Source organism: Stenotrophomonas sp. LARHCG68 (assembly GCF_052871705.1).
Genome location: NZ_JBIXJV010000006.1, coordinates 169071 through 225698, shown reverse-complemented (window position 1 = coordinate 225698; position 56628 = coordinate 169071). Strand labels below are relative to the sequence as shown.

The 56628-nt window shown below is 68.4% G+C and carries 51 protein-coding genes (1 of these 51 cut by a window edge); all 51 read right to left on the bottom strand.

The features are described from left to right. Positions 1-1610 (bottom strand): PDC sensor domain-containing protein (locus tag ACIPR8_RS17535; RefSeq protein ID WP_446541844.1); only part of this gene is annotated, 1610 nt, incomplete at its 3' end. 130 nt (positions 1611-1740) lie between these two features. After that, positions 1741-3984, bottom strand: coding sequence for a methyl-accepting chemotaxis protein (locus ACIPR8_RS17530; RefSeq protein ID WP_446541843.1), 2244 nt, complete (start codon positions 3982-3984; stop codon positions 1741-1743). Between the two features lie 422 nt (positions 3985-4406). Then, positions 4407-6368 (bottom strand): chemotaxis protein CheA, encoded by a 1962-nt coding sequence (locus tag ACIPR8_RS17525; protein WP_446541842.1) that lies wholly within the window; start codon positions 6366-6368, stop codon positions 4407-4409. 36 nt (positions 6369-6404) lie between these two features. Next, positions 6405-6770 carry a response regulator gene (locus tag ACIPR8_RS17520; RefSeq protein ID WP_087922463.1) on the bottom strand — a complete coding sequence of 122 codons (366 nt, stop codon included), beginning with the start codon at positions 6768-6770 and terminating at the stop codon, positions 6405-6407. Then, positions 6767-7075, bottom strand: coding sequence for an STAS domain-containing protein (locus ACIPR8_RS17515; RefSeq protein WP_132863155.1), 309 nt, complete (start codon positions 7073-7075; stop codon positions 6767-6769). The genes ACIPR8_RS17520 and ACIPR8_RS17515 overlap by 4 nt, the downstream gene beginning before the upstream one ends. 203 nt (positions 7076-7278) lie before the next feature. After that, positions 7279-8421, bottom strand: a complete 1143-nt coding sequence (locus ACIPR8_RS17510) for a chemotaxis protein CheW (protein WP_446541841.1) — start codon at positions 8419-8421, stop codon at positions 7279-7281. Next, positions 8418-9206: a ParA family protein gene (locus ACIPR8_RS17505; protein WP_446541840.1), complete on the bottom strand. Its 789-nt coding sequence runs from the start codon at positions 9204-9206 to the stop codon at positions 8418-8420. The genes ACIPR8_RS17510 and ACIPR8_RS17505 overlap by 4 nt, the downstream gene beginning before the upstream one ends. After that, complete coding sequence (gene motD / locus ACIPR8_RS17500) at positions 9206-10150, bottom strand: flagellar motor protein MotD (protein ID WP_132863158.1); 945 nt, start codon at positions 10148-10150, stop codon at positions 9206-9208. Before motD ends, ACIPR8_RS17505 begins: the two co-directional genes overlap by 1 nt. Before the next feature lie 3 nt (positions 10151-10153). Further along, on the bottom strand, positions 10154-10894 hold the full coding sequence (locus ACIPR8_RS17495; protein ID WP_132863159.1) for a flagellar motor protein: 741 nt from the start codon (positions 10892-10894) through the stop codon (positions 10154-10156). A 208-nt stretch (positions 10895-11102) separates the two neighbouring features. Next, complete coding sequence (locus tag ACIPR8_RS17490; protein ID WP_446541839.1) at positions 11103-12950, bottom strand: chemotaxis protein CheA; 1848 nt, start codon at positions 12948-12950, stop codon at positions 11103-11105. A 3-nt stretch (positions 12951-12953) separates the two neighbouring features. Further along, positions 12954-13574: a protein phosphatase CheZ gene (locus ACIPR8_RS17485; protein ID WP_132863161.1), complete on the bottom strand. Its 621-nt coding sequence runs from the start codon at positions 13572-13574 to the stop codon at positions 12954-12956. Further along, positions 13574-13966 (bottom strand): chemotaxis response regulator CheY, encoded by a 393-nt coding sequence (gene cheY / locus ACIPR8_RS17480; RefSeq protein WP_165931126.1) that lies wholly within the window; start codon positions 13964-13966, stop codon positions 13574-13576. The genes ACIPR8_RS17485 and cheY overlap by 1 nt, the downstream gene beginning before the upstream one ends. A gap of 13 nt (positions 13967-13979) precedes the next feature. Next, positions 13980-14726 (bottom strand): RNA polymerase sigma factor FliA, encoded by a 747-nt coding sequence (locus tag ACIPR8_RS17475; RefSeq protein WP_132863162.1) that lies wholly within the window; start codon positions 14724-14726, stop codon positions 13980-13982. Continuing rightward, positions 14723-15607: a MinD/ParA family protein gene (locus tag ACIPR8_RS17470; RefSeq protein ID WP_132863163.1), complete on the bottom strand. Its 885-nt coding sequence runs from the start codon at positions 15605-15607 to the stop codon at positions 14723-14725. Before ACIPR8_RS17470 ends, ACIPR8_RS17475 begins: the two co-directional genes overlap by 4 nt. After that, entirely contained in the window at positions 15594-17384 is a 1791-nt protein-coding gene (gene flhF / locus ACIPR8_RS17465; RefSeq protein WP_446541838.1) for a flagellar biosynthesis protein FlhF, read from the bottom strand. Before flhF ends, ACIPR8_RS17470 begins: the two co-directional genes overlap by 14 nt. A 151-nt stretch (positions 17385-17535) precedes the next feature. After that, positions 17536-19644, bottom strand: coding sequence for a flagellar biosynthesis protein FlhA (flhA, locus tag ACIPR8_RS17460; RefSeq protein ID WP_192285855.1), 2109 nt, complete (start codon positions 19642-19644; stop codon positions 17536-17538). After that, the gene (flhB, locus tag ACIPR8_RS17455; RefSeq protein WP_192285853.1) at positions 19641-20771 is read right to left on the bottom strand and encodes a flagellar biosynthesis protein FlhB; all 1131 of its coding nucleotides are present in this window, start codon (positions 20769-20771) and stop codon (positions 19641-19643) included. The genes flhA and flhB overlap by 4 nt, the downstream gene beginning before the upstream one ends. A 129-nt stretch (positions 20772-20900) precedes the next feature. Beyond that, the gene (locus ACIPR8_RS17450; protein ID WP_446541837.1) at positions 20901-23021 is read right to left on the bottom strand and encodes a putative bifunctional diguanylate cyclase/phosphodiesterase; all 2121 of its coding nucleotides are present in this window, start codon (positions 23019-23021) and stop codon (positions 20901-20903) included. Between the two features lie 166 nt (positions 23022-23187). Then, positions 23188-23979 carry a flagellar biosynthetic protein FliR gene (gene fliR / locus ACIPR8_RS17445; protein WP_446541836.1) on the bottom strand — a complete coding sequence of 264 codons (792 nt, stop codon included), beginning with the start codon at positions 23977-23979 and terminating at the stop codon, positions 23188-23190. Positions 23980-23985: 6 nt separating this feature from the next. After that, positions 23986-24255, bottom strand: a complete 270-nt coding sequence (locus ACIPR8_RS17440; protein WP_132863169.1) for a flagellar biosynthetic protein FliQ — start codon at positions 24253-24255, stop codon at positions 23986-23988. A 458-nt stretch (positions 24256-24713) separates the two neighbouring features. Then, entirely contained in the window at positions 24714-25046 is a 333-nt protein-coding gene (locus ACIPR8_RS17435) for a hypothetical protein (RefSeq protein WP_446541835.1), read from the bottom strand. 132 nt (positions 25047-25178) lie between these two features. Next, positions 25179-25961, bottom strand: a complete 783-nt coding sequence (fliP, locus tag ACIPR8_RS17430; protein ID WP_446541834.1) for a flagellar type III secretion system pore protein FliP — start codon at positions 25959-25961, stop codon at positions 25179-25181. 2 nt (positions 25962-25963) lie between these two features. After that, positions 25964-26374 (bottom strand): flagellar biosynthetic protein FliO, encoded by a 411-nt coding sequence (gene fliO, locus ACIPR8_RS17425; protein ID WP_446541833.1) that lies wholly within the window; start codon positions 26372-26374, stop codon positions 25964-25966. After that, a complete protein-coding gene (fliN, locus tag ACIPR8_RS17420; protein WP_132863443.1) occupies positions 26371-26718 on the bottom strand; it encodes a flagellar motor switch protein FliN in 348 nt (115 codons plus the stop codon). Before fliN ends, fliO begins: the two co-directional genes overlap by 4 nt. Next, a complete protein-coding gene (gene fliM / locus ACIPR8_RS17415) occupies positions 26711-27727 on the bottom strand; it encodes a flagellar motor switch protein FliM (protein WP_446541832.1) in 1017 nt (338 codons plus the stop codon). The genes fliN and fliM overlap by 8 nt, the downstream gene beginning before the upstream one ends. Positions 27728-27736: 9 nt before the next feature. Beyond that, entirely contained in the window at positions 27737-28252 is a 516-nt protein-coding gene (locus tag ACIPR8_RS17410) for a flagellar basal body-associated FliL family protein (RefSeq protein WP_132863447.1), read from the bottom strand. Between the two features lie 172 nt (positions 28253-28424). Beyond that, the gene (locus tag ACIPR8_RS17405) at positions 28425-28901 is read right to left on the bottom strand and encodes an REP-associated tyrosine transposase (RefSeq protein ID WP_446541831.1); all 477 of its coding nucleotides are present in this window, start codon (positions 28899-28901) and stop codon (positions 28425-28427) included. 112 nt (positions 28902-29013) lie between these two features. Next, positions 29014-30069, bottom strand: a complete 1056-nt coding sequence (locus ACIPR8_RS17400; RefSeq protein WP_446541830.1) for a flagellar hook-length control protein FliK — start codon at positions 30067-30069, stop codon at positions 29014-29016. Then, the gene (gene fliJ, locus ACIPR8_RS17395) at positions 30066-30518 is read right to left on the bottom strand and encodes a flagellar export protein FliJ (protein WP_132863452.1); all 453 of its coding nucleotides are present in this window, start codon (positions 30516-30518) and stop codon (positions 30066-30068) included. The genes ACIPR8_RS17400 and fliJ overlap by 4 nt, the downstream gene beginning before the upstream one ends. Then, positions 30515-31900, bottom strand: a complete 1386-nt coding sequence (fliI, locus tag ACIPR8_RS17390; RefSeq protein ID WP_323439057.1) for a flagellar protein export ATPase FliI — start codon at positions 31898-31900, stop codon at positions 30515-30517. Before fliI ends, fliJ begins: the two co-directional genes overlap by 4 nt. Next, complete coding sequence (locus tag ACIPR8_RS17385) at positions 31897-32475, bottom strand: FliH/SctL family protein (protein ID WP_132866086.1); 579 nt, start codon at positions 32473-32475, stop codon at positions 31897-31899. Before ACIPR8_RS17385 ends, fliI begins: the two co-directional genes overlap by 4 nt. Positions 32476-32540: 65 nt before the next feature. Continuing rightward, complete coding sequence (gene fliG / locus ACIPR8_RS17380; RefSeq protein ID WP_132866087.1) at positions 32541-33527, bottom strand: flagellar motor switch protein FliG; 987 nt, start codon at positions 33525-33527, stop codon at positions 32541-32543. A gap of 10 nt (positions 33528-33537) precedes the next feature. Then, positions 33538-35184, bottom strand: coding sequence for a flagellar basal-body MS-ring/collar protein FliF (gene fliF / locus ACIPR8_RS17375; RefSeq protein WP_446541829.1), 1647 nt, complete (start codon positions 35182-35184; stop codon positions 33538-33540). Between the two features lie 12 nt (positions 35185-35196). After that, a complete protein-coding gene (gene fliE / locus ACIPR8_RS17370) occupies positions 35197-35553 on the bottom strand; it encodes a flagellar hook-basal body complex protein FliE (protein WP_132863458.1) in 357 nt (118 codons plus the stop codon). A 223-nt stretch (positions 35554-35776) separates the two neighbouring features. Beyond that, a complete protein-coding gene (locus ACIPR8_RS17365; protein ID WP_446541828.1) occupies positions 35777-39289 on the bottom strand; it encodes a glycosyltransferase in 3513 nt (1170 codons plus the stop codon). After that, positions 39286-40557: a CDP-glycerol glycerophosphotransferase family protein gene (locus ACIPR8_RS17360; RefSeq protein ID WP_446541827.1), complete on the bottom strand. Its 1272-nt coding sequence runs from the start codon at positions 40555-40557 to the stop codon at positions 39286-39288. The genes ACIPR8_RS17365 and ACIPR8_RS17360 overlap by 4 nt, the downstream gene beginning before the upstream one ends. A gap of 16 nt (positions 40558-40573) precedes the next feature. Next, complete coding sequence (locus ACIPR8_RS17355; RefSeq protein WP_446541826.1) at positions 40574-41704, bottom strand: DegT/DnrJ/EryC1/StrS family aminotransferase; 1131 nt, start codon at positions 41702-41704, stop codon at positions 40574-40576. Between the two features lie 84 nt (positions 41705-41788). After that, complete coding sequence (locus ACIPR8_RS17350; RefSeq protein WP_446541825.1) at positions 41789-43303, bottom strand: glycosyltransferase family 2 protein; 1515 nt, start codon at positions 43301-43303, stop codon at positions 41789-41791. Continuing rightward, a complete protein-coding gene (locus tag ACIPR8_RS17345) occupies positions 43300-44580 on the bottom strand; it encodes an ATP-grasp domain-containing protein (protein WP_446541824.1) in 1281 nt (426 codons plus the stop codon). Before ACIPR8_RS17345 ends, ACIPR8_RS17350 begins: the two co-directional genes overlap by 4 nt. Next, positions 44577-47087: an FkbM family methyltransferase gene (locus ACIPR8_RS17340; RefSeq protein ID WP_446541823.1), complete on the bottom strand. Its 2511-nt coding sequence runs from the start codon at positions 47085-47087 to the stop codon at positions 44577-44579. Before ACIPR8_RS17340 ends, ACIPR8_RS17345 begins: the two co-directional genes overlap by 4 nt. Continuing rightward, complete coding sequence (locus ACIPR8_RS17335) at positions 47087-47539, bottom strand: adenylyltransferase/cytidyltransferase family protein (RefSeq protein WP_192285823.1); 453 nt, start codon at positions 47537-47539, stop codon at positions 47087-47089. Before ACIPR8_RS17335 ends, ACIPR8_RS17340 begins: the two co-directional genes overlap by 1 nt. Before the next feature lie 60 nt (positions 47540-47599). Beyond that, positions 47600-48304, bottom strand: coding sequence for an acyltransferase (locus ACIPR8_RS17330; protein WP_313255944.1), 705 nt, complete (start codon positions 48302-48304; stop codon positions 47600-47602). A gap of 5 nt (positions 48305-48309) precedes the next feature. Next, the gene (locus ACIPR8_RS17325) at positions 48310-49767 is read right to left on the bottom strand and encodes a sigma-54 dependent transcriptional regulator (protein ID WP_446541822.1); all 1458 of its coding nucleotides are present in this window, start codon (positions 49765-49767) and stop codon (positions 48310-48312) included. Next, positions 49760-50140 carry a response regulator gene (locus ACIPR8_RS17320; RefSeq protein WP_192285818.1) on the bottom strand — a complete coding sequence of 127 codons (381 nt, stop codon included), beginning with the start codon at positions 50138-50140 and terminating at the stop codon, positions 49760-49762. Before ACIPR8_RS17320 ends, ACIPR8_RS17325 begins: the two co-directional genes overlap by 8 nt. A 13-nt stretch (positions 50141-50153) precedes the next feature. Continuing rightward, positions 50154-51563: an RNA polymerase factor sigma-54 gene (rpoN, locus tag ACIPR8_RS17315; RefSeq protein WP_446541821.1), complete on the bottom strand. Its 1410-nt coding sequence runs from the start codon at positions 51561-51563 to the stop codon at positions 50154-50156. A 263-nt stretch (positions 51564-51826) separates the two neighbouring features. Continuing rightward, positions 51827-52459: a response regulator gene (locus ACIPR8_RS17310; RefSeq protein ID WP_446541820.1), complete on the bottom strand. Its 633-nt coding sequence runs from the start codon at positions 52457-52459 to the stop codon at positions 51827-51829. 78 nt (positions 52460-52537) lie between these two features. Next, positions 52538-53104 (bottom strand): PilZ domain-containing protein, encoded by a 567-nt coding sequence (locus tag ACIPR8_RS17305; RefSeq protein ID WP_446541819.1) that lies wholly within the window; start codon positions 53102-53104, stop codon positions 52538-52540. After that, positions 53101-53412 carry a hypothetical protein gene (locus ACIPR8_RS17300; protein ID WP_192285813.1) on the bottom strand — a complete coding sequence of 104 codons (312 nt, stop codon included), beginning with the start codon at positions 53410-53412 and terminating at the stop codon, positions 53101-53103. Before ACIPR8_RS17300 ends, ACIPR8_RS17305 begins: the two co-directional genes overlap by 4 nt. A gap of 4 nt (positions 53413-53416) precedes the next feature. Next, the gene (gene fliS, locus ACIPR8_RS17295) at positions 53417-53836 is read right to left on the bottom strand and encodes a flagellar export chaperone FliS (RefSeq protein ID WP_323439068.1); all 420 of its coding nucleotides are present in this window, start codon (positions 53834-53836) and stop codon (positions 53417-53419) included. A gap of 90 nt (positions 53837-53926) precedes the next feature. Next, on the bottom strand, positions 53927-55291 hold the full coding sequence (gene fliD, locus ACIPR8_RS17290) for a flagellar filament capping protein FliD (RefSeq protein ID WP_323439069.1): 1365 nt from the start codon (positions 55289-55291) through the stop codon (positions 53927-53929). A 229-nt stretch (positions 55292-55520) separates the two neighbouring features. Continuing rightward, a protein-coding gene (locus tag ACIPR8_RS17285) for a flagellin (RefSeq protein WP_192285809.1) crosses the window boundary here: on the bottom strand, positions 55521-56628 show its 3' portion. Its footprint extends 125 nt past the window's final position; 1108 of the gene's 1233 nt are visible here — the last part of the coding sequence; the start codon falls outside the window, past its right edge; its stop codon occupies positions 55521-55523.

Genomic DNA, 56628 nt, shown 5'->3' with positions numbered 1-56628 from the left:
GAGACCTTGGCCAGGTTGCCGTCGGCGGTTTCCATCAGGTGGTTCAGGCCGGCGACCATGTCACGGAAGTCGTGCTGGTAGCCGTCCACGTCGCCGCGCTGGGTGAAGTCACCGGCCGCGGCCGCGGTGGCCAGCTGCCGGATCTCGGTGTTGATGGCCGACAGGTTGGCCTTGATGGTGTCCACGGTCTCGGTGATCACCGCCTTCTCGCCGGGCAGGCGCTCGATGTCCACGCTCATGTCGCCGACGGAGTAGCGCTTGAGGATGTCCAGGGTGTCGCCGATGGTGGCCACGTTGCCGGCGACCAGGCCGTTGGTGGCGCGCACCATCTGCCCGTAGTCGCCGGGGAAGGCGCTCTCGTCCATGCGGTAGCTGAGCGAGCCGGCGTCGTGCTGGCGGGCCATCTCGCCCTGCGCGGCCATCACCGACTGTAGCTGCGCCTGCATGCGCTGCATCGAGGACAACAACATGCCGAGTTCGTCATCGCGCTGGGCGCGCAGGACATTGTCCAGCTTGCCTGCGGCGATCTGGTCGGACACGTTCACGGCCTGCCCCAGGGGCTGGAACACCAGCCTGCGCAGCAGCACGTACAGCGCCAGGCACAGCAGCAGTGCCGCCGCCACGCCGACGCCGATGATGGTCCACAGCAGCACGCGGGCCTGCTGCATCAGCAGCGAGCGCGGTACCACCACGCCGAAGGCGAAGTTCTGGCCGGCATTGCCGATCTTCAGCGGGACATAGGTTTCCACCACGTCCTCGCCCAGCGCGGCATCGCGGCTTTGCCCGAACACGACCTGACCCTTGGCGGTGCCGGCGAGCATCGCCTTGGTCGCGGCATCGTCGACCTTGCTGCCGACCTTGGCCGGGTCGCGGTCGGCGATGATGGTGCCGCCCGGCGACAGCAGCCGCACGTAGCCCTGTTCCATCGGGTGCATCGTGCTCAGGCGCTCCTGCAGCGACTGCAGGGCGAAGTCCACGGTCATCACGCCGAGGAAATGGTCGCCCTCCACGATCGGCGTGGCCAGCGTGGTCATCAGGATGCGACGGCCACCGATCTCATAGCTGTACGGTTCCAGCACGGCCGGCTTCTTCGAGGCACGTGGCTGCAGGTACCAGTCGCCATCGCCGGGCACGTCGTAGCCGCGCAGGGCTTCCTGCACGGGCGTGCCGTCCTGCCAGGCCCAGTAGCTCATGAAGCGGCCGCTGGCATCGTGGCCGTCGGTATCGACGAACTCGGCGTCCTTGCCGTCGAAGGCGTCCGGTTCCCACAGCGTGCCGACGCCGATCCACTGCGGGTTGGCCAGCAGCTTCTGCTGCAGGACGCTGGAGGCATTCTGGCGGGTCAGCGCGCCGGACTGGCGCAGGCTCAGGAAGCTGCTGGCCAGCGTGTCGTTGGATTCGAAGCCCAGCCCCATCTCGGCCGAGATGCGCTGCGCTTCCAGGTTGGCCATGTTCTCCAGGTTGGCACGCGAGACCGACATCAGCGCGTCGCTGCTGCGCAGGTAGATGATCATCGCGGTGAGGCCGAAGGCGAACGTTGCAACCAAAGCGGTTCCGAGCATCAGGCGCATGGCGATGCTGCGGGTAAAGGAACGTCGGGAAGTGGACATTGGCGACTACCGGCCGGGTGGAAGGAGGGGATTGATCAGTAAATCGGCTTGCCTGGGTGTTGCTTGAGGGAAACGGCAGCGGCTGGCGGTGCCTGCCGCCGCCCATGGGACGGGCGGCGGCGCGGGGACATCAGAATTCCTGCCAGTCCTCGCCATTGGCGACCACCGGTTCGATCCGGCGTGCCACCGGCGCGCGGGCGATGCGCGGGCTGGCCGGTGGCGGGCTGGCCGGGCGGCTGCGCGGCGGGCTGGCGACGCTGGCGGTGCCCGCCTTGGACGCGATGTGGAAGGCGGCCACCGCTTCGTTGAGCAGCAGTGCCTGTTCTTCCATCGCCCGGGCCGCGGCGGTGGCTTCCTCCACCAGCGCGGCGTTCTGCTGGGTGGTCTCGTCCATCTGCATCACGGTCTGATTGACCTGCTCGATGCCGGCGCTCTGCTCCTGCGAGGCGGCGGAGATCTCGGCCATGATGTCGGTCACGCGCTGCACCGAGGCCACGATCTCGCCCATCGTGGTGCCGGCTTGATGCACCAGCACCGAGCCTTCGCCGACCTTGTCCACCGAGTCCTCGATCAGGCCCTTGATCTCCTTGGCCGCGCCGGCCGAGCGCTGGGCCAGGGTCCGTACTTCCGAGGCGACCACGGCGAAGCCGCGGCCCTGCTCGCCGGCACGCGCCGCTTCCACCGCGGCGTTCAAGGCCAGGATGTTGGTCTGGAAGGCGATGCCGTCGATGACCGAGATGATCTCGGCGATCTTCTTGGACGAAGCCTCGATGGCGCCCATGGTGTTGACCACCTGGGCGACCACGTTGCCGCCTTGGCTGGCCACGCCGTGCGCACCGATGGCGAGCTGGTTGGCCTGGCGGGCCGACTCGGCGTTCTGGCGCACGGTGGAGGTCAGCTCCTCCATCGAGGCAGCGGTTTCCTCCAGGTTGGCGGCCTGCTGCTCGGTACGGCGCGACAGGTCGTTGTTGCCGGTGGCGATCTCGCTGGAAGCCAGGTTGATGCTGGAGGCCGCGTTCTGGATGCGGCCGACGATGGCGGTCAGCTGGTCGACGGTGGCGTTGGCATCGTCGCGCATCTGCGCGAACACGCCGTTGAACTGGCCGTCCATGCGCACGGTGAGGTCACCCTGGGCCAGTGCCTGCAGCACCTGGGAGACCTTGGCCAGGTTGCCGTCGGCGGTTTCCATCAGGTGGTTCAGGCCGGCGACCATGTCACGGAAGTCGTGCTGGTAGCCGTCCACGTCGCCGCGCTGGGTGAAGTCACCGGCCGCGGCCGCGGTGGCCAGCTGCCGGATCTCGGTGTTGATGGCCGACAGGTTGGCCTTGATGGTGTCCACGGTCTCGGTGATCACCGCCTTCTCGCCGGGCAGGCGCTCGATGTCCACGCTCATGTCGCCGACGGAGTAGCGCTTGAGGATGTCCAGGGTGTCACCGATGGTGGCCACGTTGCCGGCGACCAGACCGTTGGTGGCGCGCACCATCTGCCCGTAGTCGCCGGGGAAGGCGCTCTCGTCCATGCGGTAGCTGAGCGAGCCGGCGTCATGCTGGCGGGCCATCTCGCCCTGCGCGGCCATAACCGACTGCAGCTGCGCCTGCATGCGCTGCATCGAGGACAGCAGCATGCCTACTTCGTCGCGGCGCGAGGCGTCGATGCGGCGGTCGAGCTTGCCGGCGGAAACATCATCGGCCACGCGCACGGCTTCGCCCAGCGGCGCCATGATCGCGCGGATGATGGCCCAGCCCAGCAGCGCGGCCAGCGCCAGTGCCGCCGCCAGCATGCCGAACACGGCCAGCAGCGAGCGCGTGTGCGCTTCGCGCGACATCGCGGTCTCCCTGGCCAGCTGTTCCTGGTTGTACTGGGAGAGCTTCTTGAGCTGGTCGAACAGCGCGCGGCGCATCTTGCGCGAGTCGGAGCTGGAGATGGCCGAGGCGGTGGCGAAGTCATCGGCGGCGATGGCCGCGGCGATGCGTTCATGCGCCTGGAAGTACGCGGCCCGGTAGTCCTTGAGCTGGTCGTACATCGCCTTTTCCTCGGCGGTGTAGTCGGTGTCGATGTCGTCGTAGGCCTTTTCCTCGGCCTCGATCACCGTGCGCGTATCGGCCATGCGCTTGTCGTAATCGGCCAGCTGCTCGGGGTTGCCCTGGTAGGCCAGCTGCGCCTGCTCGAACGTGCGGAACTCACCGAGCTGCGCGCGCATCTCGCCCAGATGCTGCACGGCGGGCATCCAGTTCTCGTTGACCTGGCGGATCTGCTGCTGGGCGACATCCATGCGCCACACCGAGAACAGGCCCAACAGCAGGGTCAGCAGACCGGTGGTGCAGAACGCCAGCAACAGCTTCCGCGTGATCGACAGGTTCTGGAACCATTTCATTGCAGATGCCTCCGTTTGGCATTGCGTGCTACGCGCAGGCCCTTCGCGCCTGCGCAGGTAACGGGGAAGTAGGCGGGCGGCGAAGCGCCCGTGTGGTGCTGGCACCACGATGTGCTGCGGTATCGGCACTGCCGTGGGGTTCTTGACAGCCGCTGGCGAACGCTTGCTGACGGTGTTCAGGTGAATGCGTTGGGGAATGACACCGGCCGCATCGGGCCGTCGACCGTCGCAGGGCGGAGTGCGCGATGGCATCGGGTGCGGTCGCGGTGGTCGCCTGTGGAGAGGGGGTGGAAAGGGGCAGGGACGCCATTCCCGCCTGCGCGATGGCAGGCGGGGAAGGCGCCGGGTGCCGTCATGGACGGCCGGTCAGCGGCCGGTCGGCATCCCGCCAACCGGTGCGCGATGTGGGCGCGGGGCCGGGATCAGGCGGCCTGCGGGATCCGGAGCGAGCGCACCAGCCCACCGATGTCGACGATCAGCGCGACGCGGCCATCGCCGAGGATGGTGGCGCCGGAAACCCCGCCGATGCGGCGGTAGTTGTTCTCGATGTTCTTGACCACCACCTGCTGCTGGCCGAGCAGTTCATCCACTTCCAGCGCGATCTTCTGGCCATCGCCTTCGACCACCACCACCAGCGGGTCGGCATGGCGGTCATCGCGGTAGCCGTAATACTGGCCCAGCGACAGGATCGGCAGGTACTCGCCGCGCACCCGCAGCACGCGGCCTTCGCCAGCCATGGTGCGGATGTCGTCGGCCTGTGGCTGCAGTGCCTCGAGCACGTAGGCCAACGGCAGGATCAGGGTTTCGCCGGCCACCGAGACGGTCATGCCATCGAGGATGGCCAGGGTCAGCGGCAGCCGGATCAGCACGCGGGTGCCGTGGCCGGTGCGGCTTTCCAGCTGTACTTCGCCGCCCAGCGCCTGGATGTTGCGGCGGACCACGTCCATGCCCACGCCCCGCCCGGACAGGTCGGTGACCGCGTCGGCGGTGGAGAAGCCCGGCTGGAAGATCAGGTCCCAGACCTGCGCGTCGGTCGGATTGTCCGGCACGCTGAGTCCGCGCTCGAGCGCCTTGGCCAGGATCTTGTCGCGGTTCAGCCCGCGGCCATCGTCGCTGACCTCGATGACGATATGGCCGCCCTGGTGCGACGCGGCCAGGGTGATGGTGCCGGTCTCGTCCTTGCCGGCATCGCGGCGGACGTCGGGCATCTCCAGGCCGTGGTCGATCGAGTTGCGGACCAGGTGGACCAGTGGGTCGGCGATCTTCTCGATCAGGCCCTTGTCCAGCTCGGTGCCTTCGCCGACGGTGCGCAGGCGCACCTGCTTGCCAAGGCGGCTGGACAGGTCGCGGACCAGGCGCGGGAAACGCCGGAACACCGCATCCACCGGCAGCATGCGCACGCCGATGACGGCTTCCTGCAGGTCGCGGGTGTTGCGCTCGAGCAGGTCCAGGCCGGCGAACAGGCGTTCGGCGTGGACCGGGTCCAACCCGCCGGAGACCTGCTTGAGCATGGCCTGGGTGATGACCAGTTCGCCGACCAGGTTGATCAGTGCATCGACCTTGTCGACGCTGACGCGGATGGAGGTCTCCGCCTCATGCGTGCCGCTGGCCGCGGCGGGCTTGCCGGCGTCCACGGCGGGGGGAGTAGCGGCCGCTGCGGGCGCCTCGGTGGCCAGGCTGGGCGGCGCGGCCGGACGGATGTCCAGCTCGCAGTCGTCCACGACCCAGGCAAAGGTGTCTTCGATGCGGCTGCGCGGCACCTTGCCAACCAGGCCCAGGTCCCAGGCCAGGTAGGCTTCCAGCGGATCAAGCTGCTCGAATGCCGGCAGGCGCTGCATGCGCGGTTCGACGTGCAGCGAGCCCAGCGTCTCCAGCTCGCGGATGATGCGCAGCGGGTCGTTGCCGCTCATGAACAGCGACGGCGCCGGCACGAAGCCGATCTGCCAGGCGTCAGGGGTTTCTTCCTGCTTCGCGGCTGCGACGGCGACCGGCGCCGTTCCGGCCAGTACCGCCTGCAGCCGATCGGTCACCGCCTTGACCGCGGCCGGGTCGGCGGCCTGGCCGTGCTCGACCTCGCGCAGCAGTGCACGCAGCACGTCCACCGAGGCCAGCATCGCATCGACCGCATTGCCTTCCAGCGCGCGCTTGCCGGCACGCAGCTCGTCGAGCAGCGTTTCCAGCACGTGGGTGAGGCCGGCGATGGCATCGAAGCCAAAGGTGCCGGCGCCGCCCTTGATCGAATGGGCGGCGCGGAACACCGAGTTGATGACCTCCGGGTCGCGTTGGCCGTCTTCCAGCGCCAGCAGCCCGGCTTCCATCGCATCCAGCCCTTCGCGGCTTTCCTCGAAGAAGGTGGCGTGGAAACGTTGCAGGTCCATGCTCATTGGCGCGGTATCCGTGAGGGGTGCAGGCGGGGCGTATCAGCCCAGGACTTTCTGGACGGTGGCGACCAGCTGTTCGGGATTGAACGGCTTGACCAGCCAGCCGGTGGCGCCGGCGGCCTTGCCTTCGGACTTCTTGTCCGCGGCCGATTCGGTGGTGAGCATCAGCAGCGGGGTGAACTTGTAGTCCGGCAGCTGGCGCAGCTCGCGGATCAGCGCGATGCCGTCCATGTTCGGCATGTTCACGTCGGTGACCACCGCGTTGAAGCGCTGACCCTTGGCACGGCCGAGGGCGACGGCGCCGTCTTCGGCTTCTTCCACCGAAAAACCGGCCGAGGTGAGGGCGAAAGAGACCATCTGGCGCATCGACGCCGAGTCGTCCACCACCAGGATTCGTGCGCTCATGCAGCGTTCTCCACAGATTTCGTTGTGTCAGGGGTTGCTTCCAGACCGAAGGTCCGGAGGACACCGAGCAGGCGCGCGGCGTCACGGAAGGTGTCGGTAGCGTTGTCGAACACGGTGCCGTGCCCGGCTTGCTGGCGGGCCACGACGAAGGCGCACAGCACCTGCATGGCCGCGGTGTGCACGCGGGCCACCTCGCTGGCGTCGACACGCAGTTCACCGCCCTGGCCGAGATGCGCGGCCAGTTGCTGTTTCAGCTCGCTGGTGGATTCGATTCCGAGATCCTGCGACAGCGCCACAGTGCTCATCGTTGCTCCGGGACAAACGTTACTGGGAGGGGTAGCGGCATTGCACCGGGGTTCTTTAGGGCAGGTGACCTGGTGCGGTGCGGAATGTGATGGATTGCGCGGTTTGCCCGGCAGGAGCGCCTTCCGGCGCGAAATCGATGCATCCGGGGCTTGCATGCACTCTCGGTAGGGGCGTGGTTCCTGCTTGGCGCCGGAAGGCGCGCCTACTGGAGCAGGCGGGTGGCATCGAGCAGGATCATCGGCTGGCTGCCGATGCGGGCAATGCCCTTGAACAGCTCGTTGGAGATCTGGCAGATGCGCGCGGTGTCCGGGGGTTCGATCTGCGAGTCGGTCAGGTTGGCCACGTCCTCCACGGCGGAGACGCGCAGGCCCAGTGTTTCGCCGTTCTCCTCCAGCACCACGATGCGGGTCTGCGCGGAGTCTTCGGTGACCGGGACGTCAAGGTGCCGGCACAGGTCCAGTACCGGGACCACCTGGCCGCGCAGGTTCATGATGCCCAGCATCGACGGCGCGGCACCGCGCAGCGCCAGCAAGGGTACCGGCAGGACCACTTCCTGCACCTTCAACAGCTCCAGCGCATAGGCCTGCGCACCGCAACGCAGGCGCAGCCAGCGCGAGGTGCGCTCGCTGGCGCGGCGTTGCTGCGGTGGCCGTGCGGCTTGCGCCTGCAGTTCCTGCCACGTGTTCGGTACGGCGGCGGGTGCGGCAGGGGCGGGCGCAGGGGCCGGTCGCGCGGTGCGGGCCGGCGGTGGCGGTGCGGGGGCCACGCCTGCGGCCACGTCGAAGGCGGCCTGCAGGCCGGGGCTGTCGGCATGGGCAAGCCGGGCGCTTTCGGCCGCGTCGGTTTCGTAGATGACCTCGTCCGGCAGGTCGTCCCAGGTGGGCTCCGGCGCCGGCGCAGTGGCGACCGGCTCAGCAGGCACGTCGGCCCAGGTGGGTTCAGCCATGGCGCTCGCGGGTGAAGCCGCGGCGGCGGCCAGTGCGGCCTCGAACGCGGCTTCCAGTTCGGCGCTGTCGCCGGGAACGGTGGATACAGCGGCGATCGGGGCCTCTACGGGCACGGCATTGGCCCGTGCCTGGACGTCGGCCAGCGCGGCCTCGAAGGCGGCTTCCAGTTCGGCGCTGTCACCGGGAACGGTGGACGCAGCGGCGACGGGGGCGTCTACGGGCACGGCATTGGCCTGTGCCTGGACCTCGGCCAGCGCGGCTTCGAAGGCGGCTTCCAGCTCGGCGCTGTCACCCGGTATTTCGACCGGCGCGGCCGGCGCAGTGGGGGTCACCGCCGTCGGCATGCCGCCGCCGAGCAGTTCGTCCAGGTAGTCGTCCAGTGCGCCGACGGTACTCATGCCGCCTCCTGCGCTGGCCGCACGCGTGCCTCTTCGGCCAACAGCCAGTCCAGCGCGCGGCGATAGGCGGCATGGCCGCGGCCGGGGTAGTCGTCGCCCTGGATCGGCTGGACCAGGCCGGCGACCTGGCTGATGCGGGTATCCAGCGGAATGGCATCTTCCCAGACGCGCTCGCCGTGACGGTCCTGCATCGCGCGCACCGACTCGTTGCCGGCGCGGGTGCGGCGGTCGAACAGGGTCGGCAGCACCGAGATGGGCAACGGCCGCTTGCGTGAGCGCTCGACCATTTCGCCGGTGCGGACCATGCCGTCCAGGCCGTGCAGCGCCAGCGGCTCGGCCTGGGTGGGGATGACCAGGCGGTCGGCCGCGGCCAGCGCGTTGATCATCAGCAGGCCCAGCGTGGGCGCGCAGTCGAGCAGGATGTAGTCATGGCGGTCGCCGTGGCGGGCCAAGGCCTGCTGCAGCGCCAGGCCGAGGCCGGGCTGGTTGGCGCTGCGGCGTTCCAGCGTGGCCAATGACGCCTGCGCGCACAGGTAGTCCAGGCTCGGGATGTCGCTGGCGCGCGCCAGCGCGGCGATGTCGTGCGGCGGCGTGGCGAACAGTTCCTGTACGCCCTGCGGCACCGGTTCGATTGGCACGCCGAAGGCGCGGGTGAGGGAAGAATGCGGATCCAGGTCGATCAGCAGCACCTTGTGCCCGCGCGCGGCCAGGCCGCGCCCCAGTGACAGGGTGGTGGTGGTCTTGCCGACGCCACCTTTCTGGTTGGCAATGGCCCAGATACGCATCAGTGAACTCCTTCGATGACAGCGGGCACCGAGGCGGCGGCAGCGGGGGAGCTGTCGCCACGGGGGGCGTCGGTGCCGTTGGTGCCGGCGGTGGTGGTACCCGCGCCGGGCAGGTCAGCCGCTGCGGCCGAGTCGGCCAGGATGATGACCATCACCCGCCGGTTGCGGTTGCGGCCTTCCGGCAGGTCGTTGCTTTCGCGCGGACGGAACTGGCCATAGCCCACCATCGCCAGCCGTGCCGGCTGCACGCCATGGTCGGCGAACAGGTGCACGACGCTGGCCGCGCGACCGGCGGACAGCTCCCAGTTGGACGGGAACTGCGTGGTGGCGATCGGTACGTTGTCGGTGTGGCCTTCCACGCGCACGCCGTTGGGGGCATCGAGCAGCACGTCGGCCAGCTTGCCCAGGGTGTCGCGGGCGCCGGCATCGAGCGAGGCCGAACCGGTGGCGAACAGGATGTCGCTGTTGATCTCCACTTCCAGCCACAGCTCGGTGCGGCGCACCGTGATCACGCCCTGCTTGACCAGCGGCGCCAGCGCGGAGCTGAGCCGGTCGGCGATCTGGTTCAACTGGCGCTCGGCGCGCTGCAGCTGTTCCTGGTTGCGCGTGGAGACCGGCATGCGCATGTGCGATGCCATCGACGGCAGCTGGGTGGGGTCGGCCATGGCGCCGCCGGTCATGCTCGGCGAGCGGATCACCGACGGGGTGTCGTGGCCGCCGCCCTGGATCTGCATGTTGCCCACCTGCACCTGGCTGATGGTGCGCGGTGCGCCGCCGAAAGCGGTGGACAGGGAGTCGGCCATCACCCGGTACTTGCCCTCGTTGAGCGAGGAGATGGCGTACATCACCACGAAGAAGGCGAGCAGCAGCGTCATCAGGTCGGCATAGGGGATGGCCCATGCCTCATGGTTGGCGTGCTCTTCGTGGTGCTTGCGACGTGCCATGGCTCAGTTCACGAACCCGGCCAGGCTGTTTTCGATGTTGCGCGGGTTCTCGCCCTGGGCGATGGCGATCAGGCCCTCGATGACCATCTCGCGCTCGCGCGTGCTGGAGGCGATCACGCTCTTGAGCTTGGCCGAGACCGGCAGGAACAGCAGGTTGGCCGAGGCGATGCCGTAGATGGTGGCGGTGAACGCGGCGGCGATGCCATGGCCGAGCTTGCTCGGGTCGGCCAGGTTCTTCATCACCGCGATCAGGCCCAGCACGGCACCGATGATGCCCAGCGTCGGGGCGTAGATGCCCATGCCTTCGAACACCTTGGTCGCCGCCAGGTCCTGTTGTTCCTGGCTGCCGAGCTCGATTTCCATCATGTGGCGGATGGTGTCCGGCTCCACGCCGTCGACCACCAACTGCAGGCCCTTGCGGATGAACGGGTCGTCCTGCTGCTCCACCTGCGGCTCCAGGCCCAGCAGGCCCTGGCGGCGGGCGATGTTGCTCCAGTCCACGATCTGCTGGACCAGCGCGCGGCGGTCACTGGCCGGCGGGCGGATCACCCAGCGCACGATCCTGAAGGCGTGCTTGAACACCGCCGGCGAGGTATGCAGCAGGATCGCGGCGATGGTGCCGACGATCACGATCACGAACGCGGCCGGCGACCACAGCGACGACAGGCCCGCACCCTTGAGGATGCTGCCGCCCACCAGCGAAGCGAGGGCGAGGAAGAGTCCAATGATGCTGAGTCGGTCCATGGTGTTGGATATCGGCCTTGTGAAGACAGTCTTGAATCGGGGTGTTGCGTTCGCTCCCTTCCGGCGTGCGGGGGAGCTACCTGCTTCAGCCCTTCTCCCGCGCGCGGGGAAGGCTTTGCTTTAGTCCCTCTCCCGCCTGCGGGGGAGGCTTTTGCTTTAGCCCCTCTCCCGCAGGCGGGAGAGGGGAGTGCAGCGTTGGCGGCAGCTGTCAGTCCTGCCCACCGCGCAACCCATCCACGTCCAGGATCAGCGCCATGCGGCCGTCGCCGATCAGGGTGGCGCCGGCGTAGCCACGCAGGCCGCGCAGGGCGCGCGGCAGGGGCTTGATCACCACTTCCTCGCGGCCGCGGACCTGGTCCACGACCAGGCCGAAGCGGGCTTCGCCGACCTGCAGCACCACGATGGTCAGCAGCGGCGACAGGGTCGGCGTCACGCCCAGCCACTGGCGCAGGTCCACCAGCGCCAGCGTGTGGGTCTTGCGGTCCAGCACCGCGCGGCCGTCGAACCAGCCCAGCGAGGTGGCCGGGGCGTGCAGCACTTCCATCACGCGGGCCAGCGGCAGCGCATAGACGTCCTCACCGGCCTGGACCAGCAGGGTCGGCAGGATCGCCAGGGTCAGCGGCACGCGGATCAGGAAGCGGCTGCCACGGCCCAGTTCGGACTGGATCTGGATCTGGCCGCTGAGCTCGCGGATGCGCGACTGCACCACGTCCATGCCGACGCCGCGGCCGGAGATGTCGGTGACCTGCTGCTTGGTGGAGAAGCCGGGCAGGAACACCAGGTGCAGGCATTCCTCGCTGGTCAGGCGGGCGGCGGCCTCCGGGTCGATCAAGCCCTTCTCGCGGGCCTTGGCGCGCAGGCGTTCGGGGTCGATGCCGGCGCCGTCGTCCTGCACCTCGATGCTGACGTAGTCGCCTTCCTGCTGGGCGGACAGCCGCACCCGGCCCATCCGCGGCTTGCCCTGCGCCTCGCGCAGGTCGGGCATCTCCACGCCGTGGTCGATGGCGTTGCGGACCAGGTGCACCAGCGGGTCGGCCAGGGCTTCGACCAAGTTGCGGTCCAGCTCGGTGTCGGCGCCGATCAGTTCCAGGTCCACTTCCTTCTGCAGCGAGCGCGCGACGTCGCGCGCCACCTTCGGGAAGCGCGAGAACACCTTGCCGACCGGCTGCATGCGGGTGCGCATCACCGCCGACTGCAGCCGCGCGGTGGCGATGTCCAGGGTGGAGACGGCGCGGTCGAGTTCCTCGTCCTTGAGCCGGCTGCGCAGGGTCTTCAGGCGGTTGCGTGAGAGCACCAGTTCGCCGATCAGGTTGACGATGGCATCCAGGCGCTTGGTGTCCACGCGCACGGTGTGCTCGGGCTCGCTGGCCTTGGCCGGTGCGGCCGCCGGCTTGGCCGCCGCGGTGGGGCGTGCGGCCGGGGCAGGCGCCGGGCGGGGCGCTGCCGGTGCCACTGCCACTGCCGGAGCGGCGGACGTGCCGGGCGCGGCACTGCCGTGCAGCGTGTCGAGCAATGCCTCGAACTCGTCTTCGGTGATCAGGTCATCGGCGGGTTTGGCGGCCACCGCCGACGGCGCGCTCTTGCCGTGCAGGCTGTCGAGCAGGGCCTCGAACTCGTCCTCGGTGATCAGGTCACCGGCCGGCGCGACCGGTGCCGCGACCGGTGCCGGTACCGGCGCGGTACCGACGTCGAACTGCGCGATCAATGCCGCCGGCGCGTGGCCCGGCTCGGTGCCGGAGGACACCGCGTCGAGCATGGACTGCAGCCAGTCCAGCGACTGCTGGGCGGCATCGAAGTGATGGGCCAGCAGTTGCGCCTTGCCCGAGCGGGCCATGCCCAGGGTTTCCTCGGCGGCATGGCACAGCTCCACCATCGGCGTGATCGACAGGAAGCCGGCGCCGCCCTTGAGCGTGTGGAAGCCGCGGAACACCGCGTTGAGCTGGTCGGTGTCTTCCGGTGCCTGCTCCAGCGTCACCAGCTGCTCGCCCAGGCGATCGAGGATCTCCTGGGCTTCGATGATGAAATCGGCGGCGATGTCGTCGGCGAAGGCACTCATGGCTTACAGCCCCAGGTCCGACAGCAGGTCGTCGGCGTCATGCTGGCTGACCGCATGGCGGTCCAGGCCATTGACCGCCGGACCGGCCAGGCCGGCGTTGCGCACGTCTTCCTCGGCCGGGGGCAGGCCCAGTGCACCAAAGCCCTCGTGCACGCGGCGGACGATGCCCACCACGCGGCGGATGATCTGACCGGTCAGGTCCTGGTAGCTCTGGGTCAGCGCCACTTCGGTGAGGTTGTGGCGGATGCGGTCCAGCAGCTGGTCCTGGTCGGCGTTGAGGCCTTCGGCGCGCAGCCGTTCGGTCAGCTCGCGGCATTCCTCTGCCAGGTCCAGGGTGCGGTGGGTGGCCTTCTCGGTCATCTCCACCACGTGGTCCAGGCGCGCGCAGGCATCGTCCAGCTCGCCGGCTTCGCTGGGCACGCTGGGCAGCTCGCCCAGTGCTTGGCCCAGCTCGCGGGCCAACCGGCCCAGCCCGGCCACCATCGGCTGCGCGCGCAGCGCGGCCAGGGCGTCGATTTCCTGGCGCCAACGGGTTTCATCACCGTTTTCCAGCGCGGCCAGCGCATCCTGCAGGCGCTGGATCAGGGCCGACTTGTCGCTCAGCGTCTCGACAGGCAGGTCCATCAGGCGCTCGCCGTCAGTCGTTCGAAGATCTTGCCCAGCTTCTCTTCCAGGGTCTGCGCGGTGAACGGCTTGATGATGTAGCCGTTCACGCCGGCCTGGGCGGCTTCGATGATCTGCTCGCGCTTGGCTTCGGCGGTGACCATCAGCACCGGCAGGGTCTTGAGCTTGGCATCGGCGCGGATGGCCTTGAGCAGCTCGATGCCGGTCATCACCGGCATGTTCCAGTCGGTGACCACGAAATCGAACGGCTGGCTCTGCAGCATGGCCAGCGCGGCATGCCCGTCCTCGGCTTCAGCGGTGTTGGTGAAGCCCAGGTCGCCGAGCAGGTTCTTGACGATACGACGCATGGTCGAGAAATCGTCGACGATCAGGATGCGCATGTTCTTGTTCAAAAGGAATTCCTCTTCATGGTTCCTCGAAGCCGGCGTCGGCCGACTCGAAAATCTTCAGCCGACCACGCAGGCGCAGCGTGGCCTGGCCATGGATCTGGCAGACGCGCGACTCGCTGACACCGAGCACCGCGCCGATCTCTTTCAGGTTCAGTTCCTGCTCGTAGTAGAGCGAGAGCACCAGCTGTTCGCGCTCGGGCAGCTGGCTGATGGCCCTGCCCAGCTCGGCGCCGAACTGGCTGCGCTCGAGCATCTGCTGCGGGGTGGGGCCGCCGGTGGCCGGGGTGTCCAGCTCGCCCTGGTCCTCGATGCGCGACTCCAGGCTCAGCACCTGGCCGCGCGAGGCATCCTCGACCAGCCGCATGTACTCGGGCAGCGGCATTTCCATCGCCTCGGCCACCTCGGTGGCGCTGGCGGCACGGCCGCTGGCCTGCTCGAGGCGACGGATGGTGGCCGCGGCATCGCGGGCGCGACGGTGCACGGAGCGCGGCACCCAGTCGCCACGCCGGATCTCGTCGATCATCGAGCCTCGGATGCGGATCGAGGCATAGGTCTCGAACGAGGCGCCCTGTTCGGCGTCATAGCTGCGCGAGGCCTCGATCAGGCCCATCATGCCGGCCTGGATCAGGTCGTCGACCTCCACGCTGGCGGGCAGGCGCGCGGCCAGGTGGTGGGCGATGCGGCGCACCAGGTCGGCGTGCTGGGCAATGCACTCGTTGGCCGCATTGCGCTGGACTTCACGGTAATGGGCCGTTGCGTTCATGCGCTCACCTTCTGCTGGATGATGCGTTCCAGGAAGAACTCGACGCCGCCGCGCGGGGTGGTGGGGGCCTGCCAGCGCGCGGTGCGGCGGGCGATCTCCTGGATGGCCAGGGCGGCCGGTGCCGACGGGTACAGCTTCACCACCGGCTGCTGGCGCTGCACCGACACGCGCAGCCAGTCGTCCTGCGGCACGCAGCCCAGGTAGTTGAGCGAGACGTCGATCAGGAACTTCTCGCAGACGCGCACCAGCTTCTCGTACAGGGCGCGGCCTTCGTTGGGATCACGGGCCATGTTGGCCACGACCTGGATGCGGTCCACGCCGCGCTCGCGCGAGAGCACCTTGATCAGCGCGTAGGCGTCGGTGATGGAGGCCGGCTCGTCGCAGACCACCACCACGGTGTCCTGCGCGGCCTGGCAGAAGGTCAGCACGCTGTCGGTGATGCCGGCGGCGGTGTCGATGATCATCACGTCCAGGTCGCGTTCCAGCTCGGAGAACGCGTTGACCAGGCCCACGTGCTCGGCCGGCGCCAGTTCGGCCATGTGGCGGCGGCCGGACGCGGCCGGCACCACCAGCACCCCGTTCGGGCCCTCGATGATCACTTCCTCCAGCGTGCAGCGCCCGGCGACCAGGTCGGCCAGGGTGTGCTTGGGCTGAAGGCCCAGCACCACGTCGATGTTGGCCAGGCCCAGGTCGGCGTCCAGCAGCAGGGTGCGCTTGCCCATGCCGGCCAGTGCCACGGCCAGGTTGGCCGAGACATTGGTCTTGCCGACGCCGCCCTTGCCGCCGGTCACGGCGATGGTGCGCACCGGTCCTGCGGGCTCGCGCCGGGTGGCCGCGAGCGGGAAGGTGTGGGTCAGCTTGGCGTACTCACGCGACTGCATTGTTGAACTCCGGGTTGCAGGGCATATCGGCCGCGCGGCGCAAATCTTCAAGGCGAAGTACGAGATTGGCCGCCGAGGCCCGGTGCAGGTCCTCCGGCACGTCCTGGCCGTCGGTGACCCAGGTCACCGGCAGGCAGTGGTCCACGGCGATGGACAGGGCCGAGCCGAAGCGGCCGGTCTCGTCCAGCTTGGTCAGCACCACGCCCTGCGGGTTGGCGGCGCTGAAGCGGCGCACCACCTCATCCATGTCCTGGAAGGAGGTGTTGGCCGGCAGCACCAGCAGGGTGCGGATCTGGCCGGCGGCGCGCAGCCACTGCAGCTGGGCGGTGAGGGCGCGGTCGCGCTGGCCCAGCCCGGCGGTGTCGATCAGCACCAGCTTGTAGTCGGCCAGCTTCTGCAGCAGCTGGTTCAGGTCGGTGCCGCTGTTGGCCTCGTGCACGGCGATGCCGAGCTGGCGGCCGAAGCCATACAGCTGCTCGCGCGCGCCGATGCGCTGGGTGTCGGTGGTGACCAGCGCCACGTCACGCGGGGCATGGGCCTCGGCGAAGCGCGAGGCCAGCTTGGCGATGGTGGTGGTCTTGCCGGCGCCGGTCGGGCCAACCAGGGCGATCACGCCACCCGTCTCGATCGGGTCGACCGGGGCGATCGGCAGCTTGCGCGAGATCAGGCCCAGCATCAGCCCGCGGGCACGGCTGGGGTCGGTGTCGGCCGGGATCTGCAGGACCACATCGCGGGCCAGGCCGGCGTCGAAGCCGTACTCGTCCATCAGGTCCAGCGCATTGGCGCGCACCGCGCTGCCGCGCAGGCGCTCGTCGGTGAAGCGGTGCATCTCGCGCTCGATCATCTGGCGCATGCCGGCCATTTCCTGGCGCAGCTGGATGAGTTGTTCGTCGTCGCGGCGGGAGGCCACCACGCTCAGCGCCGCGGCGGTCTCCGGGGTGACCGGGATGGCGACCGGTGCCGCCGGCGCTGCAGTCACGGCCGGTACGGCCGGCGCAACGGGCACGACAGCTTCGGTCGTGGCCGCGGCAACCGGTGCGGTTACGGCGACCACCGGGGCAGCAGCCACGGGCGCTGCGGCCGGCAGTTCGGCCACTGCCGGTACCGGGGTCGGCTCCGGCTGCGGCGGATCGATCTGGAACTGGGCGCGCTGCACCGGCGGCACCGCGTCGACCGTCGCGGCCTGGGACGGCTCCTGACTGGCTGCCGGGACCTTGGCGGCGACGCTGCCGGCAGGACGGAAAGCCGGCACCACCGGCGGTTCGTCAGCCAGCAGGGTGGCGAAGTGCTGCGTCGCCACGGCCGCCGGTGCGATCGAGGCGAATGCGGCGGGCATGGCCGCCGCCGGGACGATGGCGGCGGGGATGACCGGGGCTTCGGCGGCCGGCTGCTTGAGCAACGAAGCGAAGCGGCTGCCCGGCGCCAGTTCCACGCTGGTGTCGATCGAGCGGCCAGTGGCACCCACGGCCGAGCGGGCCAGGGCGGCGACCGCGGACGTGGTGACGGCGACCGGTTCCGGCTCCGGGGTACGGCGACGGGTGACCGCGGCCATGATCGCTTCAGCGGCACTGCGCGGCTTGCTCGGGGCCGGCGGGGCCGGGCGGCTGGCTTCCAGCGCCTGCTGCACCACGGCTTCGTCGTAATGGGCGGCCGCCACGATCTCGACACCTTCCTCGATGCGGCGGTTGGAAAGGATGACCGCGTCCGGCCCATGCTCCTTGCGCACCAGGTTCATGGCGGTGCGCATGTCGGCGGCGACGAAACGTTTGATCTTCATGTTCTGGTACCGGGAGTGGGGCTGCCGCGAAGGAGTGGCGTTGGCGATGTCGTGCATGGCGTTACGGGCTCCTTCGTGCGCGGGTGTTTCGGTCGGTTGGGTGTCTGTTTTCCGTCGCCGGCCCTTTCGGGGAGCCGGCTTCCGGGCGGCGTCAGCTGATCGTGCCGACCAGCTTCAGGCGCTTGTCCTCCGGCACCTCGCTGTAGGCCAGGACCGACAGCGAGGGAACGCTGTGGCGGACCAGGCGCGCCAGCGCGGCGCGGACCGGCGCCGGTACCAGCACGACCGCAGGCTCGTTGCGGGCCTCCTGCTTGCCGACGCAATCGGCAAGACTCTGGTGGAGGCGTTCGGCGAGACCGGGTTCCAGTGCGGCACCATTGCCTTGGGTGGACTCCTGCAAGACCCGTTCCAGTTGCGGGTTGAGGGTGAACACCGGCAGTTCCGGCGACATCCCGGCAATCTCCTGCACGATGAAACGGCCCAACGCGTTGCGAACCGCCGCGGTGAGCGCGGTCGGGTCCTGGGTGACCGGCGCGGTTTCCACCAGCGCCTCGGCGATCTTGCGCAGCTGGCGGATCGGCACCCGCTCGACCAGCAGGTTCTGCAGCACGCGCGCGATCGTGGACAACGGCAGCGCCTTGGGCGAGAGGTCCTCGGCCAGCTTGGGCGCGCTCTTGGCCAGGGTCGCCAGCAGCTGCTGCACTTCCTCGTGGCCCAGCAGTTCGGGTGCGTGTTCGCGGATCAGGTGCGAGAGGTGGGTGGCCACCACGGTGGCCGGGTCGACCACGGTGTAGCCCAGCGATTCGGCGTGGGCGCGCTGGTGTGGCTGGATCCAGGTGGCATCCAGGCCGAAGGCGGGATCCTTGCCGGCGATGCCTTCCAGCTTGCCCATCGCGCTGCCGGGGTCCAGCGCCAGCTCACGGTCGGGGTGGATGTCGGCGGTGCTGACCGGCACGCCATGGATCAACAGGCGGTAGGCGGTGGCCGGCAGCTCCAGGTTGTCGCGGATATGCACCGGCGGGATCAGGAAGCCCAGGTCCTGGGTGAGCTTGCGGCGCACGCCCTTGATGCGGGCCATCAACTCGCCGCCCTGGGTCTTGTCCACCAGCGGGATCAGCCGGTAGCCGACCTCCAGGCCGAGCGGGTCGACCGGGCGCAGTTCGTCCCAGCTCAGCTCGGCGGTGGGCGAGGGCTGGGTGGCCGACAACCCGGCCAGCGCGCCGTCGCCGCCGTCCGCGGCGGCGGACTTCTCCTTGCCGGCGTTGGCCATCTCGCGCTTCCACAGCTTCCAGGCCACGAAGCCGAGCACCGACGCCAGGGTCAGGAAGGCCAGGTTGGGCATGCCCGGCACCAGGCCGACCAGGCCGAGAATGCCTGCGGTGATGGCCAGGGCGCGGTACTGGCCGAACACCTGGCCGGTCATTGCCTGCGCCATGTCCTGCGAACGCGAGGCGCGGGTGACCAGCATCGCCACCGCGCTGGACACCAGCAGCGCCGGCAACTGCGCCACCAGACCGTCACCGATGGACAGCAGGGTGTAGGTGGCGGCGGCGTCGCCGACCGGCATGCCATGCTGCAGCACGCCGACCGCCAGGCCACCGAGCAGGTTGATGAACAGGATCAGGATGCCGGCGATGGCGTCGCCGCGGATGAACTTGCTGGCACCGTCCATCGCACCGTAGAAGTCGGCTTCCTCGCGGACCTCCTCGCGGCGCAGCTTGGCTTCCTCGCGCGTCAGCAAACCGGCGTTGAGGTCGGCGTCGATGGCCATCTGCTTGCCGGGCATGGCGTCCAGGGTGAAGCGCGCGGTCACTTCCGACACGCGTCCGGCACCCTTGGTGATGACCACGAAGTTGATGATGGTCAGGATCGCGAACACCACGATGCCGACCGCGTAGTTGCCGCCGATCACGAACTCGCCGAACGCGGCGATCACCTTGCCGGCGGCTTCATGGCCGTTCTGGCCGTTGAGCAGGATCACGCGGGTGGAGGCCACGTTCAGCGCCAGCCGTAGCATCGTGGTGACCAGCAGCACGATCGGGAAGATGGTGAAGTCCAGCGGGCGCTTCACGTACACCACCGCCAGCAGCACCATCAGCGAGATGGCGATGTTGAAGGTGAACAGCGCGTCCAGCACCGGCGCGGCCAACGGCACCACCACCATGGCCAGCAGCGCCAGCACGATCAGCGGCGCACCGAGCCCGTGGCGGAGCATGTCCAGCAGGCGGCGGCCCGGCGAGGTGGTCAGCTGCGCGCTCATGGGCGGCCCTCCGGACCAAATTCATCCACTTCGAGCGGCGGCAGCTGCGGCATCGGGCCGGTGTTCCACTGGCGCAGCTGGTAGACGTAAGAGAGGACCTGGGCGACGGCCGAATACAGTCTCACGGGGATTTCCTTGCCGAGTTGGCTTTCCCGATACAAGGCGCGTGCCAAAGGCGGGGCCGAGACGATGGTGACGCGGTTGCCGTCGGCCACCTGGCGGATGCGCAGGGCCAGCTCGTCCACGCCGCGGGCGACCACGGTGGGGGCGTTCATGCGGCCGCCCTCGTACTTCAGGGCCACGGCGTAGTGGGTGGGGTTGACCACCACCACGTCGGCGCTGGGCACCGCTTCCATCATCCGTCGCTGCGAGAGCTGCATCTGCATCTGCCGGATGCGGCCCTTGACCTCCGGGCTGCCCTCACTTTCCTTGAGCTCGCGCTTGAGCTCCTCGCGGGTCATCTTGAGCTTCCGCAGCCAGTTCCATTTCTGGTAAGGCGCATCGATGGCCGCCAGCAGGGCCATGGCGCCGGCGGTGGCCAGCAGCAGCTTCATGGTGAAGCCCAGGCCGTTGCCGGTGGCACTCTCCAGCGGCTGGTGCAGCAGCCCGCGCAGCAGGTCGATGCCGTGCCAGATGCACAGGCCGCCGGCGGTACCGACGAACAGCACGCGCAGCACCGACTTGACCAGCTCGGCCACCGCCTCGGCGCCGTACAGGCGCTTGAAGCCGGTGAGCGGGTTGAGCCGGTTGAGGTCGGGCATCAGCGCCTTGTTGGAGAAGCGCAGGCCGCCCATCAGCACCGGGCCGATGAAGCTGGCCAGGATGCAGACCAGCAGCAGCGGCCAGAACGCCAGCATCAGCCGCAGCAACATCCAGCCGGCATGGCCGAACAGGGCGTCGGTGGAGTGGAGCAGGGCCGGCTCGGGCGCCAGGGCCGCCTTCATCCATTGCCGTGCCGAGGCCGCCATGGAACCGGCGCTGGCATGCAGGCCGAGCACGGCCGCGGTGAACACGGCGGCCGTGGCCAGTTCGCGCGAACGCGGGATGTTGCCGTTCTCGCGGGCCTCGCGCAGGCGCTTTTCAGTCGGGAGTTCGGTCTTTTCCCCGGCCTGTTCGTTCTCGGACATTGCACGGTCTGGATGAAGGATTCATCCGGTGCCGTGCAAGAACCGTTCCGCGCGGTCTCACTGTCCTTGAAGACATGGCCCGTCGGTGGCGGCGGGGAAGCCGGCGGCCGTTGGCCGCCGGTGCCGGTGTCAGGCCTGGTGGTTCTGGTAGGCGGACAGGCGGGCGTCCAGCGCCGCCTGCCGCGAATCGCCGCCATGCAGGCGCATGAAGTTCTCGGCGCTGACCGGGCGGCCGAGCAGGTAGCCCTGCAGGTGGTCGCAGCCCAGCCGCTCGACGTAGGAACGCTGGCCCGGGGTTTCGATGCCCTCGGCCACCACCGACAGGTTCAGTGCGTGGCCCAGCGCAACGATGGCCGACACGATCACCACGTCCTCGTCGCTCTCCTCCAGCGCCACCACGAAGGCACGGTCGATCTTGATCTCGGTGGCCGGGACCCGCTTGAGGTGCAGCAGGCTGGAGAAGCCGGTGCCGAAATCATCGATGGAGATGCCCACGCCCAGCGCCGCGACGCTGCGCAGCACGTTGATGGCGTTGTCGGCGTCGCGCATCACCGCGCTCTCGCTGACCTCCAGGATCAGGCGCGAGGGCGGCAGCTCGTGCAGCTCCAGCGCGCTGCGGACCTCATCAAGCAGTTGCGGCGAGCCGAGCTGGCGCCCGGACAGGTTCACCGAGATGCTCCACTCGGTGTTGCCGGCGTCATGCCAGCTGCGCATCTGCCGGCAGGCCTCGTTGAGCACCCAGTTGCCGAGCGTTTCCATCAGCCCGTTGAGCTCGGTCAGGCGGATGATGCGTTCGCTCGGGACGTAGCCGTGTTCGGGGTGGCGCCAGCGGATCAATGCCTCCGCGCCGCTGATCCGGCCGGTCTCGGCATGCACGCGCGGCTGGTAGTGCAGGGACAGCTGCGGGCCGCCGATGGCCTTGCGCAGGTCCTCGAGCAGGCGCCGGTCCTGCTCGGCGTTGTCGTTCATCCATTCGGCGAACAATGTGTGCCCGTTGCGCCCGGCCTGCTTGGCGTAGCGCATGGCGATCTCGGCCATGTTGACCAGCGGCGGGGCGGACTGGCCGTGCTCGGGGGACAGGGCGATGCCGAGGCTGCCGGTGATGCGCATGTCACGGCCGCCGACCCGCACCGAGTTGACCGCCAGGATGATGCGCTCGGCCTGGGCTTCGATGTCCTTGCCGTCGGTGACCGGCATGGCGATCACGAACTGGTCGCCGCCGAGCCTGCCCACCAGCTCCTCGTTGGGGAACAGCTGGCGCAGGCGTTCGGCCACGTCCACCAGCGCGGCATCGCCGGCCTGGGGGCCGTAGGCGCCATTGATGTGGCGGAAGCCGTCCAGGTCGATGGACATCACCGCGCAGGCCTGGCCGGCTTCCAGCAGTTGCTCGATGCGGTCATGGGCCAGCTGGCGGTTGGGCAGGCGGGTCAGCGAGTCGTGCTGGCTGGCGTGGAACAGCTCCTTGCGGGCATCGTCCAGCGACGCCACCAGCATCGAGTTGCGCAGGTGCAGCAGACGCGACTGCATGCGCTGCTCCAGCAGCGAGAAGGTCAACACGATCGCCATCACGCCGACGGTGAGCAGCACCACGCAAGCCGCCAGCCACTCGGTGGGTACGCCACCGCTGCGGGCCGCGCCGCAGATCGAGCCGGCGGGGAAGTTGGCCGCCGCCATGCCGGTGTAGTGCATGCCGACGATGGCCAGGCCCATGATCACCGAGGCGATCAGCCGCGGAGGCAGGGCCTGCTCTGCGGTGCGGAGGCGGAAGGCGATGTACAGCGCGCTCCACGAGGCCACCACGGCGATGACGATGGAAAGCACGAACCAGAGGCGGTCGTACTGGATATCCGGCTGCATGCGCAGCGCGGCCATGCCCACGTAGTGCATCCAGGCGATGCCCAGGCCCATCAGCAGCGCCCCCAGCGCCAGACGCAGGTGCGGCAGGGTCGGTTGCGAGACCAGCCACAACGCGAACAGCGATGCGGCGATGGCCACCAGCAGGGATTGCAGGGTCAGCCACAGGTCGTAGCCCAGCGGGATCGGCAGTCGGAAGGCGAGCATGCCGACGAAGTGCATCGACCAGATGCCGGCGCCCATCGCCACGCCGCCGGCGATCAGCCAGCGCGCCGCGGTACGGCGGGGTTGGGATGCCGATACCCGCGAGGCCATGTCCAGGGCCGTGAACGAGGCCAGGATGGCGACAAGGATGGACAGCACCACGAACAACGGGTTGTAGCTGCCTGCGAGCATCAAACCCCTCCCTAGTTGATCAGGCCGTCGGCATGCCGCCGCGGCAAACCGCATGGACGCTCCATCCCCCGGCCATGCTTCGGTCAAGACTATCCACGGGTCCCCGACAGGCGGCAAGGGGGCGTTCCGGCCAAGCATGTGGCAGAAGCGGGAGCTGCGCAGTCCGTCACATTGTCACTTGCCGGGCCGCATCGAAGGCCGAATCGAACAGGCGTTGCACCGGCGGGCCCATCTCCCCGGCCAGCAGGGTCAGCAGGAACAGGCCCAGCAGCAAGGCCACCGGCAGGCCGAGCTGCATCGGGTTCAGGGCCGGCGCGGCACGGGCCAGCACGCCGAATGCCAGGTTGATGGCCAGCATGGCCACGGTCAGCGGCAGGGCCAGCGACAACGCACCACGGAAGATCTGCACCGCCAGCGTTGGCGCCAGTGCGGCCATCGCGTGCGGATCGGGCAGGGCGGTGCTGATGGGCAGCGCCTTGTAGCTGTCCACCAGCAGCGAGACCACCGCAAGGTGGCCGTTGGTGGTGAAAAACAGCAGGCCGAACAGCAGGTAGAACCATTGGCCGATGACGCCGGAGCTGCCGCCGCGCAGGGGGTCGGTCATCTGCGCGAAGGCCAGGCCGGTGCTCTGCGCGATCATTTCGCCGGCCATGGCGCCGGCCTCGAAGATCAGCCGCAGCAGGAAGCCCATGCAGATGCCGACCGCCAGCTCACGGGCGATGGTCAGTACGGTGACCGAGTCGAAGCCGTAGAACAGCGGTACCGGCGGCAGTATCGGTGCCAGTGCCACCGACAGGGCGATGCCCAGCAGGACGCGGATCCGTGCCGGCACCGCGCGGCTGCCGACCATGGGCATGGCCATCAGCATGGCGCCGATGCGCAGCATGATCCAGAGCGTGTTGCCGATGATGGCGAAGGCCTGCTGGCCGTCGATCATCGTCCCGGTTGCCGAATCCATGCAGCGCTACCCGATGAGGTGGGGGATGCGCTGGAACAGCAGGATGGTGAACTCGACCAGGTGGCCGAGCAGGAGGCTGCCCAGCGCGAACAGCGCGGCGGTGAGCGCACCGGCCTTGGCGACGAAGGCGATGGTGGGTTCGTTGAGTTGGGTGGCGGCCTGGATGATGCCGACCACGACGCCGACCACCAGCACGGTGAGTAGCAGCGGGCCAGCGATCCAGAGGGTGGCGACCAGGCCACCACGCAGTTCGGTCAGGGCAAGTTCGGGGCTCATGCGAGGGTGGATGCAAGGTTGGTGCCAGACGAAGGTCAGCGGCCGGGTGCCAGGTTTCCGACGTTGCTGGTGCTTAGGGTGTTGCCTTGCATTTGCTCTTGCTCTTGCTCTCGCTCTTGCCGTTGCGGTTGCCGTGGATTTTGACGTGCCGGGTTCCCTTCCGTAGCGACGGAGCTGACGGACAAGACCCCGCAGGGGCGACGTGCATGGATGCACGTCGTTTTTCGACGGGACAGGGACGTCCCGTCGAAAAATCCCGACAGCGGAGTGGACCTGGAGCGCGCAGCGCGGAAGGCGCGTAGGCAGGGTGTGATTTCTTTTGGTTAGCTTTTCTTTGCACAAGCAAAGAAAAGTAACTCGCTCCCCGAAGGGGAGTGAAAGCTCTCGATCTGGCTTTGGTTTTGGCCCCTTTCGCTTTCATAAACACAGCAACGACAGGAGCAAAGGCTTTCGTGCCCCTAAAGGGGCGCGAGCCACCTTTCTTTGCTTGTGCAAAGAAACCTGGCGCAAAGAAAGCACACCCTGCCTCCGCGCCCACGATGCTGCGCATCGCGGGTCCACTCCGCCGGCAGGATTTTTCGACGAGACATCCCTGTCTCGTCGAAAAACGCCGCACGTCCTTGTGCGGCGCCCCGTTCGGGGTCTTGTCTGCCAGCTCCGTCGCTACAGAAGGGGACCCGGCAAGTCAAAATCCACGGCAACAGCAGCAACAGCAGCAGCAACAGCAGCAACAGCAACAGCAACAGCAACAGCAGCAACAGCAGCAACAGCAGCAACAGCAGCAACAGCAAAGCCGAAACCCAAACTTAAACTCAAACTCAAACCCAAACCCAAACCCAGGAAGCCGCCGTCGGTTGCTGGGCTGGAAACAACGAAGCCGCGAGGTGATCGCGGCTTCGTGCAATGACTCCATGAGCGGTGGCTCAAACGGCGTTGAAGCTCGCGGCAAGCGTGCCGACCACCAGCACCCAACCGTCCACCAGCACGAACAGCAGGATCTTGAACGGCGCCGACACCAGCATCGGCGAGAGCATCATCATGCCCATCGACATCAGCACGCTGGACACCACCAGGTCGATGATCACGAACGGGATGAAGATCAGGAAGCCGATCTCGAAGGCGGTCTTCAGCTCACTGGTCACGAACGAGGCGACCAGCACCGGGAACGGGATCGCATCCGGGCTGGCATAGGCGCCATGACCGGCCAGACCGGCGAAGGTCATCAGGTCGGTTTCGCGGATCTGCGCCAGCATGAAGGCGCGCAGCGGTTCGGTGGTCAGCGTCCAGGCGGTCTGGAAGTCGATCTGGCCATCCAGGTACGGCGCCATGCCGGTGGACCACGCTTTGTCCCAGACCGGCATCATGATCATCGCGGTCAGGAACAGCGACAGGCCGAGCAGGATCTGGTTGGACGGCGTCTGCCCGGTGCCCAGCGCCTGGCGCAGCAGGCCCAGCACGATGATGATGCGGGTGAAGGCGGTCAGCACCAGCAGCATCGACGGCAGCAGGGTGATCGCCGTCATCAACAGCAGCGTCTGCAGCGGCAGGCTGACCGGCGCACCGCCGACCTTGCCGACGTTCACGTCCGGAAGCGACGGCAGCTGCGGCGCGGCGGGCGCTGCCCAGGCGAACAGCGGCAGTGCCAGCAGCGCCAGCAGCGCGAACAGTTGCCAGCAGGTGCGGGAGTTGAAGCGGTGGACCGGCATGATCAGGAGTCCTTGCGCAGCTTCTGTGACAGCAGCTGGGCGAAATTCGGGAGTTGTTTGAGGTTGGGCAGCGCCGGTGCCGGTGCCTGCGGCAACGGCTCGGGCAAGGCATGCAGGGTGCTGATGCCGCCCGGGCTCACGCCCAGCAGCAGCTGCTGGCCGTTGACGTCGACTACCACCACGCGCTCCTTGGCGCCCACGTTGAGGCTGGCGACCACCTTCAGGCCCTCGGCCGGGCGGAACTGGCCGCCGGGCAGGCGCTTGAGCAACCAGCCCAGGCCGACGATCAGGCCGAGCACCATCAGCAGCATGAACACTGCGCCAAACAGGCTGGGCGTGGTCGCGGCATGCTGGCCGACCGGCGTGGCCAGCTTGCCGGCAGCCGGTGCGACGGCGGCAAGCAATGCGATCAACGCAGTCTCCGGATCCGCTCGCTGGGGCTGACCACGTCGGTCAGGCGCACGCCGAAGCGGTCGTTGATGACCACGACCTCGCCATGCGCGATCAGGGTGCCGTTGACGAACACGTCCAGCGATTCGCCGGCGCCACGCTCCAGCTCCACCACCGAACCCTGGTTGAGCTGCAGCAGGTTGCGGATCGGCAGGCGCGCGCGGCCCACTTCCAGCGACAGCGTGACCGGAACGTCCAGGATCACGTCCAGGTCCAGGTCGGTGCCGTTGCCGCCGTCGGCCTGCAGGTTGGCGAACTGCGCCGGGGTGGCGGTGTTGCCGGTCGCGTTGGATTCGATGTCATTCATTGGATGTTTCCTGGATCACTGGAACGTTGGGTCGCTTGCCCGGGGGATGGGTGGCGATGATCTTGATCGCGTTGCGGTCGTTGGCCACGCCGAACTCACCGGTGAACACCGGGATGCCTTCCACGCACAGCGGCACCTGCTTGGGCATGTCGATGGGCAGGATGTCGCCGATCTTCAGCTTGGTCAGTTCGCGCAGGCTCATGCGGCGGCTGGCCAGTACGCTGGACAGCTCCAGCTCGGCGGTATCGAGTTGCTCGCGCACCATCACCGCCCAGCTCTCGTCGCGGTCGTTGCGGTCGCTCTGGATGCCGGCGTCGAGCAGTTCGCGGATCGGCTCCAGCATCGAGTACGGCAGGGTGATGTGGATGTCGCCGCCGCCGCTGTCCAGCTCCACGTGGAAGCGGCTGACCACCACGTACTCGCGCGGGCTGACGATGTTGGCGAAGTGCGGGTTGATCTCGGAGTTGATGTAGTCGAAGTCGACGTTCATCACCGGACCCCAGGCCTCGCGCATGTCGGCGAAGGTCTGCTTGAGCATCAGCTGGATCACGCGCATCTCGGTCGCGGTGAACTCGCGGCCCTCGATGCGGGTGGGGTAGCGGCCATCGCCACCGAAGAAATTGTCGACGATGGCGAACACCAGGGTCGGCTCGAACACGATCAGCCCGGTGCCGCGCAGCGGCTTGAAGCGGATCAGGTTGAGGTTGCTGGGCACGTACAGCGAATGCAGGTAGTCGCCGAACTTGATCAGCTCGATGCCACGCACCGACAGCTCGGCCGAGCGCCGGATCAGGTTGAACAGGCCGATCCGCCACAGGCGTGCGAAGCGCTCGTTGACCATCTCCAGGGTCGGCATGCGGCCGCGGATGATGCGGTCCTGGCTGGCGAAGTCATAGGAGCGGGCCTCGCCCGGCGCCGGGCCGGGGTCCACGGTGTTGACGCTGCCCGAGTCGACGCCGTGCAGCAGGGCATCGATCTCGTCCTGGGACAGCAGGTCGTTGATGCTCATGGCGGCGCCTTATTGGGTGACGAAGCTGGTGAACAGCAGTTCGTCGACGCTGTTCTTGCCGGTCTCGGCCTTCATCAGCTTCTGCACCTCGACCAGCGCGGCGGCCTGCAGCTTCTCCTTGCCGGCACGGTCGGCGATCTGCGCCGGCTCGACCTGGGAGAACAGCATCAGCAGCTTGGCGCGGATGGCCGGGGCGTGGGTCTGCAGCGCCTGCAGGGCCAACGGGTCGCGGGTCATCAGCTGCACCTCGACCTGCAGGTAGCGCGGGCCGTCGATGGAACCGTTGAGGTTGACCACGAAGGCCGGGTCCAGCGCGAAGTACTGGGCCGGGGCGGGCAGGGCCGGGGTTTCCACCTTCGGCGTGCTGGCAGGCGCGTTGTCCCGGGTGTAGTACCAGACGCCGCCGCCGGCGGCACCGGCGGCGATCACGGCGATGAGCGCGGTGATCAGCAGCGGACGCTTGGACTTGCCGGGGGCGTCCTTGGCGGTTTCGGGTTTACGGGTTTTGTCTGCAGCAGCCGCCACGTTGAACTCCTCAGGAATGCTGAGTCCATACATGCAAGCAGCGTGCCGTAGCCCGGGCGTCAGGACCTTGACGCGTTGTCGGCTGCGCGCCGGAAGGCGCCCCACCGTAGGAGCGGCCTTGGCCGCGAAGCCGGGGCAGCTGGCATTGCATGCCGCGCGTCAGCAGGTGCTCCTACAGCCAGATCGCGTTCCAATAGGGATAGAAACGAGGCGAGCTGACCAGCCCGGCCCTGACCGGGTTCATGAGGAGGTAGCGGGCGACTGTCCGGAGATCCTCTTCCCGGCGCAGGGCACGGTCATGAAAAGCACGTGCCCAGACCGGACGCTCGACGGTGGCCGGAAGGTGACGCGTGGTGTTGGCCTTGAGCCGGGCGATGGTCCTGCCCATCGGTTCGGGCCCGTCTGGCGCGATCAGGCCATGCCAGTGGTCCGGCATCAGCACCCAGGCCATCAGACGGGCATGGGGCCAGTTGCCGGGATCGTGGATGGCGCGTGCGACGTGGGCGGCAAGGGCGTGTTGGCCAAACAGCGCAATACGGTCTCGGGTGGTGAAGGTGATCAGGCTGATCTGGCCGATCTGGCCGATCTGGGTGGTCCGGCCACGGCGCAACGCCTTGTGGCCAGGGGGTTGTTGGGGTGACAAGGGCATGCCCCAGCGTGATGTGGTGGCTTGCCGCTGGATGTCGGGCGATGTTGCGGATAGCAGTCGGGAAGCATTGCCGGCTTCGCGGCCAAGGCCGCTCCTACCATGGGGGCGGGCTTTACGCGTAGGCGTCGAGCAGGCCGCGCAGGCGCAGGGCCTGCGGCCGGGCGGCGGGTAGGTCCGTGCTGTCCTGGGCATGGCCGGGCTCACCGCCGCTCCCGCGTTGGCCTTCCTGCTGCCGGGATTGCTGGCCGACGTCGGCATGGGCCAGTTGCAGGCCCTGCTCGCCGAGCATCTCGCGCAGGCGCGGCAGGCTGCTCTCCAGCGCCTGGCGCACTTCCGAATGGGCGCTGGTGAAGCTGGCATGGACGCGGTCGCCGTCCAGCTGCAGCTTCACGTCCACCTGGCCCAGGTCGTGCGGCGTGATGCGGATCTGCGCGTGGCCGATCTTCTGCTCCGCCAGCCAACTGACGCGGGCGCCGATGGCGTCGTCGAAGTCGTCGCCCTGCAGGTCGGGGGTGGGCGTGGGTGCCTCGAGCCGGGCAGCGCTGGTGCGCAGGTCCGGGCCGTTCTGCAGTTGCAGCAGCTGGTTGAAGGCGGTGGACTTGGGATCGACGTTGATGTCGGCATCGATGCCCTTGTCGCCGCCGGTCTTGTCGCCGATGAGCGTCTGCTCGACCTGTTCCAGCGTTGCGGTGAGCTCGGCACTCTCCCCCGCAGGCGTCGCCGCGATGCTGGCAGCGGTGACGGGCAGGGGGGCGGTCGGTGCAGCGTTGGCCGGCGCCGGAGCGGGGGGCTGGACCGGTGCCGGGACGGGGGCCGGTTCAAGCGGCGCGGCCAGCAGGGCGGTGAGTCCCGGTGGCGGCCAGGGCGCATCTTCCACCGGGGCCTCCTTGTCGGGCGTGGCGGGTGTATCGGTCGCCCGGCCGGCCTCGGCCGCAGGGCTTTCCGCCTCGGTGGCTGTGTCGTCGTTGCCTTTGGCGGGGGCCGTACCGGTGTTGCCGTCCTCGGCAGCGACGCCGCTGTTGGATGCCTGCGCGGGGGCGGGCTTTTCCTGCAGCAAGGCATCAAAGCGGGACGGCTTGCCGCCGTCGCTGCCGCCACTGGCGCGGCTGCTGCCGGTGCCGCTGACAGCGTCGCTGCTGACCAGTGAGGCAGTGCCGAGCACGTTCATGCGCCGCTCCCGTCATCGCCGTTCCTGGCTTCGCGGGCGCGGCGGGCGCCGAGATCGTCCATCTCGCGCTGGTCGCGGCGGTTCTCTGCCTGCTTTTCCTGCGCGCGGTAGCTGGCCGCCAGCTGCTCCAGCACCTGCTTGTCGCGGCTGGCCAGCAGCAGGCGGGCGCGCTCGGCGTCCACGCGCTCGCGGTTGCTGTCCACGGTGCGGCTCTGCGCCTGCACCGCGTTGTCCAGGCGGTCGAGGAAGGCGCGGCGGTTGAGCAGCTGCGCGGCGCTGGTGGTGGCCAGCTGCGCCGAGGCGTACTCGTCGGCGTACTGGCGCAGCTCGGCCAGGCGGCTCTGGTGCATGTCCAGGGCCTGCTGGCGCTCGGCCAGGGCCTTGGCGACTTCATCTTCCTTGTCCTGCGCGCGGCGCAGCAACGGGTCCAGGCGACGGGACGGGCTCATGCGGGCTTCTCGCTATCTACCAGTTGTTGCAGGGCATTGAGGCTGTGGGACAGGTCGGCCGAGGCGTGCACGTCCTGGCCGAGGAATTCCATGATTTCCGGCCAGCGGTCCAGGGCCTCGTCGGTGACCGGGTCATTGCCGCGCTGGTACGCGCCGATGGCGATCAGGTCGCGGTTGGCCGAGTAGGCCGAGACCAGGCGCTTGAGCTTGCGGATGCGCGCGCGCCAGACATCGTCGGCGATGTCCTGCACCACGCGGCTGACCGAGGACTCCACGTCGATGGCCGGGTACAGGCCGCTGTCGGCAACCCGCCGCGACAGCAGGATGTGGCCGTCGAGGATGGCGCGGGCGGCATCGGCGATCGGGTCCTGCGGGTCGTCGCCTTCGGTCAGCACGGTGTAGAAGGCGGTGATCGAGCCGCGGCCCTTGGCACCGTTGCCGGCGCGTTCGACCAGCGCCGGCAGCTTGGCGAACACCGATGGCGGGTAGCCACGGGTGGTCGGGGGTTCACCCACCGACAGGCCGATCTCGCGCTGGGCCTGGGCGAAGCGGGTCAGCGAATCCATCAGCAGCAACACGTTCAAACCCTGGTCGCGGAACCACTCGGCGATGGCGGTGGCACGGTAGGCGCCATGCAGGCGGGCCAGCGGCGGCCGGTCGGCGGGACTGGCCACCACCACGGCGCGGCGCAGGCCTTCCTCGCCCAGCGTGGTTTCGACGAAATCGCGGACTTCGCGGCCGCGCTCGCCGATCAGGCCGACCACGATCACGTCGGCGGCGGTATAGCGGGTCATCATGCCCAGCAGCGTCGACTTGCCGACGCCGGAGCCGGCGAACAGGCCGACGCGCTGGCCGCGGCCGATCGGCAGCAGTGCATTGATCGCGCGCACGCCCACGTCCAGCGGCTGGATGATGGGTTCGCGCGCCAGCGGGTTGATCGCCACGCCTGCCATGCCGACGTTGCCTTCGGCCCGGATCGGGCCCTTGCCATCCAGCGGCACGCCATCGCTGTCGATGACGCGGCCAAGCAGGCCTTCGCCCACCTCCACGCCCCCCCGCTTGTAGGAGGGCACCACGCGCGCATTGGGCAGCAGGCCGTGCAGTTCGGCACTGGGCATCAGGTAGGTGCGGTCACCGGAGAAGCCGACCACTTCGGCGTCGACCCAACCGCCGTCGATGACTTCGACCTTGCAGCTGGCGCCCATCGGCGCCTCGCAGCCAACCGCTTCCAGGGTCAGGCCGATGGCCCGGCGCAGGATGCCTTCGCGCACCAGGCCATGGCCGGCACCGCCGGTGCCATCCAATGTGATGCCATCCAGGCGCGCGGCCAGGCGCAGGTTGCGTGCGGCCGCCCATTCGGCCGGGGCCGGGGACAGGCTCATGGGGTGGCTCCGGCGCGGCGCAGCACGGTGCCCAGCGCCGCGCGCAGGCGCGCGTCGAGGGTGCCGTCGATGCGCACCGACTCGGCGTGCACGCGCAGGTCCCCGCGGCTGAGGCTGGTATCCGGGGCCAGGCGCTGGCCCTCGGGCAGCGCCAGCAGGGCGCTGATGGCGGCGATGTCGTCCGGGTGCAGGCGCACCTCGACCTCGCGCTGGGCGCCGCTGACGGTCTCCAGTGCTTCGTTGACCAGCGCCGCCAGCAACGACGGGTCGGCTTCATAGGCCCGGCCGATCAGCGCCCCTGCGATGCGCACCGACAGTTCGCCGAGCGCGCCGACCACCTCGTTTTCCAGCCGCACCAGCGGCCGGCTGAAGTTGTCCAGGATGCCTTCGATCTGGGCGATCAGGCGCCGCACTTCGGCCTGTCCCTGGGCGTAGCCTTCGCCGTGACCCTGCTGGAAGCCTTCTTCCTGCGCGGCATCGCGGATGGCCTGCACTTCCTCCAGGGTCGGCAACTGCAGCGGCGGCGGTGCCGGCTCGTGCGCGGTGATGGTCTCGATCTCGTCCGGCACGCCCATGGGCGCCGGCTGCAGGGGCGCCGAGCCGCGGGTGAGGTCCGGGGCGTGCCAGCGCACGACGTTGCTCACAGCATGGCCTCCGCGCTGCCGCCGATGGTGACGGTGCCTTCATCGGCCATGCGCTTGACGATGGCCAGGATCTCGCGCTGCGCGCCTTCCACGTCGGACAGGCGCACTGGGCCGCGTGCTTCCATGTCCTCGAGCAGGATCTCGGCCGCACGCTGGGACATGTTGCGGGTGATCTTGTCGCGCACCTTGATGTCGGCGCCGCGCAGGGCCAGGCCCAGGCGCTCGCCGCTGACCTCGCGCAGCACCAGCTGCATCTCGCGGTCGTCCAGGTCGACCAGGTCGTCGAACACGAACATCAGGTCCTGGATGCGGCTGCCCAGCGGGGCGTCCACGCGCGCGATCTCGGTCAGGATCACCTGGTCCTGGCCGCTGTCCATGAAGTTGAGGATGTCGGCCGCGCACTGCACGCCGCCGATGCTGGACGATTTCAGGTTCTGGTTGCCGGCGAACTGGCGCTCCATGATCTCGTTCAGTTCGTTCAACGCATTGGGCGGGATGCCGTCCAGGGTAGCGATGCGCAGCAGCACGTCCACGCGGGTGCGCTCGGGCAGCAGCTTGAGCGCATCGGCGGCCTGGTCGTTCTCCAGGTGGGCCATGACGATGGCGATGATCTGCGGGTGTTCGTTGCGCACCAGGTCGGCCACCGCGCGCGGGTCCATCCACTTCAGCGCATCCAGGCCGGTGGTGTTGCGGCCGAGCAGGATGCGGTCGATCAGGCTGCTGGCCTTGTCGCTGCCCAGCGCCTGCACCAGCATGTTGCGGATGTAGTCGTCCGAGCCCACCGACAGCGAGGTCTTGTTGCCCAGCTCGGCGCCGAAGTCGTCCATCACCTGCTGCACCTGCTCGCGGGTGACGTCGCTGAGGGTGGCCATGGCGATGCCGATCTTCTGCACCTCCTTGGGTTCCATGTGGCGCAGCACCTCGGCCGCGTCGGCCTCGCCCAGCGAGAGCAACAGCACGGCGGCGCGCTGCACGCCGGACATCTGCAGGGTGTCAGTCATTGGCCACCCATCCCTTCACCACCTGGGCGACGCGCTTGGAGTCGGAGCGGACCGCCTCGCGCGCCATGCGCAGGCGTTCCTCGTAGGCATCCACCGGCAGCGCCAGCGGCGCGGAGCCGTCGAGCTGCAGGCGGTCGTTGCCGAGGGCATCGGGCATGAGCAGGTCATCATCCATCACCTGCACGTCGGCGCGCAGCGGGTCCTCGTTCCTGGCCAATGCCTTGGGAGGACTGGAGATCTGGCGCAGGGCCGGGCGCAGCACGCCGAACAGCAGTGCCAGCACCACGATCGCGCCCAGGCCCATGCGCAGCCAGTCGCGCAGCTGCGGGTTCTCCCACAGCTTGGGTTCTTCCACCGGCAGGGCCTCGCGTACGAACGGGGCATTCATCACCGACACGGTGTCACCGCGTTCGGCGTTGAAGCCGACCGCCTGTTTCACCAGTGCCTCCACGCGGGTCAGCTCGGCCGCGCTGAGCGGCTGGTCGACCGTCTTGCCGTTGCTGCCGGCGCGCGGCACGTGGTCGACCAGCACGGCGACGGACACGCGGTTGACCCGGCCCGCCGGCTGGCGGGTGTGCTGCAGGGTGCGGTCCAGCTCGTAGTTGCGGGTGGCGTTCTTGGAGGTTTCGGTCGGTGCGGCGGCGGTGGGCGCCGGCGCAGCGGCGGGGCCGGGCGGGGTGTTGCTGGCCGCGCCGGGCACGCCCTGCGGGCCGGCCACGTTGCTGGTGTTCTCGCTGATCTGTTCGCTGCGCACCTTCTGCGGCTCACCGTTGTACAGCTCACGGGCCTCCTCGGTGACCGAGAAGTCCATGTCCACGCTGACTTCCGGGTTGACCCGGCCGGCACCGGTCATCGGCTCCAGCAGCTCACGGATGCGCTGGTTGTAGGAGTTCTCCAGGCGGCGCACCTGGTCGAACTGGGCGGCGTTGAGCGCGGCATCGCTGTTGGGGTCGGCGATGGTGAGCATGCGGCCGCTCTGGTCGACCACGGTTACCCGTTCCGGGGCCAGGTCCGGGATGCTGGAGGCCACCATGTGCACGATGGCGTCAACCTGGTTGCGTTCCAGCTGCTGGCCGCCACGCAGTTCCAGCACCACCGAGGCGCTGGCCACGTCGCGCTGGCGGGTGAACGCGCTGGGCTTGGGAATGGCCAGGTGCACGCGGGCGTCACGCACCGGGCGCAGGCTGGTGATGGTGCGGACCAGCTCGGTTTCCAGCGCGTGCTGGTAGCGGGCGTTCTCCACGAACTGGCTGACGCCGAAACCGGGGTCGCGCTCCATCAGCTCGAAGCCGAGCCGCCCGCTGTCGGTCAGCCCGGAGCCGGCAAGCTTCAGGCGCGCATCGTGCACGTTGGCTTCCGGCACGGTGATGGCGCCGGTGGCCGCATCGAGCTTGAACGGGATCTGCGCCGCCCGCAGCAGGTCGGTGGCCTGGGCCGTGGCCTTGTCATCCAGGCCGGTGTACAGCGGCACCATCGGTGCCTTCTGCGACCAGAAGAACACGAACAGGCCGGCCGCCACGGCGACGGCGATCATGGCCATCAGGCCCAGCCGGCGGGTGATCTGCAGGCTCTGCAGACGGTCGAACCAGGCCCCGGCCTGCTCGGTGTTCAACGACTCTTTGGACAGCGCGAATGCCATGCGTCTGGATCCTTACAGCGGCATGTTCATCACGTCCTGGTAAGCCTGGACGAGACGGTTGCGGACTTCCACGGTGGCGCGGAAGGCCAGCTGGGACTGTTGGGCGGCGACCATCACCTTGGCCAGGTCGGCGCCGGGCTCACCGCGTTCGAAGGCGGCCGCCAGCTGGCCGGACTTCTGCTGGGTTTCGTTGACGCTCTTCAGTGCGCCCTGCAGGGTCTGGCTGAACGACGGTGCATTGACGGCGTTGCCCCCGGTCAATCCCTCGATGGCGTTGCTGCGCGGCAGGTCGCCAGTCGGCGCCACCTGGCCGACCTGGTTCTGCAGGCTGCGGATCTGGGAAAGGACGGAGGTGATGGAGTGGGACATCGAAACGGGTTCCGGTAGCAGTCGATCTGCAGGGGAGGTTGCAAGTTGCGTGCCGGAACCCGGAGGCCTTGATCTACGTGAATGAGGATGCCGCGGCGTCGGGAAACCGACGGGCTGATGGCGCACGACGGTTCGCCGACTGGCCGCCTGGGCGTGGATGCCGCCATAACGACGAACGCCCGCGCGGGGCGGGCGTCGGGCGGCGACGGGTTCCAAGCGCGGCTCAGGGCAGCCAGGCGTTACGCCATTCCTGCAGGTTCGCCCCTTCCAGCATCCAGTCGCGGTGTACGGCCTCGCGCAACCGGGCACCCGCCTGCGCGCTGGCAGCGGGGTCGGAGAGATGGTCGCGGATGGCCGCCACCCATTCGCGGTGACGGTTGCGCACGCCGGTGACCGGCAGTGACGGGTCCCGGTACGGTCCGACGTCGCTGCACACCACCGGCACGCCGCAGGCACCGTACTCGAGCAGGCGCAGGTTGCTCTTGCAGGTGTTGAAGCGGTTGTCCTCCAGCGGCGCGATCGCCAGGTCCAGCTGCAGGCCGGCCAGCGCACGCGGGTAGAGACGGATGTCCACGCCGGAATGGAACTCGGCCACGTACGGCAACAGGCGTTCCGGGCACATGCCGAAGAACACCCAGTCCACGTCCGCGGCAAGTTCGATGACGGCATCGGCGACCAGTTCCAGGTCGCCGGTATGGCCGACACCACCGGCCCAGCCGACCCGGGGCTTGCCCGGGGCAGGACGCGGCGGATGAGGCAGCGCCGTCCACCATGCAGGTGGCAGCAGGTTGCGTACCACCCGGATATCGGTGTGCAGGCCGTGCAACGCCTCGGCCAGCTGCGGCGTGGACACCACGCAGCGGTCCACCATTCCCAGCGCCCGGCGCATGCTGCGCAGGACATCCTTGGGCATGTGCTCGCGATGGATGTTCTTCAGCGGCAGGTTGGGCAGGTAGTCATCGATCTCGTAGACAGTGAAGGCCCGCGAAAAGCGGCGCATGCGCTGGATGCTGGCCAGGTCCGCGTCGCTGATGCGGCGCTGCAGGACGACTACGTCCGGATCGATGCGCGCCTGTTCGACCGGATCCAGCACGGTGGCGTACAGGATCCCCTCGGCCAGGCCGGCCTGCTTCAGTGCCTCCAATGGCTGGATCACGCGGTAGTGGCCGCTGCCCCAGGGGTCGGCTGGCTGCGCGAGGAGGCGTGGCAGCGGGCGCCAGGGCAGGGGCTGCCAGGAGAAATCGGATTCGCCGAGGCGGAAGCCGCCCGGGACGTCCAGGCGCAGGCTGGGGTTGTAGGCCGGATCGTGGGCGAGTGCGGGCAGCCAGCGCTCCAACAAGGCCGACTCTGCGGGTTCGGGCAACGGCGCGGCCTGGACCGAATGCAGCAGCAGGGCGTCGGGCGTCCATACGGTCAGGTAGCCGTGTTGACGCGCGCGCAGGCACAGGTCCACGTCAGCGCCGTGATCGGCGAAGGTGGCGTGGTCGAAGCCGTCCAGCCCGGCGAACAGCTCCGCGCCGATCAACAGGCAACTGTCGGACACGGCCGTGTAGTCCTGCGCGACCTGCAGGCGGTGCATGTAGCCCGGCGCGTCCATCGGCATGCCGGCGAAGGCCCGCCCGCCGCTGCCGAGCAGGCCAGGCACCAGGCCTGCGTGGGTAATGCTGCCATCGGCGGCGATGGTCTTGCCGCCGACGACGCCCACCTCGGGACGAAGTGCATGGTTCACGAGCGCGTCCAGCCAGTGCGGCTGCAACGCGGCCACGTCGGCGCGCAGGAACAGCAGGAACGGGCTGCTCGCCTGCCCGGCGGCGACATTGCAGGCGGCCGCGTGCGGCAACGGTGGGTCGAAGGCAAAGGCGCGGATGCGACCCCCGGCCAATGGTTCGACCTGCTGCATCCATTGGCTGGCGTCGGGCCCGGCGCCGTTGTCGATCAACAGCAGCTCGTAATGCGGGTAGGCGGTCTTCTCCAGCAGGGAGACCACGCAGCGCTCCAGCGACGCCAGCACGGTGTCCCGGGAAACGACCAGGATCAGGGTGACCGGCGGCTGCGCCCGGTGGCCATGGTCGACCCGGTACAGGCCGTTGCCGCGTGGGGTGACCACTGCATCGGGGTATCCCCGCGCGTGCAGGTGCGCGGTGATGACCTGTTGCCGGGCAGCATCGTCGGCACGGGGCGGAGCACAGCTGAGCAGGGGTTCGGGGATATGCGTGATGCCTTCCAGCCCGCCGTGCTGGACCAGGCGCAGGATCAGGTCGAGTTCGGCTGCAGCACCTGCATCGGCATCCAGCCCGCCGATGGCCAGCGCGGCATGCCGGCGGAACAACCAGTGCCCCGCCAACTGCGTCGGGTTTTCCAGCAGCAGGTCCAGGTTGATTCCTGGCCGCAACGAGGGTGCCAGGTTGTGCTGCGCATCCACATGCCACTCGTCGCAGTACAGGGCGCGTGCGGGGGCATCATCGTGGGCGAGCGCCGCCAGCAGCCGTCGCAGGCCGGCAACATGGAACTCTGCGCCGGCCTCCACGAACAGCACCCAGTCGGCAGGGCTGGTGCGCAGAGCTTCGTCCAGCGTGGTCCCGGCAGCGAGCCGGCGGTACGCCGGGTCCAGTCCATCGGGCGCGTGCCCGGCGCCGAGGATGCAGCGGCAGACCACCTCGGCGGTGCGGGCCTGCAGTGGCAGGCTGCCCAGCGTCCTGCGCAGGGCACTGGCCGGTTGGCCGTCCGCGCGGATCACGATCTCCACGCTGTTGCGTGGAAGCTGCTGCAACGCGGTGTCCAGCGCCTGGCGCTGCGCGGGGTTGAGCTGGCGTCGAGCCTGCCAGTCGTGCAGCGGCCAGCGTGCCTGCGCGATCAGCAACGCCTGTTCCAGCGCCGAGACCAGGTCCACCTTTTCCGCCGGCCGGTGCCCGTCGAGCGGTGCAATGGTTACCTGACGGGTGTCGCCGCCGCGATACCAGCCCAGATTGCGCAGCGCCTGACGGAATGCCTCGTGCCAGTTCTCGGCGACACCGGGGCGATCCCGTCCGCGCTGGCTGAACTGGTGGCGCGAAATACGGAAGTCGACCAACGGGCGCGCACTGATCGCCACCGGGCCCTGATGCAGCAGCTTGACGTACATGGCGACGTCGGCCAGCCAGGCAATGTGGGTACCGTCGAGTGTGGCCAGCTGCTCGCCCATCGCCAGCAACGGGGCGCGCCGGCACAGCGCGACGCTGGGCTCGCCGAGGAAGTTGAGGGTATTGTCACCGAAGAAGTCGATCAGGTCGCGGCCGTCGATGCATACGTCATGGTTGGCCGGGAAAGCAGTGGGAAGCTCATCGGGCAAGGGCATCCCTGCCTCATCGATGAGCCGGCGACGGGCGGTTGCCAGCGCAAGGCCCGGAACGCGCTCGAACGACTCCAGCAGGGTTGCGATGCAGTCCTCGTGCAGCACGTCGTCATCGTGCAGGAACTTGATGTACTCGCCTTCGGCCAGGCTGATCGCACGCGCGGTGCTGCGCACCTCCCACAGGCGGGTGGGGTTGCGCGAGTAGCGCACCGGGAAGTCCACCCGTGCAGCGAAGGCCTCCACGGCCGTCTGTACGTAACCGGCAGCCGAATCGTCGCAGACCACGATCTCCAAGGGGCGATGGGTCTGCCGGCGCACGCTTTCCAGGGCCTGCAGCAGCCAGCGGGCCTTGTAGGCCGGGATCACCACGCTGACCAGCGGAGCGGGGGAGGAGGACGGGTTCATTGGCATCGGGCAGGGCTGTTTGCAGCGATCGCGGCGTGGATCCGTTGCACCACGCGGTGGGAGTTGTTGGCATCCAGGTGCTGGAAGAACAGGCGACGGGCGGTGAGGTAGCGCTCGCCCGGTGGGTGCTGCGGCTGTGCGAGCGCGGCGTCCAGCGCGGTGAGCAGGGCCGGGAAGGTGGTGGTCATCGGCCCCGGGAACGCCAGCTCCAGGTCGTACAGCAGCCCGTTCTGGCGGGTGCGGTAGTGCTCCAGGTCATAGGCGAAGCCGAGCACCGGCAGGTCCAGGTAGAGCGCATCGATGTAGACCGACGAGTAGTCGGTGATCACCAGCGCGCTTTCGCGCAGCAGCGGTGCAATTTCCTGGAAGTGCGCATGGCCCAGGTCCAGCAGCACATCACCATCGAGATGGCGGGCCGGGTCCAGTGGCGCCGGCGCGTTGACCAGATAGTGGCCGCGCAGGCCGAGCACCGCGTCATGGCGGCGCAGTACCTGCTTCAACTGCGCGACCTCGTCATCGCTGAAACGGTATGCACGCTCGGTGGCGACGCTGGCATCACGGTAGGTAGGCGCGTACAGCACCAGGCGCCGTTCGCCGCGCAGCGCCCGTACCCGGCTGGCTTCCTCGCGCAGGCCGACCGGCAAGGCGTCCTCGGCGATGCGCAGGAAGTCGTTGCGTGGCAGCCCGGTGACCCAGACATGCGTCGGCGGCAGCGGATGGAAGATCGCCGCCATCGCATAGGCATCGATGGCCGAGGAGGCCACCAGCCCGGTGTAGAAACGGCGTTCGCGGCGCCGATACCGGTCACGGTCGCCGTGCTGGCGCTGGTCCGGGTTGGCCAGCGCGAACAGCCGCTTGAGCGGAATGCCGTGCCAGAGGTTGATGGTGACGCGCCGGTGCAGCCAGGGCCGAGGCGCAGCGTAGCGACCGTTGCGCCAGGGCAGTGACATGTCCAGGGCGGTGGAGTTGGTCAGCAGCAACACGCCGCAGCGGGCGAGCGCCCACAGGCCGGCCAGCGAGTCCAGCCGGACCACGCGGACGTGCGCATGATCGTGTACGTCCGGCGGCCGTTGGCCGCCACGCACGAACACCCGGCAATGGACGCGCGGGTCGTCCTTCACCTGCTCGAAGACCGCGCGCGCGTTCTCGATGAACTGGCCGGGCTTGAGCGGATGGTCGAAGAATGCCCAGTGATCGCTGCGCTTGGGGACCAGCAGGTCCAGCAGCCGCCACGCCAGCAGCAGCGGCTTCCCCAGCCATGCGGGCATCACGGCCAAGCTTCCATCACGCGGCGCGGACCCGCGCATGTGCGGTCAGCAGGTCGCAGATCCGGTCCACCTCGGCGTCCGGGAGGTCCGGGTGGATCGGCAGGCACAGCACCTGGCGGGCGGCGGTGTGCGCCACCGGCAGGTTGTCCGGCGCGGCGGACGGAAAGCCGCGGTACATCGGGAACTCGCTGATCAGCGGGTAGAAGTAGCGTCGTACCAGGATGTTCTCGGCACGCAGCAGGTGGTACAGCTCGTCGCGCTGCAACGGGTAGTCGTCGCCGACCAGCACCGGGAAGTAGGCGTGGTTGTGGCGCACGTCCGATGGCCGGGACAGGCATTTCATGCCGGCGATCCCCGCCAGGCGGTGACGGTACAGCGCATCGATGGCCGCGCGTCGTTCCAGCGCCCGGTCGATGTGCTTGAGCTGGAGCAGGCCGAACGCGGCGCTGACCTCGTTCATCTTGCCGTTGATGCCGGGTGCCACCACGGTGGTCTCGTTGACGAAGCCGAAGTTCTTCAGGTGATCGATGCGCTGCTTGGTGCGGGCATCCGGGCAGATGATGGCGCCGCCTTCGAAGGTGTTGAACACCTTGGTGGCATGGAAGCTGAGCACCGACAGGTCGCCGTGCCGCAGTACGCTGCCACGGGTATCGCCGACGGCGAAGGCATGCGCGGCGTCGTAGATCACGCGTAGGTTGTAGTTGTCGGCGATGCGGCCGATGGCATCCACGTCACAGGGCGTGCCGTAGCAATGCACCGGCATGATGGCAGTGGTCTGCGGCGTGATCGCCGCCTCGATCCGGGCCGGATCCAGGTTGAAGGTGACCGGGTCCACGTCCACGAACACCGGCTTGATGCCATTCCACAGCAGCGAATGGCCGGTGGCCACGAACGAATACGGGGTGGTGATCACCTCGCCGGTGATGCGCAGCGACTGCAGCGCGGTGACCAGCGCCAGCGTGCCATTGGCGAACAGGGCGATGTGCTCGACCCCGAGGTAGGCACACAGGGCCTTTTCCAGCGCCTGGTGCATGCTGCCCCCGTTGGTCAGGATGCGGCTTTCCCAGATCCGTTCCAGGTAGGGAACGAATTCCTCCAGCGGGGGCAGCAGGGGGCTGGTGACCGGGATCGGCTTCTTGGTCGTCATCGCAGGTGGGCCCGGGGGCATGGCTTCGGCGGAGTGCCGGCGAGCAGGGACATGCAACTCCCGTGCCTGCGGGGGCGGCGCCGGTCAGTTGACGGCCAGTCCCATGCCACCGGCCTCGGCCGAGAACAGCAGGCTGCCCAGCGACGAGCGCAACGGGAGCGAGGCAGGCCATCCGGGCGGCACCATCGCCGGGCCGATCCGGTAGCGGCCGTGGATGCCGTCAGCGGTGCGATAGTGCAGGACCAGCCCGTACAGATTGCCGGGCTTCCAGTCCGGCGCCCGCATGTCCAGCCGATAGCGCCAGCGGTGCTCGGCGGTCCTGCCTTCGGGCTGGAACTCCCAACTGCCTTCGCCCTGGATCGCATGCAGCTCGAACCAGACCTGGCAACCGGCCATGATCCGGTCGTGCAGGTCCAGGGTCAGGTCCAGGCTGTCCTCGTCCAGCGAGATGTCCCGGAGGCTGAAGAAGCCGATGTTCGGGAACTCCAGGCGCATGGCACTGCGCGGCAGGGCGATCTCCGGGTTGTCCAGGAAGGGCTGCTTCCAATAGCAGGCACCCTCGATTTCCGCGATCCAGCCCCGTTCACTGGTCACGCCGAGCAGGAAGCACAGGGCTTCGACCTCGCCGCGCCTGATCAGCTCCAGGTAAAGGCAGCGCCTGGCACCGAGCGCCCTGCAGTCCAGCTCGCCATACAGCGCGAGTAGTTCCTGCATCTGCGCGATGAACACCTTGCGAAAGCTCGGAGACGCCACGATGCCAGGCGCGGCGTGCAGGGCACGCTGCAGGTTGGCCACGGCGATCGCGCGCCGGTAGCCGGCCGCTGCGGGAACGTCATCGAAATCATGCCACTCCAGCTTCATCGAGCGGATGCGGTCGATGAAGTTGTCGGCCTGGCGGATGTTCTGCGAAATGGACGCAATGGCGCCCTCGGGGCGCCGGCGCCAGTGGTACACCAGGTCCGGGATGATCACCGTACGCTGGCTGTACCAGTACGCGCGGTGGACGAACGGGCGGTCCGCGTAAAGCAGGCCCGGGACCATGCCCAGCCCGTTCTCCCGCAGGAAATCGGTACGGAACACCTTGTTCCAGTAGAAGCAGTCGTGGATGACGTCGGGGAATCCGTCCACCGAGTCGAAGCTGCGGCGCCGCGACCAGACATACGGCTCATACAGGAATGCCACCGACGAGAGCTTGCCATCCTGCAGTCGCGCCGCCCGGCCGATGACGATGTCGGCGTCGGCCTGCACGGCCTGTTCCATCAGCAGGCGGTAGCCATCGCGGGTGACCACGTCATCGGAGTCAACCAGCGCCACGTAACGACCACGCGCCAGCGACACGCCGAGGTTGCCTGAAACCGCGCCACCTTCGTTGTGTTTGCTGATGCAGCGGAAGTTCGGGTGGCGCGCCTCGTACTCCCGGCAGATCGCGAGGCTGTCGTCGGAGCTGGCATCATCGATGGCGATGACCTCGATGTTGCGATAGTCCTGTTCCAGCAGCGAATCAAGGCACTCCCGCAGGAACGGGGCGGTGTTGTAGACCAGCACCACGATCGACAGCAGCGGTGTGCCGTCGACGCGGGGCAGGGCGGCCTGAGTCATGCACGAACCTCCCTCAGTTGTTCCACTGCATCCACATCGAATACCGGGATGCCGCGCGTGGAAGCCACGTCGGCGCGCTCGCGGTAGGCGTCGTCGATGAAGATGGCGGACTCCCCTGGCGGGATCACGGCGCTCTTGGGCGAGCCATCGCGCAGGTGCACGATCCGCTCGAACAAGTCCGCGCAGATGCGATGCCGTGCGAGCGTCTGCACCGGCTCGGTGGCGTGCCGGGTCACCAGCACCACCGGGATTCCCCGCGTGTTCCATTGGTACAGCAGCGCCATCACCTGCGGCTCCGGCGCACCCCGCACCAGCAGGGTGTCGTCCAGGTCCAGGTAGACACGCTCATAGGCCAGCTCCGCCCGCCAGCGGTTGCCGAGCGCGCGGTCCATGACCAACGGGTAGTGCTGGGGCATGACCGTGAAGGGCTTTCCCAGGTAGGCGTAGATGCCCAGCAACGGATAGTTGATGCCACGCATGCGGTTCAATGCCATCGAGCCGGCGATGCGGGGGGCGACTTCCAGCAGCTTGGGCACGCCCTGCCGGTCACGTCGGGCCTGGAAGAACCAGGCGCCCTTCAGGCGCAGTTCCGCGGCGATGGCCAGTGCCATCGCCTCAAGCTCGGGGGCCGTGACCACCGGCTCGGTGCGCACGCTGATCCCGGATTTGACCCGCCCGCGTACCCGCGCAGCGGCATGCAGCAGGGTGCCGTCGGCGCTGGAGATGCAGTCCACGGTGTACTCGGTGCCGGGCAGGTATTCGCTGAACACGTACTCGATGCCACTGTCGGCCAGCAGCCGATGGCGTTCGTCGTTATCCACCCGCTCGGCGCCCTGGCTGCCCTGGCCGACTGCCGGCTTGGCGAAGATCGGGTAGTCGGCGCTGCCCAGTTCGACGCGGCGCGGCACGATGCCCAGGCCCTGCAGCCGCCCGTAGGTCAGGTTCTTGTTGCGGCAGATCGCTGCCATGGCCGGCTCGGGCACCATCGCCGGGGCATGCAGCCGCTGCTGGTTGTCGGCGAGCACGGGGATCACGCTGTCATGCGCCGGCACCACCAGGTCGATGCTCCATGCATCGATCAGTGCGTTGAGCTGGGAAACCAGCTCGGCCGAGTCGGCCTGTGCGGTGATCTGGTGGTACCGCGCATAGACGAACTCGCCATGGTCCGATACCGACGAAGTACCGTGCAGGCAGACGTCCTTGGCATGGCGCAGGGCGGCATGGATCTCCAGGCCGATCTCCGAGCCACAGGGGAAGACCAGCACGTTCACCGTCATGGCCGCGCTTCCTCGCAGGGCTGGGCCAGCAGGACGGCTTCCCAGCCCTGTGGCAGCTGCACCCACTTGAAGTTGAAGCGGTAGGGGATACCGAGTCCGGCGATGAAGCGGGGGATGGTCAGCACGTCGTCCCACTTGTGGTACAGGCACAGCGCCAGCTTGGGGCGGAACCGGCGGATGGTCTGCACGGCCCCCAGCAGCGCGGGGATCTCCGATCCCTCGATGTCCATCTTGATCAGGTCCACGCGGTGCAGCGCGTGCTGGGCGACATAGTCGTCCAGGGTGATGGTGGCGATGCGTTCGCCCGGGCCGTCCCCGGCACCGACCGATGTGGCACCTTGCAGCCTGGCCTGCCTGATCAGCAGCGAGCCATCGCTGTGGTCGGACAACGCCCGCTTGTTGAGCACGACCCGGTCGGCCACGCCGTTGAGGTGCAGGTTGTGCTCGAACAGGGCGATGTTCTCGTCCAGCAGCTCGAAGGCGTGCACTTGGCAATCGTTGCCGGTCTTGGCGCAGAACAGGACGGCGGTGTCGCCGATGAATCCGCCGGCATCGATGATGACCTCGCCCGGGCGGACGCGGAAATCCTCACTCTGGTACTGGTCGAACAGGATGTCGTGGATGCTCAATGCCCACGCATAGCTGGCCAGGCGGAAGTCATGGCCCTGCGGGCGCAGGTCCTGCAGCACGTACCGGCCGTCACCGATGGTGATCGGCGGGCGGGGCTCGGCGCGGATGCGATCGACCTCGGCGAGGTAGTGCGCCAGTTCCGCCGGGGCAACGCGGTCGATGCCGGCCCAGCGCTTGAGGAACCAGACCAGGAAGCGCTCCTGCTCGGGGGAGCTCAGCCGCTCGTACAGCAGCGTTGAGATCGCCTCGGCGTCCGCCAGATAGCGTTGGATCAGGCCTCGCAGGCGCGCATCGTCTTCCGCCGGGCCGTTGCCAGCCAGTGCCACCAGGTCGGACAGGAACCGGCTGGGTGATGGGAACGGGCCGAAGAACGCATCGACGACGCGCTCGGCGGCGCTGCCGTCGTTGAGCGCGCAGAAACGCTCCCGGAAGGCCGCGTAGCGGTCCGCGTGGCTAGCCTGGACGGCGGGCAGGTCCGCCAACAAGGCCACCAGCTCCTCGGTGCTGCGTGCGATTGGTCCGGGCAGGTCCTGGGCCATGTCCAGGTAGAAGCCGCGGACCTGTTCGGCGTAATGCTCCAGGTCGTAGCAATAGAACAGGATCGGCCGGCCAGTGGTGGCGTAGTCGAAGAAGATCGAGGAGTAGTCGGTGATCAGCACGTCGGCGATCGCGCACAGCTCGCTGGCATCGTCCACGTGCGATACATCGCGCACATTGGCCGGAAGCGTCAGGTCCTGCAGCCCCGTGCTGACCAGGTGGTGGCCGCGCAGCAGCAGGATCTGGTCCGGAGCCAGGGCCGCGGCGACCTTCGCCAGATCCAGTTGCAGGTCGAAATCGAACTGCCAATGCCCGACCTGCTGGCTGTCGCGCCAGGTGGGGGCATACAGCACGAAGCGATGACCGGACGGCAGCGCCAGCCGGGCGAGGGTGTCCTCCCGTGCGCTGACCGGTGCTGCCAGTGGATCGGCCACGGGGTAGCCGGCTTCCAGGATCGGGCCGTCGTAACGGAAGGCCCGCCGGAGCACATCGCTGGAATAGCGGTTCTCGCTCAACAGCAATGTCCAGGCACGGGATTCGCGGTACAGGTTGTCGCGTGCCTCCACTTCCGGCCCGGTCACCGTGATGTCGTAGCCCAGCCGCTTCAACGGCGTGCCGTGCCAGGTCTGCAGGTAGCGCGTCTGCGGCTTGCGCCCGTGCGCGGTGAACAGGATGTTGTTGACACGGTACTTGGCCTGCGCGAGCAGGCGGAGGTACTCGGCGGAGCCGCGGATCACCCGCTGCGGATTACCCGGGATCTGCTCGTCTCCGTTGTAGGCCCAGACGCAGCGCAGGTCCGGGCGCATCCGGCGCAGTGCCTCGTAGATGTAGCGGGGGTTGCCGGCGTATGCCCTGCCGAAGAAGCTCTCGAACAGGACCAGGTCCTCCTGCAGGGGCAGTTGCTCGAGCAGGGAGGGAAATGCAGCGCGCAGGTTCTCCGCTTCGACGGTCATCGCGTGCTGCTCCAGCGGTGCGGTGAACAAGGCCAGCGAGCTGGCGCTGTCGCTCAGGTAGGCCGACAGCCCATGGGCCTGCACGGCATCACGGAAAAAGTGGCGGTCCGCGCCATCAGCGGTGGTTCCGATCAATTGCTGGAACTGACCCGTATTGCCCACTTCGATCTGCACATCCCAGCGCTGGGGGGTGTCTTCCAGCAGCGCCGGGCCGGGCAAGCGCGTGCGCGCGGCATCGCCTTCGAGCAGGACGTCCAGCGGCACGCAGCGCTTGCCGTCACGGCGGCGCAGGCGAAGGGCGCTGATGCCACGCGGGGCCGGCTGCAGGTGGAGCCACAGGTCGCGGCCCTCGCCGGCGAGGGCGTGGATATGGAAGACAGGCAGCATCAGCGCACTCCGGCGAGCAGGGCAGTGGCCTGCGGTGCATTGTCGGCAGGTGGTGGGTCCAAGCCATCCAGGCGGATGCGTGCCTTGAGGGCGGAGCTGGAGATGTCCTCGGTGCGCGGCAGATAGCGGACCTGGCAATGGCGGGCCAGCGCATCGAAGTGCCCGGTCCAGTCCGAGCCCATCACCAGGATGTCCGCGCCGTAACGCTGGATGTCGGTGGCCTTCTGCTCCCAACTGTCCTCGGGGAAGACATCGTCGACATAGCGGATCGCACGCAGCACGGCCTCGCGGTCGGCGTAGCACTGGGTTGCGGTTTTGCGCTTGATGGCGTTGAACCGGTCCGAGGACAGGCCGACCAGCAAGTGGTCGCCCAGCTCGCGGGCACGACGCAACAGGTTCACGTGCCCCACGTGCAGAAGATCGAACGTCCCGTAGGTCAGAACAAGCGCCATGATGTGCGATTCCAGATGGCCATGATTGCCTTGTGACAGGCAAGATCCGTGCCGTGGGCCTCAATCGCGGGTGGCGTTCCAGTAGGCAGAGCGGGGGACGCTGTCCCCATCGGGCTTGTAGGGCGGCTGCGCCATCGACAGGTGCGGACGTTCCCAGGCGACGTCGCGACGCACCACCCGTGCCGGTGTACCCACGGCCACGCAGTTGTTCGGGATGGGCCCGGTGACCACGCTGTCCATGCCGATCACGCTGCCATCGCCGATCCGTGCACCGCCCAGGCAGCACACTCCGAACGCCAGCCAGACATGGGCGCCGATGACGATGTCCTCGACCGGGTTGATGCGCAGGCCGGTGTGGATATCGAAGATGGGGTGGGCATCGTCACCGCGCAGCTGTACTTCCGAGGCCAGCATGCAGTCGTCCCCCACCGTCACCCGGCCGCCTTCGCTGGTGGCGATGAAGGTCCGCGCCGTGGTGGTCACCCCGGCACCGATGGTGATGACGCAATCCTCACCGAGGCGGATGAGCGCGGACAGGCTGCCGGCGGGGCCGGCGGCGCCGATCCGGCAGTGTGCATTGGAGCCGTGGAACTCGACGGCGGTGTTCACCAGGCGCGCGCGCGGGTCGATTTCCAGCGTGCAGTTGTGGCCTTTGAACACGGTGGTCAGGCTGTTCAGCCCGACCGGCGCGATGACGCGGTTGCCACGTTCATCGCGCAGCTCACTGCGTTCGGGCGCGGCGAGTGTTGCTTGCCTGGAATCCATCACGATCAGTCTGCTACCTGTTCCCGCTCGATCCCGTACTTGCGCAGCTTCTCCACCAGGGTGGTGCGGCGCAGGCCCAGCAGCTGGGCGGCATGGGCGACCACGCCCTGGGTGCGTTCCAGCGCCTCGTTGATCAGGGTCAGCTCGATGCCGGCCATGTGGTCGCGCAGGTCCAGCCCCTCGCTGGGCAGGCTGGCCGGCTTGAACGCCGCCGCCTTGGCCTGCGTGGCGGTCGGCGCACGGGCTGCCGCCAGCACCGCCTGTACCGCCGGCTCATCGACCGGATTGGCCGAGGCCGCCATGGTGCCGTCGCCGCGGTAGCGGCTGGGCAGGTCCTGCACGCGCACCAGCCCGCCCGGGTGCAGGACCGCCAGGCGCTCGACCAGGTTGGTCAGTTCGCGCACGTTGCCCGGCCAGGGATAACCGGCCAGCGCCAGCAGGGCCTCGTCGGCGAAACGGACTTCGCCGCGGCCGGTGCGGGCCAGCTGGGCCGCGATGGTCTGCACCAGTGCCGGGATGTCGGCGGTACGCTCGCGCAACGCGGGCACGTCGATCGGGAACACGTTCAGGCGGTAGAACAGGTCCTCGCGGAACTTGCCTTCGCTGATGCGCGTTTCCAGGTCACGGTGGGTCGCGGCGATCACCCGCACGTTGCAGCGGATGGTCTGGTTGCCACCGACACGCTCGAAGCTGCGCTCCTGCAGCACGCGCAGCAGCTTGACCTGCATCGGCAGGCTCATGTCGCCGATCTCGTCCAGCAGCAAGGTGCCACCCTCGGCCATCTCGAAGCGGCCCTTGCGCGCGGTCAGCGCACCGGTGAAGGCACCTTTCTCGTGGCCGAACAGCTCGCTTTCGAGCAGGTCCGGCGGGATCGCGCCGCAGTTGATCGCCACGAACGGCCCATCACGGCGCGGTGAGCGCTGGTGGATGGAGCGCGAGACCACTTCCTTGCCGGTACCCGATTCGCCCAGCACCAGTACGGTGGTGTCGAAGTTGGCGACCTGCTCGATCAGCTGGCGCAGCTCGGTCACGGCCGGGCTGGTGCCGGTCGGGCCGTTGTCGTCGATGGCGCTGGATTGGTGCTCGGTGTCCAGCCGCTTGAGGCTGGCACGGCGCAGCAGGGCTTCCACCTGCGCCAAGCGCATCGGCTGTTCCAGCGGCCAGACATTGGCTTCGTGCAGGCCGTAGTGGCGCGAGAACGCCAGTGGGTCACCTTCGCCCAACAGGACCGGCGGCGGCAGCGGCGCGGCGGCCAGCCAGTTGAAGAAGCCGGCGGCCAGGTCGGCGTCTTCCAGCGTGCCGACCACCACGGCCATCCAGTCATTGCTGCGGTGGCGGCTGGTGTCGATGTCCTGCGCGTCGCTGACCCAGCGCGGGGTGAAGTCCATGAACTCCAGCAGGGACAGGGTCCGCTCGGCGCGAACCGCGTCGGCATCGATGACGAGGATGCGTGACTCACTCATCGCCTTGCTCCTTGAGGGCCTCCAGGATCGGCATGACTTCCTGGATGTAAGAGAGTTTGCTGACGAAGTTGTCGGCGCCGGCGCGCAGGGCGTGCTCGCGGTGCTCGGAATCGTCGAAGTGGCTGGCGATGACGATGTACGGCGCGTCATCCTGGGTCTTGATCAGGCGCGTGGCCTGCAGCCCGCCCATCTCCGGCATGGCCAGGTCCATCAGCACCACGCGCGGGCGCAGCGCCTCGGAGCGTTCGATGGCCTGCAGGCCGTTGGCGGCGCTGCCGATCACTTCCAGCCATTCGATGCGGCGGAAGTGGCGCATGGCGGCGTTGATGAAGCCTTCGTGGTCATCAACCAGCAGTACGGTGAGCTTGCTCATGGAATTCCTTTGTTCAGCCCACGCGGGCCAGCAGCGGCTTGGTGCCCTGGCGGCGGCGTTCGCGTGCCGGGGCGATGTCGAGTTGTTCGCGGTATTTTGCGACGGTACGACGTGCGATGTTTACCCCCTGGCGCGAGAGCAGGCCCGCGATGGCCTCGTCGGCCAGCGGCCGGCCGGCCGGCTCGGCGTCGATCAGGCGCTTGACCATGGCCTTGACCGCCTGCCCGGAGACGCTGGCGCCCTCCAGGCGGACGGCGAAGAAATGCTTCAGTTCGAAGGTGCCGCGCGGCGTCTGCAGGTACTTGCCGGAAGTGATGCGCGAGACCGTGGACTCGTGCATGCCGATGCTGTCGGCCACTTCCTTCAGGGTCAGTGGCGCCATTGCTTCATCGCCCTGGACCAGGAACGCGGCCTGGCGCTCGACGATCACCCGGGCGGTGCGGATCAGGGTGTCGTAGCGCATGGACAGGCCGCGGGTCAGCCAGCGGGCTTCCTGCAGCATGTCGCGCAAGGGCTGCGCGGCCTCGCTGCCGTTGTCGGCCAAGGCGCGTTCGTAGCCGGCGTTGATGGCGATGCGCGGGGTGGTGGCGGGGTTCAGCGCGACGCGCCATTGCCCGTCCGCGTGCCAGGCCACCACGTCGGGGAGGATGGCCGCGTCCTGCTGCGGCTGCAGGCTGTCCCCCGGCCGCGGTTGCAGCGACAGGATCAGCCGGAACGCCTCGAGGACGTCGTCCTGCTCGGCATCGAGTACGACGGCCAGGGCGGCGTAGTCATGGTTGGCCAGCAGTTGCAGGTCGGCATCGAGCAGGCGCGCGGCCAGGTGGCGCGCCGGCACCACGCCGGGCAGCGCCGCCAACTGTGCTAGCAGGCACTCGCGCAGGTCGGTCGCGGCCATGCCGGCCGGCTCGCCGTGCAGCAGGCGCTGGCGCACGGCTTCCACGTCGCTGGCGGTGCGGTCCAGGCGCGCACTGGCCAGGCGGGTCAGCTCGGCCAGGGTGCCTTGCAGGTAGCCGGCGTCATCGCAGTGCTCCAGCCAGAAGCTGGCGATGGCCAGGTCGGATGCGTCCAGCTCCAGGGCCAGTGCATTGAGCACGCGCAGCTGCGGGTCGGTGGACTCACCGGCGGCGATGCGCGCCATGCGGTCATCCTCGCCGTCATTCCAGCCGCCGCCGGCCACGTCCCACATCGAGCTCTCCGGCAGTTCGTCGAACGCGGCCGTTTCCACCTGCGCGTCGTTGCCATTGGCCGTGGCCGGGCTCTCTTCCTGCTCGTCCTGCAGCTCCAGCAACGGATTGCTTTCCAGCGCCTGGCGGACTTCCAGCTCCAGCTGCATGCCATTGAGCTGCAACAGGCGGATCGACTGCAGCAGGGCAGGCGTGAGGTGGAGCTGCTGGCCCAACTGGGCAGAGAGTGTGGCTTTCATGCGATTCCCCGGCGGCGCTGTGTGAAGGCCGCGTTGTGGAACGCATCTTGCGTGGCGGAGTGCCGACGCTGAAATCAGGGAAGCCCTGAGGGCTGTCCTGATTAACCCCACTTTGTGTAGGGGAAGACCTTACAAATCGTCATTTTTCTGGCGCGACGAGCCGCGGAATTCCGGATAGGTCATTGATTCTTATCGAAGTGCCAGTAAGTGGCGACGGAAATTCGAATCTGTGACAACGAACATGCTCGGTCAGTGACCTGACGTCAGCCAAGATCCTTCTCGTGCCGCACGGCGAACAGCAACAGGTCATTCGCGCGCCGGCAGCCCAGCGCTTCCATCATGCGGGCGCGGTGGGTCTCCACCGTCTTGACGCTGATGCCCAGCTCGGCGGCGATCTCCTTGGTGGTCTGGGCACTGCCCAGCCGACGCAGGATCTGCTTCTGCCGTGGCGACAGCGTGGCGATGCCCGTGGGCCGCTCGCGGTTGATCAGCGGGGCCAGCATCTTGGCCGAGATGTGCGGGCTCAGGAACACCTGTCCGGCGTGCGCGGCGCGCAGTGCCAGCTCCAGTTCGGCCGGAGCGGCGTCCTTGACCACGAAGCCGACCGCACCGCGGTCCAGGGCGTCGCGGACGTGGCCGGCATCGTCGTGCATGGACATCATCACCACCCGCGCCTGCGGCTGGCGGGCACGGATGTCACTGAGGGCTTCCAGACCGGTACGGCCCGGCAGCGACAGGTCCATCAGGATCAGGTCGGGAACGTGCAGCAGGGCCAGGTCCAGGGCCTGCGCGGCGTCGCTGGCTTCGGCGACCACCTGCACGCCTTCGAAGCTCTGCAGCAGCCGGTTCAGTCCCGCCCGGACCAGGGTGTGGTCATCGACAATGAGAACGCGCACGTGGAACGGTCTTCCCCCTATAAGTCCCTCACCTTAGCCGAGCGCGACGTGTGACGCCAGTCAACTAAAGGAGGGCAATCAACGATTGCGGCGGCTGTCGGCGATCTGCCGCCGATGCAGGCGGAACAGGTGCCGTTCGACCGCTGCGTTCAGGTTGTCGCCCAGGCCGGTGAAGCCCAGCCACAACCGGCTGCCGCCCTCATGGGGGGCCTCGGCCAGCACGGTGGCGGGCAGTTCGATGTGGTCGGGCAGCCAGTCGGCCGGCTGCAGCTGGATCACCCCGGCGCTGCCGGGTGCCAGTGCGGTGGTTTGCCCGAGATCCAGGCGCAGGCCATGCCGTGACCAGCGCACCGCCCGGACTGGCAGGGCCGGGTTGGCCTGCTGCAGCAGGCGGCCGAGCAGGACCAGGGCCAGGTCCATGCGGGCCTCCAGGCGCTGCAGCTGCGCGCTGGTGTCGCTGCGCTCGTCGCCGTCGTCGCTGCTGCGCGAATCCTCGACCAGCGCGACGCTGCGCAGCAGCATCTCCGAGGTGCCCGGACGGGCGACGCGTGCTCCGGCCGTGAACTGCACCGGCAGGACGACATCGCAGCTGAGCGTATCGTCGAACAGGGTGCCTTCGGCAGCGGCGGCGCCGTCGTGGCTCATGCCAGCGTACCGGCCTGCAGGTAGGCGTTCGCCGCGCGGGTGGATTGCCGCTCGGCACGCAGGTACTGGGCCGCTTCATCGCGCAGCTGGCGCATGCGCGTGGTCAGCGAGAGCTGCTGTTCGAGCAGGTTCTGCAGCGCCTGCGGAGCACTGTGGGCGCCATGGGCGTGGAGGTAGTCGCGCACGCGCTGGTCGTGTTCGCCGACGATGCGCTCGGTGGTGGCATGGTCCTCGGCCTCGATCGCGTTCTTGATCAGGTCCAGGTCCACGTGCAGCGCCTGCAGCAGGGCGCTCGCGTCGTTGTTCATGGCATCAGGCTCCATGTGCGGTGGGCAGGGTGCGCTGTTCCTGGGGAATGGCGTTCCATGCGCTCTCGATCTCGCCGATCAACGACAGCGACTCCTGCAGCGGTACCGCGTCGTTGTTGAGGTTGGCTTCGGTCAGGCGCTGCATGACGTAGTCGTACAGGGCCGACAGGTTGCCGGCGATCTCGCCGCCGGCTTCGTGGTCCAGCGAACCATTCAGGTGCCCGATGATCGCACAGGCTTCACCGATCGCCTTGCCTTTCAATGCCTGGTCGCCGTTGGCCAGGCAGGCTTCGGCGCGACGGATGCGCTCGCCCGCGCCTTCAAGCAGCAGGGCGACAAGGCGGTGCGGGTCCGCGTCGACGACGCGGCTGGTGACGCCGACCTTGCGGTACTGCTCGGCATAGTGGCGGTTGGCACCGTACATGGGGTTCTCCTTGGGGCTTCGTCATGGCCGGGCCGGCGCTGGCGAAAAGTGGTCGTATTGGTGTGCGTGGGGAAGGGCGCTGCCGGCCGGTCAGCTCTTCTTGTTGAGCGCGCTGATCTGCTGGCTGAGGTAATCGCTGGTGCTCTGCATCTTCGCCACCACCGTGTCCATGGCGGTGAACTGGGCGGTATACCGCGCGGAGACCTTTTCCATCCGCGCATCCAGGTCGTCCAGGTCCTTCTCCAGCTTGCTGATCTGCTTGGTCAGCGAGTTGGTGCGCAGGGTCAACGTGCCGTTGCTGCCCAGGTTGGTCTTGAGCATGGCGCTTAAGCTGGAGGTGAACGAGCCGTCGCTGCCCAGCAGCTTGCGGGCGGCGGACGGGTCCTCGGCGACCTTGGCGTCGAACGTGGTGGTGCTGAAGGCCAGGGTGCCGTCCTTGTTGACGGTCACGCCCAGGGCCTTGAGGTCGAGCATGCTGGCGCTGGCTTCGCCGCGCAGCTGCTGCTGCAGGCCGCGTACCAGCGAGTCACCGGTCAGCGCGGAGGCCTTGTCGTTGGTGGCGTCGTAGGCGCTGCTGCTCTTGAGCAGGCCGACCGTGGTGTTGTACGCGGCAACGAAGGCCTGGGTGTTGATCTTCAGGCCGGAGTTGTCCGCAGCCACCGTCAGCGTGCGCTTGGTGCCTTCCTCGGCCTTGTTCAGGGTGAGCGTGACGCCCGGCAGCAGGTCGGTGATGGTGTTGCTGCTGGACTCGCGCTCGAAGCCGTCCACCCGCACCAGTGCGTTGGCCGGTGCGATGTTCTCGGTCATGCCGCCGCTGGTGCCATCCCAGGTCAGTGCCGACAGGCCGCCGTTGCCGCCGCTGGCGGTGACCGTCAGTGCGCCTTCGGTGCCGCCGTTGACCGCGTTCATCACCAGGTGCTGGCCGTCGTTGGCGGTGATGATGGTGGCGTTGACCCCCTTGCCGCCAGCGGCCTTGTTGATGGCGGCGGCGATCTGCGTCAGCGTGCTGCCCTCGGCGATGTCCACGTCCAGCGTTTCTTCGCCCCAGGCGAACGTCAGCTTTCCGTCGCCCACCTTGGCATCGGCGCCGAACGCGCCGGAGCTGAGCTTCTGGCTCTGCGCCAGCCGCACCACTTCGACCTCGTAGGTGCCGGCGGTGGCGCTGGTCTTGCCGTTGGAGTCGGTCACCACCGTGGCGCTGAAGCTGGTGGCGGTGTCGCTGATGCTGGTCTTGTAGGCGCCGTTGGTGGCGCTCTTGGCCATCGCTTCCAGCGCCGACTGCAGGCTGCTCAGCGAGTTCTTGATGTTGCCCAGCGCCGACAGCTGGGTGGTCGCCTTCGTGCCCTGGTTGTTGATGCGGGTCTCGGCCGGCTTGCGCTCGGCAGCCACGAGCTGGGCGACGAGGGTCGGGATGTCCAGTCCGGAGCCGACGGCAGCGAGGGATGAGGAGGCCATGTAGTTTCCTTGGTCGTGGCGTGCGGACGCCCGTACAGGCATCCTCGGTATCGGCACGCCCGGGCCGTTTCTTTAGGCGGGCGCGCGCAGGGCTCCCCGTGTGGATGCAAGTGGCGTGCCGTTGCCGCAGGCCGGCCCCAGGCGCCGCCAACGCACAAACCCCCGCCTTGCGGCGGGGGTCTGCGTTGTTGCTGCCTCCGGTGCCGCCTTGCGGCGGCACCGGCGGGGATCAGCCCAGCAGGCTCAGCACGTTCTGGGTGGAGCTGTTGGCCTGGGAGAGCATCGCGGTGCCGGCCTGCTGCAGGATCTGCGTGCGGGTCAGCTCGGCGGTTTCCTTGGCGTAGTCGGTGTCGCGGATGCGGCTGCGCGAGGCCGACAGGTTTTCCGAGGTGGTGGACAGGTTGGAGATGGTCGAGCTGAAGCGGTTCTGGATCGCACCCATGTCGGCGCGCGAGCTGTTGACCGCGGTCAGGGCCTTGTCGACCACTTCCAGCGCCTGCTGGGCACCGATGAAGGTGGAGATGTCCAGGGTGCCGGCGACCTTCTGGCTGGACACGGCGGTGGCGTCCTGGGCGGTGAAGGCGGTGCCGCCGGAGGTCAGGCCGGTCGTCTGGCCGGTGGTGGCCGGGCTGATGGTGCCGAAGGTGAAGCCGGTGGTGAACTGGTTGCCCTTGACCGCCTTCAGGCTGATCGCGCCGTTGCTGTCGACTTCGGCGTAGACGCCGCTCTGGTCCATCTTGTCGTTGATGGCGGCAGCCACCTTCTTGTTGATGGAGGTGGTGCTTTCACCGGCTTCGAACTTCACGTCCTCGATGGTGATGTCCTTGGCGCTGCTCGCGCCAACGGCCTGCACGCTGACCTTGATGCCGGAGATCTTGCCCGCGGCGGTGGCGGCGGCGCCGGAGGCAACCACGCTGACGGCGGTGGTGTCGGCGGCGAAGTTCATCTTGCCCAGGGTGTCGATGTTCGAGTCGACGATGCTGTTGATGCCGATGGTCTGGCCGGAGTCGGCGCCGACCTGGAACAGCGCGCCGGAGAAGCTGCCGTCCAGCAGCTTGGTGCCGTTGAAGTTGGTCTGGTTGGCGACGCGGTCGATTTCCTTCAGCAGCTGGTTCACTTCCGAATTCAGCGCTTCGCGGTCGGTGGTCGAGTTGGTGGCATTGGACGACTGCACGGCCAGCTCGCGGATACGCTGCAGGTTGTTGCCGATCTCGACCATCGCGCCTTCGGCGGTCTGGGCCAGCGAGATGCCGTCGTTGGCGTTGCGGGTGGCAACGTCCAGGCCGCGGATCTGGGTGGTGAAGCGCTCGGAGATCGCCAGGCCGGCGGCGTCGTCC

Bases quoted from the DNA above. Each gene is read 5' to 3' on its own strand.
- ACIPR8_RS17525 (WP_446541842.1), bottom strand. From the start codon at position 6,368: ATGAGCATGGACCTGCAACGTTTCCACGCCACCTTCTTCGAGGAAAGC.
- ACIPR8_RS17495 (WP_132863159.1), bottom strand. From the start codon at position 10,894: ATGGACCGACTCAGCATCATTGGACTCTTCCTCGCCCTCGCTTCGCTG.
- ACIPR8_RS17475 (WP_132863162.1), bottom strand. From the start codon at position 14,726: ATGAACGCAACGGCCCATTACCGTGAAGTCCAGCGCAATGCGGCCAAC.
- ACIPR8_RS17520 (WP_087922463.1), bottom strand. From the start codon at position 6,770: ATGAGCGCACGAATCCTGGTGGTGGACGACTCGGCGTCGATGCGCCAG.
- ACIPR8_RS17360 (WP_446541827.1), bottom strand. From the start codon at position 40,557: ATGCCCGCATGGCTGGGGAAGCCGCTGCTGCTGGCGTGGCGGCTGCTG.
- ACIPR8_RS17490 (WP_446541839.1), bottom strand. From the start codon at position 12,950: ATGAGTGCCTTCGCCGACGACATCGCCGCCGATTTCATCATCGAAGCC.
- motD (WP_132863158.1), bottom strand. From the start codon at position 10,150: ATGGCACGTCGCAAGCACCACGAAGAGCACGCCAACCATGAGGCATGG.
- ACIPR8_RS17450 (WP_446541837.1), bottom strand. From the start codon at position 23,021: ATGCTCGCAGGCAGCTACAACCCGTTGTTCGTGGTGCTGTCCATCCTT.
- ACIPR8_RS17485 (WP_132863161.1), bottom strand. From the start codon at position 13,574: ATGGACCTGCCTGTCGAGACGCTGAGCGACAAGTCGGCCCTGATCCAG.
- fliG (WP_132866087.1), bottom strand. From the start codon at position 33,527: ATGTCCGGCGTGCAGCGCGCCGCCGTGCTGTTGCTCTCGCTGGGCGAG.
- fliS (WP_323439068.1), bottom strand. From the start codon at position 53,836: ATGTACGGTGCCAACCGCCACTATGCCGAGCAGTACCGCAAGGTCGGC.
- ACIPR8_RS17300 (WP_192285813.1), bottom strand. From the start codon at position 53,412: ATGAACAACGACGCGAGCGCCCTGCTGCAGGCGCTGCACGTGGACCTG.
- ACIPR8_RS17530 (WP_446541843.1), bottom strand. From the start codon at position 3,984: ATGAAATGGTTCCAGAACCTGTCGATCACGCGGAAGCTGTTGCTGGCG.
- rpoN (WP_446541821.1), bottom strand. From the start codon at position 51,563: ATGAAAGCCACACTCTCTGCCCAGTTGGGCCAGCAGCTCCACCTCACG.
- ACIPR8_RS17350 (WP_446541825.1), bottom strand. From the start codon at position 43,303: ATGACTCAGGCCGCCCTGCCCCGCGTCGACGGCACACCGCTGCTGTCG.
- ACIPR8_RS17510 (WP_446541841.1), bottom strand. From the start codon at position 8,421: ATGAGTACCGTCGGCGCACTGGACGACTACCTGGACGAACTGCTCGGC.
- flhF (WP_446541838.1), bottom strand. From the start codon at position 17,384: ATGAAGATCAAACGTTTCGTCGCCGCCGACATGCGCACCGCCATGAAC.
- fliM (WP_446541832.1), bottom strand. From the start codon at position 27,727: ATGAGCATCAACGACCTGCTGTCCCAGGACGAGATCGATGCCCTGCTG.
- ACIPR8_RS17440 (WP_132863169.1), bottom strand. From the start codon at position 24,255: ATGAGCCCCGAACTTGCCCTGACCGAACTGCGTGGTGGCCTGGTCGCC.
- ACIPR8_RS17385 (WP_132866086.1), bottom strand. From the start codon at position 32,475: ATGGGCGTGCCGGACGAGATCGAGACCATCACCGCGCACGAGCCGGCA.
- ACIPR8_RS17355 (WP_446541826.1), bottom strand. From the start codon at position 41,704: ATGACGACCAAGAAGCCGATCCCGGTCACCAGCCCCCTGCTGCCCCCG.
- fliD (WP_323439069.1), bottom strand. From the start codon at position 55,291: ATGGCCTCCTCATCCCTCGCTGCCGTCGGCTCCGGACTGGACATCCCG.
- flhA (WP_192285855.1), bottom strand. From the start codon at position 19,644: ATGAGCGCGCAGCTGACCACCTCGCCGGGCCGCCGCCTGCTGGACATG.
- ACIPR8_RS17325 (WP_446541822.1), bottom strand. From the start codon at position 49,767: ATGAGTGAGTCACGCATCCTCGTCATCGATGCCGACGCGGTTCGCGCC.
- fliP (WP_446541834.1), bottom strand. From the start codon at position 25,961: ATGCCGGTCCACCGCTTCAACTCCCGCACCTGCTGGCAACTGTTCGCG.
- flhB (WP_192285853.1), bottom strand. From the start codon at position 20,771: ATGTCCGAGAACGAACAGGCCGGGGAAAAGACCGAACTCCCGACTGAA.
- ACIPR8_RS17320 (WP_192285818.1), bottom strand. From the start codon at position 50,140: ATGAGCAAGCTCACCGTACTGCTGGTTGATGACCACGAAGGCTTCATC.
- fliJ (WP_132863452.1), bottom strand. From the start codon at position 30,518: ATGAGCCCGTCCCGTCGCCTGGACCCGTTGCTGCGCCGCGCGCAGGAC.
- fliI (WP_323439057.1), bottom strand. From the start codon at position 31,900: ATGAGCCTGTCCCCGGCCCCGGCCGAATGGGCGGCCGCACGCAACCTG.
- fliF (WP_446541829.1), bottom strand. From the start codon at position 35,184: ATGGCATTCGCGCTGTCCAAAGAGTCGTTGAACACCGAGCAGGCCGGG.
- ACIPR8_RS17305 (WP_446541819.1), bottom strand. From the start codon at position 53,104: ATGAGCCACGACGGCGCCGCCGCTGCCGAAGGCACCCTGTTCGACGAT.
- fliN (WP_132863443.1), bottom strand. From the start codon at position 26,718: ATGAATGACATCGAATCCAACGCGACCGGCAACACCGCCACCCCGGCG.
- ACIPR8_RS17505 (WP_446541840.1), bottom strand. From the start codon at position 9,206: ATGCGTATCTGGGCCATTGCCAACCAGAAAGGTGGCGTCGGCAAGACC.
- ACIPR8_RS17365 (WP_446541828.1), bottom strand. From the start codon at position 39,289: ATGAACCCGTCCTCCTCCCCCGCTCCGCTGGTCAGCGTGGTGATCCCG.
- ACIPR8_RS17405 (WP_446541831.1), bottom strand. From the start codon at position 28,901: ATGCCCTTGTCACCCCAACAACCCCCTGGCCACAAGGCGTTGCGCCGT.
- ACIPR8_RS17470 (WP_132863163.1), bottom strand. From the start codon at position 15,607: ATGCAGTCGCGTGAGTACGCCAAGCTGACCCACACCTTCCCGCTCGCG.
- fliR (WP_446541836.1), bottom strand. From the start codon at position 23,979: ATGGATTCGGCAACCGGGACGATGATCGACGGCCAGCAGGCCTTCGCC.
- ACIPR8_RS17330 (WP_313255944.1), bottom strand. From the start codon at position 48,304: ATGGATTCCAGGCAAGCAACACTCGCCGCGCCCGAACGCAGTGAGCTG.
- ACIPR8_RS17340 (WP_446541823.1), bottom strand. From the start codon at position 47,087: ATGCTGCCTGTCTTCCATATCCACGCCCTCGCCGGCGAGGGCCGCGAC.
- ACIPR8_RS17400 (WP_446541830.1), bottom strand. From the start codon at position 30,069: ATGAACGTGCTCGGCACTGCCTCACTGGTCAGCAGCGACGCTGTCAGC.
- ACIPR8_RS17335 (WP_192285823.1), bottom strand. From the start codon at position 47,539: ATGGCGCTTGTTCTGACCTACGGGACGTTCGATCTTCTGCACGTGGGG.
- ACIPR8_RS17345 (WP_446541824.1), bottom strand. From the start codon at position 44,580: ATGACGGTGAACGTGCTGGTCTTCCCCTGTGGCTCGGAGATCGGCCTG.
- fliE (WP_132863458.1), bottom strand. From the start codon at position 35,553: ATGTCCCACTCCATCACCTCCGTCCTTTCCCAGATCCGCAGCCTGCAG.
- ACIPR8_RS17515 (WP_132863155.1), bottom strand. From the start codon at position 7,075: ATGAGCACTGTGGCGCTGTCGCAGGATCTCGGAATCGAATCCACCAGC.